Annotated in this window: 38 protein-coding genes, 1 tRNA gene and 1 pseudogene (1 of these 40 running past the window's edge); 22 read left to right on the forward strand and 18 right to left on the reverse strand. The window is 74.6% G+C overall.

All coding sequences use genetic code 11. The features are described 5' to 3' along the window. Window positions 1-122: 122 nt before the first annotated feature. The 3 genes from AB0B01_RS21915 to AB0B01_RS21925 all read right to left on the reverse strand — a co-directional run bounded on the left by AB0B01_RS21915 (window position 123) and on the right by AB0B01_RS21925 (window position 4,487). A complete protein-coding gene (locus tag AB0B01_RS21915) occupies window positions 123-1,529 on the reverse strand; it encodes a DUF1996 domain-containing protein (protein ID WP_361721530.1) in 1,407 nt (468 codons plus the stop codon). A gap of 9 nt (window positions 1,530-1,538) precedes the next feature. Then, the gene (locus AB0B01_RS21920; RefSeq protein WP_361721533.1) at window positions 1,539-2,207 is read right to left on the reverse strand and encodes a DUF4142 domain-containing protein; all 669 of its coding nucleotides are present in this window, start codon (window positions 2,205-2,207) and stop codon (window positions 1,539-1,541) included. A 171-nt stretch (window positions 2,208-2,378) separates the two neighbouring features. Further along, window positions 2,379-4,487, reverse strand: a complete 2,109-nt coding sequence (locus AB0B01_RS21925) for a SpoIIE family protein phosphatase (RefSeq protein WP_361721536.1) — start codon at window positions 4,485-4,487, stop codon at window positions 2,379-2,381. A 199-nt stretch (window positions 4,488-4,686) separates the two neighbouring features. On the opposite strand from AB0B01_RS21925, the gene AB0B01_RS21930 reads away from it, so the two are divergent. Both AB0B01_RS21930 and AB0B01_RS21935 read left to right on the forward strand, forming a co-directional pair. After that, on the forward strand, window positions 4,687-5,781 hold the full coding sequence (locus AB0B01_RS21930) for a PP2C family protein-serine/threonine phosphatase (RefSeq protein ID WP_361721539.1): 1,095 nt from the start codon (window positions 4,687-4,689) through the stop codon (window positions 5,779-5,781). Between the two features lie 327 nt (window positions 5,782-6,108). After that, window positions 6,109-7,659 carry an alpha/beta fold hydrolase gene (locus AB0B01_RS21935; RefSeq protein ID WP_361721638.1) on the forward strand — a complete coding sequence of 517 codons (1,551 nt, stop codon included), beginning with the start codon at window positions 6,109-6,111 and terminating at the stop codon, window positions 7,657-7,659. 140 nt (window positions 7,660-7,799) lie between these two features. Here AB0B01_RS21935 and AB0B01_RS21940 read toward each other — a convergent pair whose 3' ends face one another. From AB0B01_RS21940 to AB0B01_RS21955, 4 genes are all read right to left on the reverse strand, one after another. Then, entirely contained in the window at window positions 7,800-8,297 is a 498-nt protein-coding gene (locus AB0B01_RS21940; RefSeq protein ID WP_361721542.1) for a hypothetical protein, read from the reverse strand. Next, window positions 8,297-9,091 (reverse strand): MFS transporter, encoded by a 795-nt coding sequence (locus AB0B01_RS21945; protein ID WP_361721545.1) that lies wholly within the window; start codon window positions 9,089-9,091, stop codon window positions 8,297-8,299. Before AB0B01_RS21945 ends, AB0B01_RS21940 begins: the two co-directional genes overlap by 1 nt. 6 nt (window positions 9,092-9,097) lie before the next feature. Next, window positions 9,098-9,511 carry a PaaI family thioesterase gene (locus AB0B01_RS21950; protein WP_361721548.1) on the reverse strand — a complete coding sequence of 138 codons (414 nt, stop codon included), beginning with the start codon at window positions 9,509-9,511 and terminating at the stop codon, window positions 9,098-9,100. Between the two features lie 71 nt (window positions 9,512-9,582). Next, entirely contained in the window at window positions 9,583-11,616 is a 2,034-nt protein-coding gene (locus AB0B01_RS21955) for an NADPH-dependent 2,4-dienoyl-CoA reductase (protein WP_361721551.1), read from the reverse strand. A 235-nt stretch (window positions 11,617-11,851) separates the two neighbouring features. Here AB0B01_RS21955 and AB0B01_RS21960 point away from each other — a divergent pair, with 235 nt between their 5' ends. Beyond that, a complete protein-coding gene (locus AB0B01_RS21960; RefSeq protein WP_361721553.1) occupies window positions 11,852-13,081 on the forward strand; it encodes a hypothetical protein in 1,230 nt (409 codons plus the stop codon). 65 nt (window positions 13,082-13,146) lie between these two features. Here AB0B01_RS21960 and AB0B01_RS21965 read toward each other — a convergent pair whose 3' ends face one another. The 4 genes from AB0B01_RS21965 to AB0B01_RS21980 all read right to left on the reverse strand — a co-directional run bounded on the left by AB0B01_RS21965 (window position 13,147) and on the right by AB0B01_RS21980 (window position 19,380). After that, the gene (locus AB0B01_RS21965) at window positions 13,147-16,179 is read right to left on the reverse strand and encodes a glycoside hydrolase family 38 C-terminal domain-containing protein (RefSeq protein ID WP_361721556.1); all 3,033 of its coding nucleotides are present in this window, start codon (window positions 16,177-16,179) and stop codon (window positions 13,147-13,149) included. Between the two features lie 53 nt (window positions 16,180-16,232). Next, window positions 16,233-17,084, reverse strand: coding sequence for a carbohydrate ABC transporter permease (locus AB0B01_RS21970; protein WP_361721559.1), 852 nt, complete (start codon window positions 17,082-17,084; stop codon window positions 16,233-16,235). Beyond that, entirely contained in the window at window positions 17,081-17,902 is an 822-nt protein-coding gene (locus AB0B01_RS21975; protein WP_361721641.1) for a sugar ABC transporter permease, read from the reverse strand. Before AB0B01_RS21975 ends, AB0B01_RS21970 begins: the two co-directional genes overlap by 4 nt. A gap of 143 nt (window positions 17,903-18,045) precedes the next feature. After that, on the reverse strand, window positions 18,046-19,380 hold the full coding sequence (locus AB0B01_RS21980; RefSeq protein WP_361721561.1) for an extracellular solute-binding protein: 1,335 nt from the start codon (window positions 19,378-19,380) through the stop codon (window positions 18,046-18,048). 397 nt (window positions 19,381-19,777) lie between these two features. Between AB0B01_RS21980 and AB0B01_RS21985 the strand changes: the two genes are divergently transcribed. Beyond that, window positions 19,778-19,853, forward strand: a tRNA-Cys gene (locus AB0B01_RS21985). After that, complete coding sequence (locus AB0B01_RS21990; protein WP_361721564.1) at window positions 19,853-21,448, forward strand: hypothetical protein; 1,596 nt, start codon at window positions 19,853-19,855, stop codon at window positions 21,446-21,448. Before AB0B01_RS21985 ends, AB0B01_RS21990 begins: the two co-directional genes overlap by 1 nt. Here the strand turns inward: AB0B01_RS21990 and AB0B01_RS21995 are convergent. The 3 genes from AB0B01_RS21995 to AB0B01_RS22005 all read right to left on the reverse strand — a co-directional run bounded on the left by AB0B01_RS21995 (window position 21,402) and on the right by AB0B01_RS22005 (window position 23,464). Then, window positions 21,402-21,767, reverse strand: a complete 366-nt coding sequence (locus tag AB0B01_RS21995) for a hypothetical protein (RefSeq protein WP_361721567.1) — start codon at window positions 21,765-21,767, stop codon at window positions 21,402-21,404. The genes AB0B01_RS21990 and AB0B01_RS21995 overlap by 47 nt on opposite strands. Before the next feature lie 103 nt (window positions 21,768-21,870). Continuing rightward, a complete protein-coding gene (locus AB0B01_RS22000) occupies window positions 21,871-22,806 on the reverse strand; it encodes a serine/threonine dehydratase (protein WP_361721570.1) in 936 nt (311 codons plus the stop codon). Between the two features lie 13 nt (window positions 22,807-22,819). Further along, complete coding sequence (locus AB0B01_RS22005) at window positions 22,820-23,464, reverse strand: TetR/AcrR family transcriptional regulator (protein WP_361721573.1); 645 nt, start codon at window positions 23,462-23,464, stop codon at window positions 22,820-22,822. 196 nt (window positions 23,465-23,660) lie between these two features. On the opposite strand from AB0B01_RS22005, the gene AB0B01_RS22010 reads away from it, so the two are divergent. The 7 genes from AB0B01_RS22010 to AB0B01_RS22040 all read left to right on the forward strand — a co-directional run bounded on the left by AB0B01_RS22010 (window position 23,661) and on the right by AB0B01_RS22040 (window position 33,504). After that, on the forward strand, window positions 23,661-25,343 hold the full coding sequence (locus AB0B01_RS22010) for a ricin-type beta-trefoil lectin domain protein (protein WP_361721576.1): 1,683 nt from the start codon (window positions 23,661-23,663) through the stop codon (window positions 25,341-25,343). An 11-nt stretch (window positions 25,344-25,354) separates the two neighbouring features. Further along, the gene (locus tag AB0B01_RS22015) at window positions 25,355-27,925 is read left to right on the forward strand and encodes an alpha-N-acetylglucosaminidase (protein ID WP_361721579.1); all 2,571 of its coding nucleotides are present in this window, start codon (window positions 25,355-25,357) and stop codon (window positions 27,923-27,925) included. 240 nt (window positions 27,926-28,165) lie between these two features. Then, entirely contained in the window at window positions 28,166-28,465 is a 300-nt protein-coding gene (locus AB0B01_RS22020) for a hypothetical protein (protein WP_361721582.1), read from the forward strand. Continuing rightward, window positions 28,458-29,492, forward strand: coding sequence for a polyprenyl synthetase family protein (locus AB0B01_RS22025; RefSeq protein ID WP_361721585.1), 1,035 nt, complete (start codon window positions 28,458-28,460; stop codon window positions 29,490-29,492). The genes AB0B01_RS22020 and AB0B01_RS22025 overlap by 8 nt, the downstream gene beginning before the upstream one ends. A 28-nt stretch (window positions 29,493-29,520) precedes the next feature. Then, complete coding sequence (locus tag AB0B01_RS22030; protein WP_361721587.1) at window positions 29,521-30,702, forward strand: oxygenase MpaB family protein; 1,182 nt, start codon at window positions 29,521-29,523, stop codon at window positions 30,700-30,702. Between the two features lie 74 nt (window positions 30,703-30,776). Then, window positions 30,777-32,384 carry a molybdopterin-dependent oxidoreductase gene (locus tag AB0B01_RS22035; RefSeq protein ID WP_361721590.1) on the forward strand — a complete coding sequence of 536 codons (1,608 nt, stop codon included), beginning with the start codon at window positions 30,777-30,779 and terminating at the stop codon, window positions 32,382-32,384. Window positions 32,385-32,427: 43 nt separating this feature from the next. Then, on the forward strand, window positions 32,428-33,504 hold the full coding sequence (locus tag AB0B01_RS22040; protein ID WP_361721593.1) for an alpha/beta hydrolase-fold protein: 1,077 nt from the start codon (window positions 32,428-32,430) through the stop codon (window positions 33,502-33,504). A gap of 62 nt (window positions 33,505-33,566) precedes the next feature. On the opposite strand, the gene AB0B01_RS22045 is transcribed toward AB0B01_RS22040, so the two are convergent. From AB0B01_RS22045 to AB0B01_RS22055, 3 genes are all read right to left on the reverse strand, one after another. Further along, a complete protein-coding gene (locus tag AB0B01_RS22045) occupies window positions 33,567-34,823 on the reverse strand; it encodes a cytochrome P450 (protein ID WP_361721596.1) in 1,257 nt (418 codons plus the stop codon). Between the two features lie 86 nt (window positions 34,824-34,909). Next, window positions 34,910-36,154: a putative Ig domain-containing protein gene (locus tag AB0B01_RS22050; protein WP_361721599.1), complete on the reverse strand. Its 1,245-nt coding sequence runs from the start codon at window positions 36,152-36,154 to the stop codon at window positions 34,910-34,912. A 110-nt stretch (window positions 36,155-36,264) separates the two neighbouring features. Further along, window positions 36,265-37,158 carry a LysR family transcriptional regulator gene (locus tag AB0B01_RS22055; RefSeq protein WP_361721602.1) on the reverse strand — a complete coding sequence of 298 codons (894 nt, stop codon included), beginning with the start codon at window positions 37,156-37,158 and terminating at the stop codon, window positions 36,265-36,267. A gap of 670 nt (window positions 37,159-37,828) precedes the next feature. On the opposite strand from AB0B01_RS22055, the gene AB0B01_RS22060 reads away from it, so the two are divergent. The 10 genes and pseudogenes from AB0B01_RS22060 (at window position 37,829) to AB0B01_RS22105 (ending at window position 57,138) form a co-directional block, all read left to right on the forward strand. After that, a complete protein-coding gene (locus AB0B01_RS22060; protein ID WP_361721605.1) occupies window positions 37,829-44,833 on the forward strand; it encodes an SDR family NAD(P)-dependent oxidoreductase in 7,005 nt (2,334 codons plus the stop codon). After that, window positions 44,826-49,610, forward strand: coding sequence for a beta-ketoacyl synthase N-terminal-like domain-containing protein (locus AB0B01_RS22065; RefSeq protein WP_361721608.1), 4,785 nt, complete (start codon window positions 44,826-44,828; stop codon window positions 49,608-49,610). Before AB0B01_RS22060 ends, AB0B01_RS22065 begins: the two co-directional genes overlap by 8 nt. Continuing rightward, window positions 49,600-49,944, forward strand: a complete 345-nt coding sequence (locus tag AB0B01_RS22070; protein WP_361721611.1) for an acyl carrier protein — start codon at window positions 49,600-49,602, stop codon at window positions 49,942-49,944. Before AB0B01_RS22065 ends, AB0B01_RS22070 begins: the two co-directional genes overlap by 11 nt. Window positions 49,945-49,951: 7 nt before the next feature. Then, entirely contained in the window at window positions 49,952-50,782 is an 831-nt protein-coding gene (locus tag AB0B01_RS22075; RefSeq protein ID WP_361721614.1) for an alpha/beta fold hydrolase, read from the forward strand. Beyond that, entirely contained in the window at window positions 50,779-51,942 is a 1,164-nt protein-coding gene (locus AB0B01_RS22080; protein WP_361721617.1) for a glycosyltransferase, read from the forward strand. Before AB0B01_RS22075 ends, AB0B01_RS22080 begins: the two co-directional genes overlap by 4 nt. 23 nt (window positions 51,943-51,965) lie before the next feature. Next, window positions 51,966-53,873, forward strand: coding sequence for a class I SAM-dependent methyltransferase (locus tag AB0B01_RS22085; protein WP_361721620.1), 1,908 nt, complete (start codon window positions 51,966-51,968; stop codon window positions 53,871-53,873). Next, window positions 53,870-54,829 carry a galactokinase gene (locus tag AB0B01_RS22090; RefSeq protein WP_361721623.1) on the forward strand — a complete coding sequence of 320 codons (960 nt, stop codon included), beginning with the start codon at window positions 53,870-53,872 and terminating at the stop codon, window positions 54,827-54,829. Before AB0B01_RS22085 ends, AB0B01_RS22090 begins: the two co-directional genes overlap by 4 nt. A 43-nt stretch (window positions 54,830-54,872) precedes the next feature. Then, window positions 54,873-55,769: pseudogene (locus AB0B01_RS22095) on the forward strand (alkaline phosphatase family protein); the annotation flags it as partial. 156 nt (window positions 55,770-55,925) lie between these two features. After that, window positions 55,926-56,129 (forward strand): putative Ig domain-containing protein, encoded by a 204-nt coding sequence (locus AB0B01_RS22100; RefSeq protein ID WP_361721643.1) that lies wholly within the window; start codon window positions 55,926-55,928, stop codon window positions 56,127-56,129. 85 nt (window positions 56,130-56,214) lie between these two features. After that, window positions 56,215-57,138: an SDR family oxidoreductase gene (locus AB0B01_RS22105; RefSeq protein WP_361721626.1), complete on the forward strand. Its 924-nt coding sequence runs from the start codon at window positions 56,215-56,217 to the stop codon at window positions 57,136-57,138. Between the two features lie 16 nt (window positions 57,139-57,154). Here AB0B01_RS22105 and AB0B01_RS22110 read toward each other — a convergent pair whose 3' ends face one another. Continuing rightward, window positions 57,155-57,671: the end of an enoyl-CoA hydratase/isomerase family protein gene (locus tag AB0B01_RS22110; RefSeq protein WP_361721629.1), read on the reverse strand. It continues 539 nt past the right edge of the window; the window shows 517 of its 1,056 coding nt (coding positions 540-1,056); the start codon falls outside the window, past its right edge — the gene reads right to left on this strand; the stop codon is at window positions 57,155-57,157.

Consider the following 57,671-nt stretch of genomic DNA (forward strand, 5'->3'; position numbering starts at 1 on the left):
CACCGCGTCCCCGTCCTGCACGCGGAAGACCGAGTCCACCAGGTGTCCGAAGTCGGCTTCGGACCGGCACCGCTCTCGGGGCGGAGCCGGGGAGGTAGGAGGAGAGCGCCGCCCCGAGGGTCTCAGCGGCAGGCGCGCCCGTCGTTGATGCAGCGCACCGCCTTGTCCATCAGGCCGTCCGACATGACGTTGATGAAGTCGCCGTGGTCGGTCACCGGCTTGTGCAGCTGCTCCGGAAAGCTGTCGACGGCGAAGCGCGAGCCCGGCGGCACGCTGTAGGTGATCCGCTGGACCAGCTGCGGGAGGGCCTTGAAGCCGGCCTTGCAGGAGCCGTCCCGGTTGGCGAAGGCCACGTGGGTGCGGTGGTTGGCGCTGTCGATGTTCTTGCCGTCCCAGCAGCTCTGGAAGGTGAAGGTCCGGACCACGTCACTGCCCTTGGGGCAGACCGGGTACTTGTCCTTCAACTGGCGGTTCTCGAAGCCGGTGCAGCTCCACGAGGCGTTGGCGTTGCCGGGGCCGTTGGTGAAGGCCTTGGCGTCTCCCGTGATGATGCGCAGGAAGCGGGGCATGGCCACCACCTTGCCGACCGGACTGCCCTTGAAGTCGATGGTCACCTGCTTCGGCCGCAGGATCGTCCCGACGTTCGCGTCCTGTCCGCCGCCGGGCGCCTTGGCGTCCCGTTCCGCCCGGCCGTCCCGCAGGCGCAGCACGGGCCAGTAGTAGGTGGACTGGTCGCCGTTGGTGCAGGTGGTGCCGGACGCCGCGAGGCTGTTGTTGGTGGAGAAGGCGTCCGTGGTCTTGTTGCCCACGTAGTCGTGCATGTGGTGGGCGCCGTTGCTCACGCCGGGCGCGACGATGACGTTGTCGGGGTTGAAGTGGCCGTTCTCGTTGCGCCCGCACTGCACCGAGAAGGACCCGGTGGACGCGCCCGAGCGGTTCGCCGGCTTGCGGACGTTCGGCCGTACGGTGCCGATGGAGACGAAGTCGCTGCGGGCGGGGCCGCCCTTGCCCTGCCGGGCGCCGTCCTGCTGCGCGGCGGCGCCCTGTGCCGCGAAGCCCTGCACGTCGCCGCCCGCGCCCGGATCGTCCGCCGGGTCCGCGGCGGGGGCCTCCTTCATGCTGCAGGCGCTGAGCGCGTCCAGCCCTTCGGGACGGGCGTCGCCCGCCTGCCCGATCGCGTCGGAGAGCGAGGCGATCGTCTTGCCCCGCTGGTCCTTCAGGCCGCCGAGCAGGGCGTCACCGCGGGCCCGGCCGGAGGAGAGCTGCCGGTAGGCGTCGGCGACCTGGGTGTCGAGCTGCGCGAGCTTCTCGTCCACCGCGGGCCGGGCCTGGTCGGGTACGGTGCGCAACCGGTCGCCCACGTCGGGGCAGTCGATGGTGGCGGTCACCGGCGCCGCCGCGGCGTCCTGCCCGGCGAAGGCGCCTTGGGCGACGATCACGGCCCCGCCGCCGCCCAGGACGAGGGCGGACATCACGGCGAGGGCCTTGTGCGCAGGCCGTAGACGGCGTTTGTGGCCCTTTTGACTCATGCGATCACTTCACTTCGTCGGTCGGGAAAGAGGGGCGGAAGGGGACGGCGGGGTGTCCGCGAGGCCGTCGAAGTCGACCAGCCCGCTGGCTTCGAGGACCGTGATGTGGTCCAGGACGGTCGCGTTGGCGTCGGTGGCCAGGGCCCGGACCATGGAGTTGCGGGTCTGGGCCCGTACTTGGGCGACCAGCGCGAACACCTTGCCGTGCGCCCGGCGCAGCAGCTGGATGAACAGCGCTTCGTACTGGGGGCCTTGGGCCGCGTCGAGCTGGTCGAGCCAGCCCTGCTGCTGGGCGGAGGGCCGGTTCGGCAGTTCGACGCCGAGGGCCTGGCCCACCTCCATGACGCGCCGGTCCAGTTCGGTGTGGCCTTCGACGAGGTGCTCCCCGGCGGTGCGGATCGCGGGGCGTTTGCCCCGCTGCAGGGCCTGCCGTCCGGCGGGCAGCTCCCACAGTCCGGCGAGCCGCACCTTGCGGACGAAGTCGCGGTCCTGCGGGGTCAGGGGGCCGAAGGCCGTGCTCAGTGTGCCGGCGCCGTCGTCGTCGCCGGTGGCGGCCGGGCCGGCTGCGGCGGCCGAGCCGCCGAACTTCTGCACGGGGATCAGCAACGCGATCAGGGTGAAGGCGAGGGCGCCGATGACGACGCCCGTGGCCATCACATGTCTCGAAGCGACCGACATGCTGCCGATGGCCGACCGACGGAATGACAGCACTGTGCCTCCTGGGTACGGGGACCGGGGACCGGGTGCCAAGGGACGCTAGTGCCCTGTGTGGTGCCCGTGCGGAAGGACCATCACGAATGGACAAACATCCGGGCAAGGCCTCGAAAGGCTGGTACCGTGCCGACCCGCTCAGCGAGCCTGGTCCCGCTCCGGGTCCGCCGCCGGCAGCGGCCTGCCGCGCGCGATGAGGAGGGCGACGTCGTCGCGGTCGTCGGGCTGGCGCAGGGTGCGCAGGAGCAGGTCGCAGGTGTCCTCCAGCGGACGGCCCGGGTCGCCGAGCAGTGCGGTGAGGGCCTGCAGCCGGATGTCGATGTCCTGGTCGCGGGTTTCGACGAGGCCGTCGGTGTAGAGGACCAGTTCGTCGCCGATGCCCAGGTCGAGGGTGGAGGCCTCGAAGGGGACCCCGCCGACGCCCAGGGGTGCCCCGGTGGGCAGGTCGAGGAGTTCGGGCTCGTGCCCGGGCCGGGTGCGTACGGGGGGCAGGTGGCCGGCGGTGGCGATGCGGCACCTGCCGTGGTGGGGGTCGTACACGGCGATCACGCAGGTGGCCATCGTGTGGCCGAGGCCGGTGGTGGTGTGGTCGAGCCGGGTCAGGACCACCGCGGGGTCGAGGTCGAGTTCGGCCAGGGTGCGGGCGGCGGTGCGGAGTTGGCCCATGGTGGCGGCGGCGTTGATGCCGCTGCCCATGACGTCCCCGACGACCAGGGCGGTCTTGTCGTCGGGCAGCGGGATGACGTCGAACCAGTCGCCGCCGACCTCGCCGACCGCCGCGGCGGGCTGGTACCGGTAGGCGATCTCCAGGCCCGGGGTGGGGGTGGGGTGGTGGGGCAGCAGGTGGCGCTGGAGGGTGAGGGCGGCGTGACGCTGTCTCTGGTACCAACGGGCGTTGTCGATGCAGACGGCGGCCCGCGCCGCCAGCTCGCTGGCGAGCAGGAGGTCGTCGTGGTCGAACGGCAGCGGGTTGTCGGTGCGTTGCAGGCCCATGACGCCGATGACCTCGCCGCGGGCGATCAGGGGCACGGCGAGGTACGAATGGAGGCCGGCCTCCGCGAGGAGGGCGGCAGCCTCGCTGTCCCGGGCGATGCCCCCCAGTCTCCCGGGGCTCACGTGCGCCCGCAGGATCGGACGGCCGGTGCGGACGCACTGGGTGACCAGCCGGGTGGAGTCGTAGCGCGCGAGGGTGCCGACGGGGTCGGCCGCGCGGGTGGCGGGGGTGGGTCGCGCCGCCTTGATGGCCAGGGCGCGGAACTGGACGGTCCCCTCGGTCTCGCCGCCGGGCGGGTGGTCGCCGAGGACGGAGTCGAGGACGTCGACGGTGGCGACGTCGGCGAGCTGCGGGACGGCGATGTCGCCCAGCTCCCGGGCCGTGACCCAGAGGTCGAGGGTGGTCCCGATGCGCACGGACGCGTCGGCGATCAGCGCGAGCCGCTGACGGGCCATGGCGATGGCGGTCGACGCCTTGTGCTGCTCGGTGACGTCCACGACGGAGGCCGCGACCCCTATGGGTTTGCCCGCCGGGTCCTCAAGCCGGTACAGGGAGACCGACCAGGCGCGGTCCTCGCCGGGGGCGGCCGGCGTACGACCGGTGGTGAACCGGTTCAGCTGCGGTGAGCCGCTGCTCAGGACCTCGCGCATGGCGTCCTCGACGGCCTCGGCGTCGAGGAAGGGCAGGGCCTCGGTGACCCGGCGGCCGATGTGCCGGGAGGCGGGCAGACCGTTGATGCGTTCGAGGGCGGGGTTGACCAGGACGTAGCGCAGGTCGGTGTCCAGGACGGCCAGGCCGATCGGGGACTGGGCGACCAGCCGCATCGACAGGGCCAGGTCGCGTTCCACGCGCCGCAGTGTGGCCTGGTCGGAGGCGATGCCCAGAGCGTAGCGCCGGCCCTGCTGGTCCTCCAGCCGCATGTTGCGGAATTCGGCCAGTCGGGTGCTGCCGTCCTTGCGCAGGACGGGGAAGACCCCCGCCCATGGTCCACCGCCGGCCATCACCTTCTCGAAGAGGGAGAGGACGATCCCGAAATGCTGCTCGTCGACGAGCAGCTGGGCCGCGAACCGGCCCAGCGCCTCCGAGGCGGTGTAGCCGAAGAGCGCCTCGGCCTGCGGGCTCCACAGGGCGATCCGGCCGCTCTCGTCGAGGACCACGGCCGCGACGCCGAGTACGTCGAGGAGCCCCGGCCCGGTGGAGGGGCCTGGGCCTGCCGGTTCGGGACCGGCCCGGGAGGCGTCCGCCGTACTCATGCCGGCCCACTCCTTCCCGTCCACGGCCAAGGGGAGCGGTCGGTCGGCCCGCTCGTTCCATGCCCCGGGCTGCCCGGGTGCTCCCATCCTCTCTCCACTCCCCCGGACCGGCAGCCGCAGGACTGTGCGGTTCGGCCGTCAGGCGGGTGCCACGGCCAGGCAGGGCGCACGAACCCTCCGCGCGGTGTATCCAGGAGGCATGGACCCCCGGCCGACACGAGCCCGCCTCGCGCTGCTGTCGGTTCCGTTCGCCCTGATCGCCGCGGTGACCCTGGTCGACGTACTGGCGCCGCCCGAGGTCCACCTGGGGCCCTTCCTGGTTGCCGCCCCGGCCGTCACGGCCTCCTTCGCGGGGCCCCGGACGACCGGCTTCGTGGGCGCGGTGGCGGTGCTCGCCCAGTCGCTGGTCGCCGTGGCCAGGACCACCCTCACGGACCTGAACCACACCTTCCAGATCATCGCCCTGGTACTGATCTCGATCTTCGTCACCCTGCTCGCGCACGTGCGCGAGGTCCACGAGCGGCAGGTGGTCCAGCTGCGCTCGGTGGCCGAGGCGGCACAGCAGGTGGTGCTGCGGCCGCTGCGCGAGCGCATGGGCCCGCTGCGGCTGGCCTCCGTCTACCTGGCGGCCGAGGCGGAGGCCCGGATCGGCGGGGACCTGTACGCCGCCGCCCGTACGCCGCACGGCACCCGGCTGATCATCGGCGATGTCCGGGGCAAGGGGCTGGAGGCGGTCGGCGAGGCGGCCCTGGTCCTCGGCGCCTTCCAGGCCGCCGCGCACCAGGAGCACGACCTGCCGGGGCTGGTCGCCCATCTGGAGGCCGCGGTGGCCGCCGACCCGGACGCGCCCGACGGGGACGCCGCCGATTCCGGGGAGGCCTTCACCACGGCGGCGGTGCTCGACATCCCCGATCAGGAGATGACCGTGCACCTGGTCAGCTGCGGGCACCCGCCGCCCCTGCTGCTGCGCGGCGGCCGGGCGGTCCTCCTGGAGGTGGACCGCCCGGCGCCGCCGCTCGGCCTGACGCAGTACGTGGACTCCGGGTACGCGGTGCAGTCCTTCTCCTTCGAGCCGGGCGACGTCGTCCTCCTCTACACGGACGGCGTCATCGAGGCCCGTGACCGGGGCGGCTCCTTCTACCCGCTGCGCGAGCGCGCCGCGGGCCGGCCCGGCGACGGCCCGGCCACGCTGCTGCACCACCTGCGCGCGGATCTGCTCTCCCACGCGCCGGGGGGCCACCTGGGGGACGACGCGGCGATGGTGGCCATCGAGCGCGTGGCCGACCGCTCCTGATCCCACCCGCCGGCCCTCACCGAACCCCTCACCGGGGGCCTCGGTGAGGGCCTCGGTGAGGGCCTCTCCGAACCCCTGACCGGACCCTGTGGCGGACCGCTCGATCCGAGCGGTCCGCCGGCCTGTCCGCGCGCCGGCTCGTGCCCCGGGACGGGGGTCCGATACACCCGGCGTGACAACAGCTGCGGCGTGTCGGCCAGTTGTCCTGATATCAGCTCGTTCGTGAGGAGCATACGGCCCGGCCTTCCGGATGATTCGCCCGGACGTCCTGTGCAACAGGGTGGTGACGCCATCGAATCCACGGAAAGGAAACGGCTCTTCGTGAACATGAAACACCTCGCGTCGACGTTCGCCGCCGCAGGCCTCCTGGCGGTCACCGCGCCCGTGCTGTCCGCGACCCAGGCGACGGCCGCCCCGGCGGAGTACGCCCCGCAGAAGCCCGCCTGGCACCGCTGCAGCGCCGACCAGCCGGCCGCGTTCGAGTGCGCGACCCTCAAGGTGCCGCTCGACTACCGGCGCCCCCAGGGCCGCACGATCGATCTCGCGATATCCCGGATGAAGAGCGGGAACCCGGCCGAGCGGCACGGCGCCCTGCTGCTCAACCCCGGCGGCCCCGGGGGTCCGGGGCTCGATCTGCCGCTGATGATGAACGAGGCGATGCCCAAGGAGGTGCGCGACCGGTACGACCTGATCGGCTTCGATCCGCGCGGCGTCGGCGGGTCCAGCCCGATCACCTGCGGACTGACGGACGCGGAGCAGAACTTCAGCCGCCCCTACAAGGAGGAGACCTTCCCCGCGGACGTGGCCTGGGCGCAGACGGTGGCGGACAAGTGCCGCGAGAAGGCCGGTTCCGTACTGCCCTTCATCACCACGCGGAACACGGCGCGGGACATGGACGCGATCCGCTCGGCACTGGGCGAGCGCAAGCTCTCGTACCTCGGCTACTCGTACGGCACCTATCTGGGCGCGGTGTACGCGCAGATGTTCCCGAGCCGCACCGACCGGTTCGTCCTCGACAGCGGGGTGGACCCGGCGCGTGCCTGGCGCGGGATGATGCAGGTGTGGGCGACCGAGGCCGAGCCGGCTTTCAAGCGGTGGACGCAGTGGACGGCCGGGCGTGCGGGCGAGTTCGGGCTGGGGGACACCCCGGAGGCCGTGTCGCGGACCTTCTGGGACCTGGTGGCCCGGGCCGACCGCGAACCGATCGAGTTCGAGGGCCAGAAGCTCACCGGTGACGACATCCGCACCGCGCGGGCGCTGTTCTTCTACCCCGCGCAGGCGGCGCCGGTCGTCAAGGCCCTCAAGGACGCCGCCGACGGCAAGCCGGTCACACTGACGCCGTCCCAAATGAAGCTCCTCAAGCCCGCCGCCGAACCGGCCTCGGACAACGGCATGGCCGTGTTCTGGTCGGTGGTGTGCGGCGACACGGAGTGGCCGCGCTATCCCGAGCAGTACGCGAAGGAGGCCGCGCAGGACAAGGTCACGTACCCGCTGTACGGCGACTTCGCCTCCAACATCAAGCCGTGCGCCTACTGGCACCGGCCGATCGAGCCCACGACGGCGATGAAGACGAAGGCCAACGTGCTGACCGTGCAGAACGAGTGGGACTCGCAGACCCCGCTGGTCAGCGGGCAGGGCCTGCACCGCGCCCTCAAGGGCTCGCGGATGGTGCTGGCGATGGGCGGTGAGGGCCACGGCGTGTACCTCTTCGACGCCGCCTCCTGCGCCAACGCCCCGGTCAACTCCTACCTGGCCACGGGCAAGCTGCCCGCCGAGGACGTGACGTGCCGGACGGCGCCGCCCTCCGCCGAGCGCCGCACGGAGCTGGTCCCGTCCTCGCCGCAGCGCTTCCCGGCCCTCACGGACGGAAGGTTCTGACCGGAGCCCGAAACCGACGCCCCGGACCCCGCCCGTCGCTCGGGACGCCTCCACGGCGTCCTCGATCCGGCGGGCGAGGTCCGGGGCGTCCGTGCGCGCCGCGCCCAGCGCCGGGCGGGCCGCCCCGGTGGCGCGCGGGGTCACGGCCGGGGGTGTTCACCGAGCGGGTCCCGGGCCGGGGAGCCGGCCACCGATCCCTTGGCCGCGGGGCCCGCGATACGGCTGCCCCGCAGCGGGGTCAGCAGCCCGGCGCCGACGATGAGCAGGCAGAACACCCCGCCCGCCACGCTGACCCGGGGCACCCCGTGCCGGTCGGCCAGTACGGTGAGGGCCGCCGCGCCCACGGGCCCCGAGGCGTTGTGGACGGTCCAGAAGGCGGCGGTGACCCGGCCGAGCAGGTGGTCCGGGGTCACCTCCTGGCGCAGGGTCATGGAGCAGACGCCGCCGAGGGTCATGCCGAACATGAACACGGCGGCCAGCAGCGCGATCACCACCACGCTGCGGCTGACCCCGGTCCCGCCCACCGCCGCGCCGATCATCGCCACCGAACCCAGCCAGCAGGCGCCGAACCCGAAGGTGCGGCGCAGCGGCCCCGCGGCGAGCGCCGCGGCGACGACGCCCAGTCCGCTGACCGCCATCACTGCCCCGAGGGTGGCCGCGTCCTGGTCCAGGTCTTCCCGGACCCGGTAGATGAGCAGGTCGGTGGCGCCATGGTGAGGAAGGTCAGCAGGGTGAGCAGGACGGTCAGCGGGCGCAGGACGCGATGGGTCCACAGGAAGCGGAAGCCCACGAGGAACATCTCGCGCAGCTTCCCGCTGCCCCTGCCGGCACCACTGCCGCCGGCTGCCTCGGCCCGCCCGAAGGTCACCCACCGCAGGCCGGCCGCGGAGACCAGGAAGGTCGCCCCGTCCACGCCGAGGGCCCAGTCCGCCCCCACCCCCGCGGCGATGAACCCGGCTGCCACCGGCCCGAAGAGGGTGCCGACGGCGAAGGTGCCCATCAGTCGCCCGTTGGCGGCGGTGAGGTCCTCGGGCCGCACCAGGTTCGGCACCGCGGTCACGTACGCCACGTCGAACAGCGTGTTCAAGGCGGTGACCAGCGCCGTCAGGACGTACAGCACCCACATCCGGGGGCCCGCCGGCCACAGGAAGGGCACCGCGCCGAGCAGTACGGCCCGTACGAGGTCGCAGGCGATCATCAGACGGCGGCGGTCCGTCCGGTCCACCACGTAACCGGCGAACATCCCGGTGGCGATGCCGGTGACTCCGGCGGTCACGGTGATCAGGCCCATCTGGACGATGGACCCGGTGGCGTCGAGTACGAGCAGGGGCAGCGCGAGCAGCGTGATCGAGCCGCCGAGCACGGACAGGGTCTGACCGAGCCAGAAGACGTTGAAGTCCCGGTTCCGCCCCAGCGCCGAACGGGCGGGCACCCCTGCTCAGCCCAGCAGCGCGTAAACGGTCGACGCCGTCGCGGCCGGCTCCTGCGCCCCCTGCGGGGTCATCGTGATGTCGGCGAAGGCCATCCGCTTGCCCAGCTTGGTGACCCGTACCTCGATCAGCACGTCCTCCCCGACGACCGGCCGCTGGAAGCTGGTCGACTGCTGCACGGTGGTCATGGGGCCGTACGCACCGCGCGCCGCGGAGATCGCGACGACGGTGGCGGTGTCGGCAGCGGCCATCAGGGCCTGCCCGGACAGGCCGCCGCCGTCCCTCGCCAGCGCATCCGACCAGGGAAGCCGCAACACGGCGTGCCGCTCGCCCGTCTCCTGGACGCTCAGCCCGAGAGCGAGCACCCAGGGGGCGAAGTTGTCGCTGAGGATCTTGTCCGCGTCTGCGGGTGTCAACGTCATCCACGGATTGTGGCGGCCCGCACGGGGCCGCCACAACTCCCTTTGCACATCAGGGCAGCACGCCCCCGCGCTCAGAGGGTGGCCGCCAGCTCCGTGCCCTGGCGGATCGCCCGCTTGGCGTCCAGTTCGGCGGCGACGTCCGCGCCGCCGATCAGGTGCGCCTCGACGCCGGCCGCGCGCAGCGCCTCGTACAGGTCGCGGCGCGGCTCCTGGCCGGTGCAGAGCACCACCGTGTCGGCGGGCACGAGGCGCTGCTCGCCGTCGACGGTGATGTGCAGGCCCTCGTCGTCGATCCGGTCGTACGCGGCTCCCGCGACGGAGACCACACCCCGGTGCTTGAGCTCCGCGCGGTGGATCCAGCCGGTGGTGGTGCCGAGGCCGGCGCCGACCTTGGTGGCCTTGCGCTGGAGCAGGTGGACCTGGCGCGGGGGCGCCGGGCGCTCGGGCGCGGTCAGGCCGCCGGGACCCGCGTACGAGGTGTCCACACCCCAGTGGCGGAAGTAGACGGCGGGGTCCTGGGAAGCGCCCTCACCGCTGTCGGTGAGGTACTCGGCGACATCGAAGCCGATGCCCCCGGCGCCGACGACGGCGACCCGCTCGCCGACGGGGGCGCCGTCGCGCAGGACGTCGAGGTAGCTGACGACGTGTGCGTGGTCGACGCCCTCGATCTCGGGGATGCGGGGGGTGACGCCGGTGGCGACGACGACCTCGTCGTAGCCCTGGAGGGTCTCGACCTCGGCGCGGGTGTTCAGCCGGACCTCCACACCGCGCTCTTCGAGCTGGGTGCCGAAGTAGCGGATGGTCTCCTCGAACTCCTCCTTGCCGGGGATGCGGCGGGCGATGTCGAGCTGTCCGCCGATGTGGCCGGAGGCCTCGAAGAGGGTGACGGCGTGGCCCCGCTCGGCGGCGGAGACGGCGCAGGCGAGTCCGGCCGGGCCGGCGCCGACGACGGCGACGCGCTTCTTCAGCTGCGTGGGCGAGAGCACGAGTTCGGTCTCGTGGCAGGCGCGGGGGTTGACCAGGCAGCTGGTGATCTTGCCGCTGAAGGTGTGGTCGAGGCAGGCCTGGTTGCAGCCGATGCAGGTGTTGATGGTCCCGGAGCGGCCTGCGGCGGCCTTGGCGACGAAGTCGGCGTCGGCGAGGAACGGGCGGGCGAGCGAGACCAGGTCGGCGCGGCCGTCGGCGAGGATCTCCTCGGCCTTCTCGGGGGTGTTGATGCGGTTGCTGGTGACGAGCGGGATGCTCACCGCGCCCATCAGCCGCCGGGTGACCCAGGTGTAGGCGCCGCGGGGGACGGAGGTGGCGATGGTGGGGATGCGGGCCTCGTGCCAGCCGATGCCGGTGTTGATGATGGTGGCGCCGGCCGCCTCGATCTCCTTCGCGAGGTGGACGACCTCGTCGAGGGTGGAGCCGCCGGGGATCAGGTCCAGCATCGAGAGGCGGTAGATGAGGATGAACTCGTCGCCGACGGCCTCGCGGGTGCGGCGGACGATCTCCAGCGGGAAGCGCACGCGGTTCTCGTAGGCGCCGCCCCAGCGGTCGGTGCGCTTGTTGGTGGCGGCGGCGATGAACTCGTTGATCAGGTAGCCCTCGGAGCCCATGATCTCGACGCCGTCGTACCCGGCGAGCTTGGCGAGGCGGGCGGCGCGGACGAAGTCCTCGACGGTGCGCTCCACCTCGATGTCGGTGAGCTCGTTCGGCACGAAGGGGCTGATGGGGGCCTGGAGGGCGCTGGGGGCGACGAGGTCCTTGTGGTAGGCGTAGCGGCCGAAGTGGAGGATCTGCATCGCGATCTTCCCGCCCTCGGCGTGCACGGCCTCGGTGATCACCCGGTGCTCGGCGGCCTCGTCCTCGGTGGTGAGGCGGGAACCGCCCTCGAAGGGGCGGCCGGCGTCGTTGGGGGCGATGCCGCCGGTGACGATCAGGCCGGCGCCGCCGCGGGCGCGCTCGGCGTAGAAGGCGGCGAGGCGCTCGAAGCCGCCCTCGTGCTCCTCCAGGCCGGTGTGCATCGAACCCATGATCACGCGGTTCGGGAGGGTCGTGAAGCCGAGGTCCAGGGGGCTCAGCAGGTGCGGGTACTGGCTCTGGGAGCTCTGCGGACTCATCGGGGTGTGCCTCCTCGCGCGGGGGTGATGCACCTGTTGTAGCGAGGCGAGGAGGCTTTTGCAACTAGGTGCATAACCAGTCGTCGCCACCTGTGGCCGAGCTCACGTGCTCGATGACCGCCTGCTCGTTCGAATCACCAGAAAGGCCATATTTCGCCCTAGGCGGCCCCTTCTCCCGTCATTAGCGTCACGGGGCGCTGAGACCTCACGCCGGTGAGGTAGTGGAGGGGAACACATGAAGATCGGGCTGCGGCGTTCTCTCGCACTCGCGGGAACGCTGGCCATCCTCCCGCTGACGGCCTTCTCGGCCGAGGCGCGGACCCCGGGGCCGCTGTCGGCGGACACGGTCGCCGCAATGACCCCGGAACGACAGGCAGAGGTACTGGAACCGCTGAGGGCCGCTGCCGACGCCGCAGCCCAGGTGGGGCGGGGAGCACGGGCCGACATCTACACCCAGGTCGAGATGGCCTCCGACTACCGTTCCGTCAACGTGTACCTGACCGACGTCCGCGAGAGCGGGAAGTTCATCGCCGCGGTCCGCGCGGCCGACCCCAAGGTGGACGGCCGGCTGATCCACGTGGTCAAGGCGAAGAAATCCCGCCAGGACCTCATGAAGGAGATCTCCGGGATCACGGGGCGCTCCGACCTTCCCTTCAAGGTCTCCCTCGTCGGCAGTGCCGTCGACGGCAGCAGCATCGACCTCTCGGTGGACAACCCCGGGGCAGCGCAGGCCTACTTCGCCTCTCCGGCCGTCGCCGGGCAGCGCGGGGGCGCCTCCGCCACGCCCGTCCGCATCACACAGGCGGCTCCGTCACAGCCGCTGAACCGCTGGAACGACACCGCGCCGTTCTACGCGGGGGCGGCTCTCGGACCCGCCTCGGGCAGCCAGTCGTACTGCACCAGCGGGATTCCGGCCATCAGCACGTGGGACGGCCGCCAGTGGCTGGTCACGGCCGGCCACTGCTACAACGTCGGCGACAACGTCTGGGCGGCCGGCGGCAACTACATCGGCCAGGTCAAGTTCAAGCGGCCCGAGCTCGACTCGGTGTTCATCGAGGCGGCCACGTACCGCTACACCTGGGACGGTCTGGACGCAGGCGGCTACACGCGCTACCTCAACGGGGTGCGCAACGTCGCGGTCGGCGACTTCACCTGCCAGCTGGGCTACAACTCCAAGGTCGTCTGCAACATCCGCACGGTGTACGCGGGCAACGCCCGGTGGAACGTCAACGGCACCGACGTCTGGGGCAGTTACGGCGTGCCCCACTACGGGGGCGTCGTCGGCCGCGGCGGTGACAGCGGCGGTCCGGTGATCTTCATCAACGACCAGAACTCGCGGCAGCTGAACGGCATCGTCAGCTACGGCTGGGGCTGCAACGCCTCCAAGGAGTGCAGCACGGGCCTGGGCTGGGTCGACGTCTGGTCCATCTTCAACGGCTTCGCCATCAAGCTGAACCCCTCGTAACCCGCGCCCCGGCGCGATCGAGCCAGGTGCCCCCGGCCGCTGCCGGCCGGGGGCACCCGCGGCTCTCAGGCCCGCCGGAGGCGGACAGTGACGATCTGGAAGGGCCGCAGGGTGAGGGGCACCGCGGACTGCGCCGTGGGGGCCGCGACCGCCGTACCCGCCAGGGCGCGCTCCAGGAGGTCGCTCTCGGTCGCCGCGACCACGGGGAAGTCCGCCGTCAGGGTCGCCGCCGCGCGGCCCCCGCGCGATTCGTAGAGGCGGACGACCACGTCACCGCTGCGGTCCTCGGCCAGTTTGACCGCCTCGACCACCACCGCGTCGTGGTCGACGGCCACCAGCGGCGCCACCGGGTGCGCGCCGTGCACGACGCGCTCCGGCAGGTTGAGCGCATGGCCCTCACGGACGGCGTCCGCGATCTGCGCGCCGGGGGCGAGCGAGAAGCGCAGGGTGTGCGTGCCCTGGTCCGTCTCGGGGTCGGGGTAGCGCGGGGCGCGCAGCAGGGAGAGGCGGACGGTGGTGGTCTGGCCGCCGTCCGCCCGGATGTCCCGGGTCACGTCGTGGCCGTACGTGGAGTCGTTGAGGAGGGCGGCGCCCCACCCCGGCTCCCCCACGTGGATCCACCGGTGCGCGCAGATCTCGAACTTCGCCGCCTCCCAAGAGGTGTTGGTGTGGGTGGGCCGCCAGACGTGCCCGAACTGGGTTTCCGCCGCGGACCGGTCCGCCTTCACGTCCAGCGGGAAGGCCGCCTTCAGGAACTTCTCCGTCTCGTGCCAGTCCACCTCCGTGACCATGTCCACCGTCTTGGACCCGGCGCGCAGGGTGATCCACTGGACCGCCTTCGAGGCCTGCGAGGAGCCGAAGGAGCGGCTGATCCGGACGGTCGCCGCGGCCGGACCTGCCTGCGTGACCTCCAGTGCGTCCAGGCCGACCAGATCGGTGACGTTGTTGCGGTAGAAGGCATCGACGTCCCAGGCGTCCCACATGTTCGGGAAGTCCGGGTGGAGCTGCAGCAGGTTCGCCGCGAGCCCCGGCGCCACCGACTCGCGGCCGGCCTCCAGGTCGTACGCGGACACGATCAGCCCGCGGCCGTCGACCTCCACCCGCAGCCGCCCGTTGGCGAGGACCTGCCCGCCGCCGGGCCGCTCCTGCACCGTCACCGGCCGCCCCGCCTCCACGGCGCGGCCTGCCCCGCCGGCCGGGACGCCGCGCCGCGCGTACGGGGCGCAGTTGAAGACGAGCTCCGTGGTGCCCTCCCCGGCCAGCGCGCGCTGCGCCGCGCGGGTGAGCGCGCACAGCTCCTCGCCCACCCTCGCGTAGGTCGCCCGCGCCTCGCGGTGTACCCAGGCGATGGACGATCCGGGCAGGATGTCGTGGAACTGGTGCAGCAGCACCGTCTTCCAGATCCGCTCCAGTTCCTCGTACGGGTAGGCGTAACCCGCCGCCTTGACCGCCGCGGTGGCCGCCCACAACTCCGCCTCGCGCAGCAGGGATTCGCTGCGCCGGTTGCCCTGCTTCGTCTTGGCCTGGGAGGTGTAGGTGCCGCGGTGCAGCTCCAGGTACAGCTCACCGGCCCACACGGGCGCGTCCTCGTACTCGGCACGGGCCTTCTCGAAGAACGCGTCCGGACGCTCGATCTCCACCCGCGGCGAGCCCTCCAGGTCCCGCTGGCGCCGGGCCCGCGCCAGGTGCTCGCGGGTCGGGCCGCCTCCGCCGTCGCCCCAGCCGAAGGGCACCAGCGAGCGGGAACCGCGGCCCTTCTCCCGGTAGTTGCGGGCGGCATGGGCCAGCTGGGCCGGGCCGAGATCGCTGTTGTACGTGTCGACGGGCGGGAAGTGCGTGAAGACGCGGGTGCCGTCGATGCCCTCCCACCAGAACGTGTGGTGCGGAAAGGCGTTGACCTGGGACCAGGAGATCTTCTGGGTCAGGAACCACTGTGCGCCGGAGAGCCTGACGAGCTGCGGCAGCGCGGCGGTGTAGCCGAAGGAGTCGGGCAGCCACACGCCCCGGGTCTCGATGCCGAACTCCTCCAGGAAGAACTTCTTCCCGTACAGGAACTGCCGGGCCATGGCCTCGCCGCCGACCATGTTCGTGTCGGACTCCACCCACATCCCGCCGACGGGCACGAACTGCCCGTCGGCGATCTTCTTCTTGACCCGTTCGAAGAGCCCGGGCCGATGCGTCTTGATCCAGTCGAGCTGCTGCGCCTGGGACATCGCGAAGACGAACTCGGGGTGGTCGTCCATCAGGTGGACCATGTTGGCGGTGGTCCGCGCCACCTTGCGCACGGTCTCGCGCAGGGGCCACAGCCAGGCGGAGTCGATGTGGGCGTGGCCGACGGCGCTGATCCGGTGCGCGGAGGCGTGCGCGGGGGAGGCGAGCACTCCGGTGAGCCGGGCGCGGGCGGCGGCCGCCGTGCCGGGGACGTCGTCGAGGTCCACGGTGTCGAGGGCCGCGCCGAGGGCGTGCAGGATCCCGTACCGCCGGGCGTCCGCGTCGCCGAGCTGCTGCATCAGGTCGTAGAGGACCTCAAGGTCCTGGACGAGTTCCCAGACCTCGGTCTCGAAGACGGCGAGGTCCATCCGGGCGAGCCGGTACAGGGGCTGGTCGCCGCTGGTTTGCCGGTCCCCTTCCCGACTGGGCCGGTGTTCGACGAGGACCGGGTTCGAGGCGCCCTCCACGTACCACTCGACCCGCTCGCCCCCCACGGCGCGGTCGGTCACCCGGACGCGGTCGTTGTAGGGGTTGAGGGCCTTGATCTCGCTTCCGTCGGCCCGGTGCACCAGGCCCTCGCACTGGAAGCCGGGCATCATCCGGTCGAAGCCGAGGTCGAGCACGGCTTCGACGGTGCGACCCGCCCAGTCGGCGGGGACCGTGCCGGTGACCTTGAACCAGGTGGTGCCCCAGGCCGGCCCCCAGGGCTCGCCGATCGCACAGGGCTCGTACGGGGCCGCCAGTCCCTCGGTAACCGGCACGGGCTCGTCCGGGGCCTGCCATCGTTCGACGGTGAGCGGGACGGACCGCGCGTGGACGGCGGGCCTGATCCGCTCCGCCAGAACCCGGCGGAGGCGGTGTTCGGTGATGCTGCGGTCGTCATGCACGGCGGCTCCTCCAGGGAGGGGAGGTCGGATGGGGGGGCGCGGCGCGGGGAGGGTCAGGTCTTGAGCGCTCCCTCGCCCACGCCCTTGAAGAAGTAACGCTGGAGGGCGAGGAAGAGGAGCATCATCGGCAGGAGGGCCGCCATGGCTCCGGCGGCGATGATCCGCTGGTCATTGGTGGTGCTCGTGCCGGCCAGGCTCTTCAGGCCGAGTTGCAGGGTGTAGTGGTCGCTGTGGGTGAGGACCAGCAGGGGCCACAGGAAGTCGTCCCAGGCGCCCATGAAGCTGGTGATGCAGACGACGGCCAGGGCGCCCTCGGCGGCGGGCAGGAACACCCGGCGAAAGCGCGTCCACTCGCCCGCCCCGTCCAGCACGGCGGCCTCCTCGATCTCCTTGGGCACGGCGAGGAAGGCCGCCCTCATGACCATGATGTTGAGGACGGACACGGCGCCGGGGAGCCAGACCCCGACGAGGGTGTCGACCAGGCCCATCGCGCGGACCGTCAGGAACATCGAGATCATCACGGACTCGAAGGGGAACATCAGGGTCGCCACGAGCACGGTGAAGACGGCGGTCCGGCCCTTCCAGGGGGCCCGGGAGAGCGCGTACCCGCCCATCGAGCAGAAGAGCACGTTCGAGGCGACGGCGAGGGCGGCGACGACGAGGGTGTTGCCCACGTACTGGAGCAGCGGGAACGACTGCGCGACCCGGACGTAGTTGTCGAGGGTGGGCTGCGCGGGCAGGACGCCGGCGTACACGTTCTCGGTACGGCCGCGCAGCGAGGTCAGGAACTGCCAGACGATCGGACCGAGCATCACGGCGAGCATCAGCAGCAGCGTCGTGTAGCGGGCGGCCAGGGCGAGCCGGCGCCGCCTTCGGTCGCCGCGGGGCCGGAGCGGGGCGCTCATTCCTCGTCCCCTTTCGACAGGCGCCGGCCCAGCAGGCTGAAGGCCAGGGTGAGGAGGAACAGCAGGATGGACAGCGCGGAGGCGTAACCCGTCTCACCGGAGAAGCCGAGCCCCACCTGCCGGATCAGGAAGGGCAGGGTGCGTGCCTCGCCGCCGGGACCGCCGCTCTCACCGCCGAGGATGTAGATCTCGGTGAACACGCGCAGCGCGGAGATGGCGGAGAGCGTGCCGACCAGCAGCATCATCGGCTTCACCTGGGGGACGGTGATGCTGAAGAAGCGGCGGACGGGGCCGGCGCCGTCGAGCGCGGCCGCCTCGTGGAGGGCGGCCGGGACGTTCCCGAGGGCCGCCAGGTAGAACACCATGTAGTAGCCGAGGCCCTTCCACACGGTGACGAGCATCGCGGATGCCAGCAGCAGCGTGCCGTCGGTGAGGAAGGGGACCGGCTCGGAGACGATGCTCAGCTTGCGGAAGACGGTGTTGACCAGTCCGTCGCTGCGCAGCACCCACTGCCAGATCAGGCCGACGACCACGGCCGAGGCGATGACGGGGGTGTAGAAGGCGGAGCGGAAGAAGCCGATGCCCGGGATCCGGGCCTGTACGAGGACGGCCAGGGCCAGCGGCAGGAAGACCAGGCAGGGGACGACGACGGCGAGGTAGAGCACGCTGTTGCCGGTCGCGGTCCAGAAGTCGGAGTCGGCGACGGCGCGGGTGTAGTTGTCGAAGCCGACGAAGCTGCCGCCGCGCAGGATCCGGGCGTCGGTGAAGGAGAGGATGACGGTGTTGACGAACGGCCACAGGCTGAACAGCGCCACCATCACCAGCCCCGGGGCGAGGAAGAGGTACGGCGTCCACCGCGCGCCGTGACGCGGCCCGGCGCCGCCGCGCGGCCGAGCGGTGGCCGGCGAGGCGCCGGCCGAGGGCGTGGCCGGGGAGGCGCCGGCCGAGGGGGTGGCGGCCGTCATCGCTTCGCCGCATGGGCGAGCAGCTTGTTCGCCTCCTCCTGCGCCTTCCGTACCGCCGTCCTCGCGTCCTGCTCCCCCAGGATGGCCTTCTGCATCTCCCGTACGACCGCGTCACCGACCTGGCTGGTCCACTGCACCGGGGTGTTGGCGTCGAGCGCGGCGGTCTTCAACTGCTCCGCGCCGACCGCCCGCGCCACGGTCTCCGCGTCCTTGCCGTCGCCGCGGTCCGCGAAGCGCGGGTCGGCGAGGCCTTGCGCCTGGGAGGGGTAGATGGTCGCGTTCTTGGAGAACTCGACCTGGTTGGGGCCGTTGGTGACCCACCGGGCGAACGCGGCGGCGGCGCCCAGGTGCGCCGTGTCCTTCCTGATGCCGAGCGACTGGGCGTAGATGCCGATGTGGCCGAGGGTGCCCGTGACCGCGCCCGCGACCCGGGTGTCGGCGTAGACCTGCGGGGCGTTCTGCTTGATGTCCCTGACGAAGCCCGGTGAGCCGGGGCCGAAGACGAGTTTGCCGCCACCGTAGAGCTGGTTGATGTCATCGGACTTCAGGAGCGACTCCTTCGGCATCGCACCCTTGGCGTACAGGGCCCTCATCCGCTCGACCCACTCGACCGCCTTGCCGGTGTCGAAGACGAAACGATCCTGCTCGTCGTTCAGGATCGGTACGCCCATCTTCTGCCAGTCGCCGGGCAGCCGGCCCTTGGGATCCGCCATGAACGCGGCGTACCGGCCGCCGGAGCCGGCGGCGATCCGCTCCGCGTAGTCGAAGAACTGCTCGACGGTCGTGGGGGGCTTCGCCGGGTCCAGGCCCGCCTTCTCGAACAGCACCGTGTTGTAGGTGAGGATCTCCGGGGTCACGTACCAGGGGTACGCGTACACGCCGTCGCCCTTCCCCGGCAGCTTGAACTGCTCCCACGCGCCGGGCACGTACTCCTCGGCGACCCCGGGATCGAGTGCGGCGACGTCGGCGAGCATGCCGCGGTCCCCCAGGAGCTGGAAGGAGTCGGTGGAGAGGTTGACCACGTCGGGCAGGGCGCCGGCCTGGGCGTCGGCGACGAGCTTCTCGTTGTAGCCCTCCCCGGGGACGTCCTCCCACGCGATCCGGACCTCCGGGTACTTCTTCTCGAACGCGTCGATGACGCCCTGGACGTACCCGGTGAACCTGGGCTTCAGCTGGAGCGTACGGAAGGTGATCTCGCCCGCCACCTTGCCGGTCTTCCGCGCCTCCTTCACGTCCTCGGCGCCGCCGCTCAGGCCGCAGGCGGAGACCGAGAGGAAGGTGCCGGCCACCAGGGCGGCGAGGGCGGTGCGGGTCACGTGCGATCGGGTCATCGTCTCCGCCTTCGGGGGGAGTCCGGCTTCGTTGCCGGAGCGCGGCGCCCACGCTGTCCCGAGCGCGGCGGCGGCGTCAATGCGGCCGCGACGGCGTTGGCCGAGCAGCCCCGGGTGGCCGTCCGGCGACCACATGACGCCGGCCCTCCGGCCGCGGCCCGGACCACACCGGACCACCTGGACCGATGCACGGACCTGCCGGTCCGCTCCGGGACGGCGCCGCTCCGGGCGCGCGGGCGTTCCGCCGGCGAACTTTGACGCCTTGTGCGCGGTCCGGGAGAACCCCCCTCATACGCCCCGCAGGCCGAGGGCGGACGGCCCCCCGCTCCCGCCCGCTCGGCCCGCACCCGGGTCCGCCCTTGTCGAGCCGTGTTCGACCGTCTACCGTGCCGGCTGACGGCGTGTAGCTCAGCAGCCAGAGCACCGACCTGCACAGTCGGAGGGCGCAGGGGCAGGACCTGCCACGCCGGCCATGGACGAGAACGCCACCCCACGACCCGCAGCGCGCCCTTCCGCCGAGGCGGACGCCGTGCACCGCCGTACCCTCGGCGAGGTCGCCGGCTCGCTCGCGGCGCGGAGGCCACGCCCCGCCGTCGAGGCGCAGCGCGAGGCGCTCACCGTGTGGCGGCCGTTCGAGGACGCCCTGCTCTCCCACTGGCTGCGCGCCGACGCCCGCAGCGCGCAGTGGGTGGCGGACGGGAAGGTGCTGCTGGAGCGGTACTCGGCACTCGCCGCCGCGCACACCCGGTGCCGCAAGCACCTCGACCCCAAGTCGAACGCCGCCGTTCTCAGGCACGCGCTGGAGGGGGCGGTGACGGGCCGTCCGCTCCCGGCACGGACGGCCGGGCTGCTGCGGCTCGCCCTCGCCTCGATGGTCGCCAAGCGCGGACTTCCCGGGTCCGCCGAGCACACGCGGCTGCGTGCGCGGCAGGCCCGACAGGCGGCGCAGCCCTCGTGCCACGCCCTGGCCGCGGTCGTGCGGAGCCGGCTCTCCGGGCTTGACCCGCACGGCGGAACGGCCGACGTGGAGTCGCCGGTGGCACCGGTGACGGAGGAGGAGGCCCGTACGAGCGGCGTGCCGGCGGGATCGGTGATCCCGGCCGCGATCCGCGCGACCGTCGCCACCGCCCTGAGTGCACCGCTGGACAGGCTGGTCGCGCGCGGGTCCGTGCCGTCCGCGGAGGTACTGGCCGAGCTGGCGCCGCAGTTCGCCGCCGTGCAGGCCGGCCTCCGGCGCACCGGGGCGCGGCTGCGCGTGCCGCCGTCACCGCGGTGGCTCCGCCCGGTCGCGGAACACCGTCGCGACGCCGCGGCCCGGCGGGCCGCCCGCGCCGCGCTCCGCCGGCTCGGCGAGCTCGCCGTCGAGTCCTTTCCGGGTGCGGGGGTGCCCAACCGGCTGGTCCCCACGCTCTCCTCGCTCGCCGAACGGGCGGGCATCCCGCTGCCCCTCACGCCCGAGCCGTTCGCCGCCGCGTACGGCGGAAGGGTCGACCCGGGCGTGCTCCCCGCCGTGCGGGTCGCCGCCGAACTGCTCCGGGGCAGCCTGTACGAGCGCTACCACGGCATCGACTACGCGGCGCTGCGAGACCTGGCGGAAACCGGGGACACCGCATGGTTCGAGCAGATGTGCGCCTCGCGGGCCGGCTTCCGGGAGGCCTGGCTGCCGCGGCCCGGCGCCCGGGGCATCTGGGTGCTCGCCACCGTCCCCGCCGTCATCGAACAGGCCCGGGTCCTCACCACCTTCAACATGGCCGCCCTCGTCCGCCACGCCGGAATCCGCCCGCGCGCCGGCTGGGACGGTCTGGCGCGCGGCGCCTTCACCGCCGCGCGCCGACGGGCGGCCGCCGAAGGGCGGGCCGGGACCGCCTGGCGGCAGCTGCTGTTCCACCTCTCGCTGTGCGACGCGGGCGAACAGGCGGCCGTACTGGCTTGGATCGACGCGGAGACCGTCGGGCTGCCCGCGCACGCCGCGGCCCGGCTGGGGCCCGCCCTCGGCCGACTGCGGGCGGCCGCCGAGGGTGCTACTTCAGGGGGTACTCCGTCTTCTCCGCGAGCTTTCCGTCCTTGAAGCAGAAACGGAAGACGGTTTCCCCACCCGAGGGGGCCGCCTCCGAGGACACGTACCAGGAGCACGCGCTGCCCTCGGGCACCGCCGGGCCGCCCGACTTCAGGGCGTCCTTCATGAAGGTCTCCCCCGAGGGCATCTTGGCGCGGACCGCGTCCTCCGGGTCGCCTACGTTCACGGCCCGGTAGACGGCGGGGTCGATCATGGTCTTGCCCGCGGCGTCGACCACCTTGCCGATGCCGAACAGGAGCGCCACGACGGCCCCGATGCCGAGAACCAGCACCACTCCGCAGCCGATCAGACAACCCTTGCGCTGTGCCACGCCGTTCCTCCATGCCTTGCGTGTTCGTCCGTCGGTCAGACCTTCGCAAGGGGGACGGGCCGCGCGCTGTCCTCCAAAGTCGCGGCTCGCGCGACCTTCGTCGTCAGCTCGCCGGCGCCGCCAGGTCCGCCGGGTCGGTGTTCGCTCCGCACAGCACGACCGCGACCCGCTCCCCCAGCGGTTCGGGGGCGGTGCGCAGGGCCGCCAGGGCCGTGGCCGCGCCGGCCTCGACCACGATCCGGTGCTCCTGCCACAGGGCCCGGCGGGCGGCGGTGATCGCCGTGTCCGGGACCAGCACCGAGTGCACGTCCTTGTGCTGCGCCGCGGCCAGTGCGTCCGCGGAGACGCGCGTCGCGCCCAGCGAGTCCGCGGCCACCGAGTCCACCGTGACGTCCACGGGCCGGCCCGCCTCCAGGGCGGCGTTCAGGGCCCGGCAGTGTTCCGGCTCGGCCGCGACCACCCGTACGCCGTGTTCGCGCGCCGCGGTGGCCACGCCCGCGAACAGCCCGCCGCCGCCGACCGCGACGACCACGGTGTCCAGACCGGGCAGGGCCGCCCGGATCTCCTCCAGCAGGGTGCCGGCGCCGGCGGCGATGAGCGGGTGGTCGTACGCGTGGCTGCTCAGCGCGCCGCCGGTGGCCGCGAACTCCCGACAGGCGGCCAGTGCTTCGGCGTAGCGCTCGCCGACGAGCCGTACGTCGGCACCGTAGCCGCGCAGCCGTTCCACCTTCACGCGGGGCGCGTTGACGGGCAGGAACACGGTGGCGGGCACCGACTGGGCGCGGGCCGCCCAGGCGCAGGCGAGGCCCGCGTTGCCGCCGGAGGCGATGGTGACCCCGGCGTCGGGGAGGGAACCGGCGTCCCGGTGGGCGGCGAGGAAGTTGTGCGCGCCGCGGGCCTTGAAGGAGCCGGTGTGCTGGAGGTACTCCAGGGCGTACCAGACGCCCTCGGACGCCGGCACGACCGCGGCGGGCCGTACCGCCCCCGCGATCCGGTCGGCGGCGGCGCGCACGGCGGCGTGGTCGAGCTGCTGTTCCATCGCGGGAGTCCTTTCAGGCGGCGGCAGGCCGGGCGGCCTCGATCAGCTGGCGCAGGGCGCCGTAGTACACCTCGTGGTCGGTCAGCGGGGGCAGTACGTCGGCCAGTCCGCCCGCGAGGACCGGGAACCGCTCGGGATCCAGCGCGGCCAGCGCCGCCCGCGAGGCGGCGGTGGCCCCGGCGGGGTCCCGGTGGTCGACGAACGCCGCACTGCCGAGGGTGAGCAGGTACATGCGGCGGTACGCGGTCATGGCCTCGGCAGGGGTCATCCCGGCGGCCACGCTGTCGGCGAGCGCGGGCTCGACCAGCCGGGCCAGCAGCTCCCGGCCGAGCCAGGGCCGGCCGCCGCGCAGGGCGAGCAGCCCGGGGTGGGCGACCAGGAGCCGGTAGAGGGCGCTGAAGCGGAGCTCGGTGGCCTCGGCCCAGCCGGTTCCGGCGGGGACGTCGGGCAGTCGGGCGGCGAGGTGCTCGGTGCACAGGTCCAGCAGGCCGGCGAGGTCGGTGCAGCGGCGCTGCACGGTGGCGTGCGAGACGTCGAGCCGGTCGGCGAGGGCGCGGAAGCTCAGGGCGTGCGGCCCGTCCTCGTCGAGGATGCGCAGGGCGGCGGCGGCGATCGCCTCGGGAGTGGCCCGCTCCAGGGCGGGCGAGGTCCTCGGCATGAGATACAGCGTATCAGCCATCGTCACACACCTGCGGCCTCCCCGATCGTGTGACGTCGACTACGGCCATATTGCTGGTCATCAAGCCACAACCATCGACTTGTGTTGACAGTCTGTAATCGCAGCGCTGCACTGAGCGCACCACGGCTCCGCCGGATGCCCCCGCCCCTCACGTACCCCACGTCAAGGAGTCTCCGTGCCGCTTCGCCTGCGTGCGTCGCTCCCCTGTCTCACCGCGGCCGCCCTGCTCGCGCTCTGCCTCGCCCCCTCCCCGGCCGCCGCCGAGCCCACCGCGACCTCGGACACCCCGCTCGCCCTGACCCCGCCCATGGGCTGGAACAACTGGGCGCACTACATGTGCGACATCGACGAGGCGAAGGTGCTCGCGAACGCCGACGCGCTGGTGTCCACGGGTCTGGCCGCCAAGGGCTACGACACGGTCACCGTGGACGACTGCTGGATGACCAGGAGCCGGGACGCGCGGGGCCGTCTGGTCACCGACACGCAGAAGTTCCCGCACGGCATGGCCTGGCTCGGCTCGTACCTGCACGCCAAGGGCCTGAAGTTCGGCATCTACCAGGACGCCGGCTCCCTGACCTGCGAGCGCTACCCCGGCAGCGGGGCACCCGAGGGCGGTGGCGCCGACCACTATGCCGAGGACGCCCGGCAGTTCGCGTCCTGGAAGGTTGACTACGTCAAGATGGACGGCTGCAACCTGTGGGTGCCGCCCGGGCAGACGAAGGAGCAGGCCTACCGGGACGCGTACCACGCCGTGGCCGCGGCCCTGCGCGCGAGCGGCCGGGACATGGTCCTCTCGGCGTCGGCGCCCGCCTACTTCCAGCAGGGCGAATGGGGCGGCCCCGACTGGCACAAGGTCCTCGGCTGGGTCGGCGAGACCGGCCAGCTGTGGCGTGAGGGCAAGGACATCAAGGTCTACCAGCCGGCCGCTCCGGCGACCTCCCGCTGGTCCTCCGTCCTCGGCAACTACGGCTACAACCGCTGGCTGGGCCGGTACGCGAGCCCGGGCAACTGGAACGACCCCGACTTCCTGATCGCGGGGGCCCCCGGTCTCACCGAGGCGGAGAGCCGCAGCCAGGTCGGGCTGTGGGCGATGATGGCCGCCCCCTTCATCCTGTCCTCCGAGGTCTCGGCCCTCACCCCCGGCGGGCTGGCCGCGCTCGGCAACACCGACCTGATCGCCCTCGACCAGGACCCGATGGGCCGTCAGGGCGCGGTGCTCTCGGCGAACGCCACGTTCGAGGTCCTGGCCCGGCCGCTGGCGAACGGCGACCGCGCGGTCGCCGTGCTCAACCGGTCCGGCAGCACCCGGGACATCTCCGTCCCGCTCGGCGACATCGGGCTGTACTCCTGCACGGTCGACGCCAAGGACCTGTGGACCGGCAGGAGCTCGGAGGTGGCCACCTCCCTCACGGGCCGGCTGGCCGCACACGACACGGCGGTCTGGCGGCTCACCCCGCACCAGGGCTGCGCCGACGCGGTGCCCACCGGGCAGATCACCGGTGACGGCGCCAAGTGCGCCGACGGCGCCAACACCACCGGTCTCGGTGCCGTGATCCTGGCGCCCTGCACGGCGGGCGCCGACCAGCGCTGGATCCTGGGTGAGGACGCGAGCCTGCGGCTGGCCGGCGCGTGCCTGTCGGCGGGCGAGGCCGGCACGGTCGAACTCGCCCGGTGCGCGCCCGGGCAGCAGGGCCAGGCCTGGACGCACCGCCGGGACGGGTCCCTGGTCGAGGACGTCAGCGGGCTGTGCCTCACGGCTCCCGCCGCGGCCGCGACCCCCGACGCCCCGGCCGAACGGCTGCGCCTGACCGCCTGCGGCGACCACCGGGTCGACCAGGCCTGGTCCCTCCCGGTCTGAGGGACCAGGCGATGACGCGGCAGCCCATGGCGGACCCGGCCCCGGACGGGACGGCGGATCAGATGACGGACGACGCGAAGACCCGGCGGCCGGCTCCGGCCCCGGGAACGCACCCGTCGGCGGCCCTGCGGGCAGTGCCCCCGACGGACCGACAGCGGGACCGGACTTCGGACCGACGCCCGGACCGCACGGCGGACCCGCGGCCGGACCGGGCGGCCGAAGCGGCGACCGACCGGGAGACGGGCCGCCCGCCGGACCTGACGTCGGGCCGGCGGTCGAGCGGGGCGGCGGGCCGGACCCGGGGGGTCGGGACGCGGCGGCGGACCCGCCGGGCCGCACTGGTCGCGGTGCCGCTCGTGCTGGCGGCCCTGGCCTGGTCGGGGACCGCCCCCGGCGCGGGCGCGGCCGGCGCCGGCGCCGTGCCCGTACGGGGGGCCGGGGGCCCGGGCGTATCCGGTGTGCCGGGGCACCAGGCCTTTGACACCGCGCCCGCGCGGGCCGCGCTGGCCCGGCTGCTGCCCCGGCACGCCGCCCAGTTCACGCTCGTGGCGGATCCGGCCGCCGGGGCCGACACCTTCACGGTGTCGGGGTCGGAGGGCGCCGTCACCGTACGCGGCTCCACCGGGGCCACCCTGCTCACCGGGGTCGGCTGGTACCTCCAGCACATCGCCGGAGCCGACATCGGCTGGCCCGGCGACAGCATCGGGCTGCTGCCGCCGCAGTTGCCCGCCGTACCGGCGCCGGTCACGCGCAGCGCGCTCGTCCCCCACCGCTACGCCCTCAATGACACGGACGACGGCTACTCCGGCCCGTACCGCACCTTCGAGCAGCACCAGCGGCAGATCGACCTGCTCGCCCTGCACGGCATCAACGAGGTGTTCGTGCAGGTGGGTGCCGAGTATCCGTACTACCGGGCCCTCCAGGGCTTCGGCTACTCCCCCGAGGAGCTGCGGGAGTGGATCCCCGGCCCCGGCCACCAGAGCTGGTGGCTGCTGCAGAACCTGAGCGGTTTCGGCGGCCCGGTCTCCGAGCGGCTGATGCGCGAGCGCGCCGAGCTCGGCGGGCGGATCGCCGAGCAGCTGCGCGGGCTCGGGATGACCCCGGTGCTGCCCGGCTTCTTCGGCACCGTGCCGCCCGGATTCGCCGCCCGCAATGCGGGCGCGAGGACGGTGGCCCAGGGCGACTGGGCGGGCTTCGACCGGCCCGACTGGCTGGACCCCACCTCCCCGGCGTTCGCGAAGCTGGCCGCCGCGTACTACGCCGAGCAGCGCGCGGTGTTCGGGGACAGCGCCATGTACCGGATGAGCCCGCTGCACGAGGGCGGGACGGCGGGTCCCGTCGACGTGAAGGCGGCCGCCGGCGCCGTCCAGGCGGCGCTGCACGCCGCTCATCCGGGTGCGGTGTGGGCGGTGCTGGGCTGGCAGGACAGCCCCAGGGCGGAGCTGCTGGCGGGGGTGGACACCTCGAAGATGCTGATCCTGGACGGGCTCTCGGACCGCTACAACCGGCTCGACCGCGAGGCCCGTTGGGGCGGGGTCCCGTACGCGATGGGCACGATCTACAACTTCGGCGGCCACACCACGATCGGCGCGAACACCTCCGTCTGGATCGACCGCTTCGGAGCCTGGCGGGCCAAGCCCGACAGCGCCCTGAAGGGCATCGCCTACCTGCCCGAGGCCACCGGCACCAACCCGGCCGCCTTCGACCTGTTCACCGACCTGGCCTGGGAGCCGGGGCCCGTCGACCAGCGCGCCTGGTTCGCCGATTTCGCGCGCCGCCGGTACGGGCGCCCCGACCCGGAGGCGGCGGCCGCCTGGGAGGAGCTGCGCAAGGGGCCGTACAGCACCTCCTCGGGGCTGTGGTCGGAGTCCCAGGACAGCCTGTTCAGCGCCCGGCCGAGCCTGACGGCGGCGGGGGCGGCGTACTGGAGCCCCAAGTCGATGCGCTACCCGGCCGAGGGAGTGCGCAAGGCGCTGGACCACCTCCTGCAGGTGGACCCGCGGCTGCGCGGCTCCAGCGCCTACCGCTTCGACCTGGTGGACACCGCGCGCCAGGCCCTCGCCAACCACTCCCGGGTGCTGCTGCCCAGGATCAAGGCCGCGTACGAGGCCAAGGACCTCGCCTCCTTCCGTGCACTGACGGGGCAATGGCAGGACGCGGAGCGGCAGTTGGACGCGGTCACCGGGTCCGACCCGAACTTCCTGCTGGGCGGCTGGCTGGCGGCGGCCCGCTCCTGGGGCGCGGACGAGGCGGAGCAGGACCGCTACGAGTACGACGCCCGCTCCCTCCTGAGCGTGTGGGGCCGGCGCAGCACCAGCGAGGGCGGCTTCCTGCACGACTACGCGAACCGCGAATGGGGCGGCCTGATCGAGGGCCTCTACGCCCGGCGGTGGGCGGCCTACTTCGGGTCGCTGGACGAGGCGCTGGTGCGGGGCACGGCCCCGCGGGAGATCGACTGGCACGCCTTCGAGGAGGAGTGGGCCCGGCAGACCACCCGGGACCACGGCGGGGCGAAGGGGCCGAGCGGGGACCCCTACCTGCTGGCCACCGCCATCGCGACCACCCTGAAGGCGGCCCGCTGACACCCCGCGGCAGCCCACGCCTACACCACCCCGGGCGGTGGCGGTCGGATCATGAGCTGATCGTCACCCTCCCGTGGGAATCTCGGTGCTCATGCGAGGGAGATCGGCTCGCCTGGTTCGCCGCACGGGACGGGCACTCGGTTCACTGGCCCGGAAACGATCAAGGGTGGCCGTCGGAACGAGTCGGCGGCCGCCGCTTCCGACGCCAGACGGCACGACACGAGCAGGGGTGCGCCGCGCATGTCCCAGACCGAATCCGCCGAGGGCCGGGAGGCCCCTGCGACGCTGGAGCTGCTGACGCTCCTGGCCGCCGGGGTCGCCGACCTGGCCCTCGACCAGCTACGGCAGTCCGCCGACCGCGCGCAGGACGTCCTGCGCCGCTCGGACCTGCGGGAGCTGCTCACCGACGGGGTGGTGGAACTGCGCAAGCGCGGCGAGCTGGCCACCAGCCGGGTGGGCGCGGGCACCGAGAACTACCTCGAATCCATGGCTCGGCGGGCCGCCGAGCGAGTCGCCACCGAGGGCCATCCCCGTGGATGACCACTCCGGTTTCAAGGATCGGATCAACGAGGTGCTGGTCCGGCTCGCCGACGAGGAGGAGCAGGAGCTCCTCCACCTCCACGCCGAACTCTCCCCGCTCACCGAGCAGTTGCGGCGATCCCTGGCGCGCGGGAAGCGGATCCGGGCCGCGTTCCTGTACTGGGGGTGGCGTGCGGCGGGGCAGCCCGACTGCGAGGGGGTGATCCGGGCCGCCGCCGCGATGGAACTCGTACACGCGGCGGCCTGCACCCACGACGACATCATCGACGACAGCCGGATGCGCCACGGGCAGCTCACCGCGCACGCCGCGTTCGCCGCGGCCGGCCGGCGCTCCACCGCCCTCGCGATGATCCTCGGCGATCTGCTGATGGGGTACGCCGGCCACCTCTTCACCACCTGCGGGCTGCCCGGGGGCTACCTGGCCCGGACCGTCCCCCTGTGGTCCACGCTGCTGCGCGAGACGATGGCCGGCGAGTTCCTGGAGGTGCTGCGCACCGACGCCGCCGGCGGCCGGGTACCCCAGGTGGCGCAGTCGCTGGAGGTGGCCCGCTACAAGACGGCCAAGTACACGGTGGAGCGGCCCCTGCACCTGGGCGCCACCCTCGGCGGGGCCCCCCGCGCCCTGCTGGACGCCTTCTCCGGCTACGGGCTTCCGCTCGGCGAGGCCTTCCAGCTCCGCGACGACCTGCTGGGCACCTTCGGCGACCCGGCCACGACCGGCAAGTCGAACCTGGACGACCTGCGGGACGCCAAACCGACGGCGCTGCTGGCCCTGACCCTGGCCGCCGCCGATGAGGACGACCGGCGGCTGCTCGCCAAGCTGGTCGGCAATCCCGACCTCGGCCAGGAAGAGGCCTCGTCCGTCCGCACGTTGATGGAGCGCTGCGGCGCCCGCCGGCAGGTCGAGGACATGATCCGGGAGCGCATCACCCAGGCCCGCGGTGCGCTGGAGCGCGTGCCGATGCCGGTGGAGGCGCGGTCCGCGCTGTGCGAGCTCGCCGATACGGCGGCCGAGCGTTCGCTGTAGTCAGGAACTGACGAGAAAGACGAGTCAAGTGAACACCAACAAGACGGCTTCGCCGCGCCCGCGCTACGACGACGCCGCCCTCGACGCCCTGCGCATCCAGGGGGACCCGCTCGCCGACGAGACCGTCGCCGAGATGTTCCGCCGCAAGGAGGTGGGCGACCTCAACACGCTGATGCGCTTCTTCAACACCGCCGGCGACAAGCTGCCCGAGCAGCTCCCTGCCTCCGCCCGGGCCTACTTCGAAGCGACCGCCATGCCGCCGAGCTGGGTCGACTGGGACCTGATGGAGCAGGCCCGGCTGTTCTTCATGGACAACGCCGCCCACATCAACACGGGCCTGTCCTTCGCCGCGATGCCCGCCACCTACGCCGTGCCCCGGCTCTCCCGGCTGCTCGCCTCGACGCACTCCATGGCGTACCCCTCGCGCCGGATGGCCAACACCGGCCAGTTCGTCACGTACCTCATGCAGACCAACTCCTTCGCCGAGGGCAGCAAGTTCATCCCCGCCGCCCAGAAGGTCAGGCTGCTGCACGCGGCGGTACGCCACCACCTGCGCCACGGCGGCCACTGGGACGTCGAGAAGGACGGGCTGCCGATCTGCCAGGAGGACATGATCGGCGGGCAGATCTGCTTCTCGCTGCTCGTCCTGGACGCGATGCACCGACTCGGCATCCACATGAGCGAGGACGGCGCGGAGGCCTACTTCTACGCCTGGCGGGCGGTCGGCGCCATGCTCGGCTGCGACATGTCGGCCGTGCCGGAGAACCTCGCCGAGGCCCGCGACTACTGCGACCTCTACCTGCTGCGCAACCTCGGCCCCTCCCCCGAGGGGGTCCACCTCAACGCCCAGCTGATGCGGATGTACGAGGACGTGGTACCGGGCACCCTGTTCGACCCGATGGTCCCGGCCACCGTCCGCTACCTCGTCGGCGACACCATCGGCGACTGGCTGGAGATCCCGCGCAGCCCCTGGGACACGGCGGCGAAGGCCGTGCCCGTGTTCCTCGGGCTGCTGGAGACCATCGAGGACAGCAGCCCCTTCGCCGAGTGGGCCCTCGACAAGGCGGGCTCGCTGCTCTCCGGCTTCGAGTTGTCCGCGCTCACCCGGGGCCGGGTCATGCACCATGCCATCCCGGCGGAGCTGAGGACCGAGTACGGGGTGAAGGCGCCCCGCACCGGGCGCTGGGTGCCGCCGGCACCGGTGCACTGACCCGCCCCCCGGGGCGACACTGGAACCGGCAGGGCGGGGACGGTGACGGCGAGCGACAGGGGCGGTGACCGCGCATGACCCGTGGGACGACCGAGCCGGGGCGGCGGCGCGCGCTGCCGGGTGCGGTCGTGGCCGGGCTGGTCGCCGCCTTCGCCGGGCTGGCCGCGGCCGAGCTCGTCGCGGCCGCCGTCCGGCCGGAGGCCTCCCCGGTCACCGCGGTCGGCGCGGCGGTGGTCGACCTGACGCCGGTGGGCGTCAAGGAGTGGGCCATCAGGGCCTTCGGCACCTCCGACAAGCTGCTGCTGGCCCTGGGGATCATCGTCATCCTGGGGGCGGTCGCGGCCGCCGCCGGGGTGCTCGCGCTGCGGCGGCGGTGGGCGGGGATCGCGGTCGCCGCCTGCTTCGGCCTGGTCGGTGCGGGGGCCGCGCTCAGCCGTCCGGGGGCGGCCTGGCAGGACGGGCTGCCTTCGCTGGTGGGCGGCCTCGCCGCAGCCGGTGTGCTGTACCTGCTGGTCAGGGCACTGACTCGGCCGCGTTCGGCGGGTGCCCCGGACGGCGGGGCCTGGACGATGGACCGGCGCGGTTTCGGACGGCTGGTCGCCGCCGCGCTGGCCGCCTCGGCCGGGATCGGGTACGCCGGTCGGCGGCTCGGCGCCTACGGATCCGCCGGCGCCACGGCTTCCCGGGCGGACCTCGTCCTGCCGAAGCCGGACGTTCCCGCGCCGCCGGTCCCGGCCGGGGCGGACCTGCGGGTGCCCGGGCTCTCCCGCTTCCTGACCCCCGCCCGGGACTTCTACCGGGTGGACACCGCGCTGGTCGTGCCGCGGGTGGACGCGGACACCTGGCGGTTGCGCATCCACGGGGACGGCGTCGCGGCCCCGCTCGTCCTCGACCTCCGGGAGCTGCTGGCCCGCCCCCTGGTCGAGCACGACATCACCCTCACCTGCGTCTCGAACGAGGTCGGCGGCCCGTACGCGGGCAACGCCCGCTGGCTCGGCGTCCGCCTGGCCGACCTGCTGCGCGAGGCGGGGGTCAGACCGCCTTCGCAGGGCGGCCCCGCCGACCAGCTGGTGGCCCGTTCGGTGGACGGGATGACGATCGGCACGCCCGTCGAGGCGGTCATGGACGGCCGGGAGGCACTGCTGGCGGTCGGGATGAACGGCGAGCCGCTGCCCTTCGCGCACGGCTTCCCTGTCCGGATGGTGGTGCCGGGTCTGTACGGATACGTGTCGGCCTGCAAGTGGCTGCGCGAGCTGCACCTGACCACCTTCGCGGCGTACGACGCGTACTGGGTGCGCCGCTCGTGGGCGCAGCAGGCACCGGTCAAGACGCAGTCCCGCATCGACACCCCGCGCGGTGGGGCCGAACCGGTGGCGGGGCGGGTCGCGGTGGCCGGGATGGCCTGGGCGCAGCACCGGGGCGTCGCCCGCGTGGAGGTACGGGTGGACGCGGGCCCGTGGCACGAGGCCCGGCTCGGTGCCGCGGACGGCGATGACACCTGGCGCCAATGGGTGTGGCCCTGGGACGCGACGCCCGGCCGCCACACCCTGGAGGTCCGCGCCACGGACCGCACGGGCGCCGTCCAGACGGGGGTGCGCCACGGCACGGTGCCCGATGGGGCAACGGGGTGGCACGCGGTGGAGGTGCGGGTGCGCCCCCGGCCGTCCGCGAACCCGAGGTGATCGCCTGCCGGGTTCGTGCCGGGGCTGCCCGTACATTGACCGTATGGAGCTGACCGGTACGTCGTTCCTCTTCACCCTGATCGCCGTCACCGCGCTCGCCATGCTCGCCGCGCTGCTCCTGTGGAACCGGATCCCGGGGCCGGGCTGGCTGCGGTGGCCCGTGCGGGTGGGCATGCTGGCGTTGTGCCAGCTCACCGCGATCGCCGTGACCGCCACCTGGATCAACGGCAGCTACGGGCTGTACGCCTCCTGGGACGACCTGCTGGGCACCGGGGACGTGCAGGCCGCCTCCACGATGACCGGGCCGCCGCTGGGCCGGGCGAGGTTCACCCGGGGCAGCGACGGCACGCAGAGCACCTACTTCCGCGGGGCGCACTCGAAGCTGGCCGGCCAGGTGATCGTGTGGACTCCGCCCGAGTACCGGGCGCCGGGCGCGCAGAAGACCCGGTTTCCGGTGCTCATGCTGCTGCACGGCTACCCGGGATCGCCGCGGACGTGGATGGACCTGGGGAACATGCCCGGCGCGCTGGACGACCTCGTCCAGCTCGGTGCGGCGCACCCGTTCATCCTGGTGCTCCCGGAGATCTACCCGGGCGGGGTCAACACCGACTGCAGCAACACGCCCACCCGCAAGGTGGCCGACTGGCTCGTGCGGGACGTGCCGGACCTGGTCGCCCGGAACTTCCGTACCCTGCGCGGGCCCAAGGGGTGGGGTGTGATGGGCGTGTCGACGGGGGCGTTCTGCGCGGCCAAGCTGCCGCTCCAGTACCCCGGGGTGTTCCGGGCGGGTGCCGCGCTGGACCCGGACCCGCTGACCGGGGACCCCGGCGTCCTGGCCGACCCGGTCCTGCGCGAGCGCAACAGCCCCATGTGGCTGGTCGGACAGCGGAAGAAGGCCGACGTGGGGCTGTTCCTGGCCACCTCCGCCCAGGACAGGGACAGCCCGCCGCAGCAGTTGGAGGCCTTCAGCCGGGCCGCTGCCGCGGCGGGCGGCGGGGTCCGGGTCAAGACGCTCGTCCGCCCGGCCGGCGGCCACAACTTCCAGACTTGGAGCGCGATGTACCCGAACGCCCTGGGCTGGCTCAGCACCGAGCTGTCGCCGCCCGCCGGCTCCCGTTGAACCCGCGGGTCGCCGGGGTCCCTGGAACCCGTGACCGCGGGGCCGCGGGGCCGCGGGGCCGGCTAGGCCGGGCGGGCGGTCAGCCGGGCCGGCAGCGCCTGCACGCTGTTGCCGATGAAGCTGCGCTGGTGCGGGAGTTCGGGCTCGGGGACGGCGAGGTCCAGATCCGGGAAGCGGGTGAAGAGCCGCTCCAGGGCGATGGTGGCCTCCAGCCGGGCGAGCGGGGCGCCCACGCAGTAGTGCGCGCCGTGGCCGAAGGAGAGGGCGCGGGCGGCCGTGGGCCGGGTGAGGTCGAAGCGGTCCGCGTCCGGTCCGTGGAAGGCCTCGTCGCGGCCCGCCGCGGTGTATCCGGCGAGTACGGGGGTGCCCCGGGGGATCACGGTCCCGCCGACGGTCAGGTCGCGCGTGGGGTAGCGGAACGGGAACCAGCTGACCGGGCTGTCCCAGCGCAGGGTCTCGTCCACCACGTCCGACCAGCTCGCCTTGCCCTCCATGACCAGCGCCGGCTGGTCGCGGTGGGTGCACAGGGCGCGGACGGCGTTGCTGATCAGGTTGAGGGTGGTCTCGTGGCCCGCGACCAGCACCAGCCGCATGGTGCCGATGAGTTCCGCCTCGCTGAGCCGGTCGCCGTCGCCGTCCCGGGCGGCGATCAGCGCGCTGGTCAGGTCGTCGCCGGGCTGCTCCCGGCGGCGGGCGGCGATGGTGCCCATCAGCTCGACGAGCTCGCGTACGGCGGCCATCGCCTCGGCGGGGGTGGTGTCGGTGGCGATGATCAGCGTGTGGGACAGGTGGTGCAGCCGGCCCCGGTGTTCGGGGTCCACGCCGAGCAGCTCGCAGATCACGCTCATCGGGAGCGGGAGCCCGAAGTGGCTGCGCAGGTCGGCGACACCGTCCGGGGCTTCGGCCGCCGCCCGGCCGAGGTCGTCGAGGAGTTCGGCGGTGAGTTCCTCGATGCGCGGGCGCAGTCGTTCGACCTGCCGGGCGGTGAACGCATTGCCGACGAGGGAGCGCAGCCGGCGGTGGTCGGCGTCGTCGGCGGTGTGCATGCCCTGGGCGTTCGCGAAGACCCGCAGGGGCCAGTCCATGGGGATGGTGCCGTCGTGCAGGGCCGGGAAGTGCCGGGCGTCCTTGGCCACGTCGGGGTGGGACAGGAACTCCTTGAGCGTGTCGTGCCCGAGGACGACCGCACCCGGCACCCCGCCGGGGAGTACGACCTCCGCGACGGCGCCCCGAGCTCGCAGCCGGGCGCTGAGCGCGTGCGGGCAGCCGCCGGCGGGGTCGATGACGTGCGGGTTCGCGGGTGCCGTGTCCCGTGACAAGCCGACTCTCCTGACCGTGTGGACGACTCTCGGCCAACAGTGCGGCTGCGGGGCGGGTTGTACAAGTCCGTGCCGGGCGGCAGTCCTCAGAACCAGGTGAGGGTGAGGGGGAAGGTGGTGGTGGCGGTGGTGGGGGTGGTGTCGGTGGCGGTGGCGGTGATTTGGAGGGTTCCGGTGGCCCAGGGTTTGCCGGTGATGCGTCCGGTGGCGGGGTCGAGGGTGAGGCCGAAGGGGAGGCCGGTGGCGGTGTAGCGGACGGGGGGTTTGCCTCCGGTGGCGGTGAGCTGGATGGTGCAGGTCTGGTTGAACTTGCAGGCTTGCGGGCCCGGGTCGGCGAGTTTGAGGTCACCGGAGGTCGGGGTGGGGGTAGGGGTGGGGGTCGGCGTGGGCGTCGGGGTCGGCGTGGGCGTCGGGGTGCCGCAGCCCGGGGTGGCCTCCGGGGGCAGCGGGACCCGCCAGATCTGCGTGTCGTTCTCCGACCCGACGAGCAGGCTGGTGCAGTCCGCGTAGGTCACGGTCTCCCCCTGGGACTGGGCGGGCAGCGCCACGTCCGCGAGCCGGGTCCCGGCGCTGTCGTAGACGGTGGCCGTATTGGCACCGAACGGTCCGCCGCTGCGCAGGGCGTACGAGGCACCGGAGGGCGAGAACGCGCCGTCGGTGGCGAAGACCGGACCGGGACGGACCGCGGTGAGCATGTTCACCTGGCCGGTGAGCGGAGGCAGCGGGGCCTTGTACACCTGGCCGGCGGCTCCGATGAGTTTGCTCGCGATGTAGAGCTGCCCGGTGGCGGGGTCGGCCAGCAGGGACTCGGCGTCGTGCCTGCCGTCCGGGTAGGAGAACCGGTAGGTGACCGGGGTCGGTGTGGCGTCGGCGAGCTGGTCCGGCTCGGTGATGCTGTGCACGGTGATCTCGGCGCGACCGGAGAAGTTGTCACCGATGTCACCGACGAGGATCGCCGGCCGGCCCGCGGAGTCCTTGCCGAGGGCGAGGCCCTCCCAGTCGGTGTTGCCGACGCCCGCGAGGGTGTACGTGGCCCGCAGCCGGCCCGTCGCCGTCGTGCAGTCGACGGCGAAGACCTGGTTCGTGTTGCCGCTGTCGTTGACGGCGTAGAAGACGCCCGGGTGCTTGCGGCTCATGGCGAGCCCGCTGAGCTCGGCCAGCCCCCCGGGGAGCGTGCACTTCTTCTCCGGTGCCGCGGCGGTGGCCGGGCCGGGGGCGGCGGGGGACGCGGTGGCGGTGGCGCCGCCCGTCCAGGCGAGCGCCGGCAGGAGGACGGCGAGGGCCGCGGTCGCGAGGGCGGCGGCCCGTGGTGGGGTGAGGAGTGGGGACATGCGCCCATGGGAGGGGAAGCGTGCCGTGGGCGCCAGGGCCAACCACCCCCGCTTTGAGCATGGTTCAGTGCCGGGGCGGCATGTCAGGGCGCCCGGGTGGCGCGTTCCGGTCAGCGCACCGGCTCGCGGACGGGCGCATTGCGGCGGGCGTGCGCGATGAAGGCGCGGGCCGCCCGGCTCAGCGGTCGCCGGGCGTGCGCGAGGCCCACCGGGCGCAGCAGGGGCGGGGTGAAGGAGCGGACCTCGGCGCGGCTGCCGAAGGCGCGTAGGACCACGTCGCGGTACCAGATGAGCGAGCCCCGGCCGTCGGTCACCCCGGTCACCCAGGCGAGCCGTTCGTCGACCTCCAGGGTGGGCACGGGGCGCACGCCCAGGCAGCTGAACAGGGCCTCCATCTCGGTGCGCCGGCCGGTGCCGGGGGTGGGCAGCACCATGGGGAGCCCGTCGAGCATCCGGAAGGGCACCGGATCGGGCAGATGGGAGCCCGGCGGCGAGATCAACACCACCTCGCGCTCCTGGAGGTGGTGCGTGGACAGCTCCTTGTCGACCGGCAGGTCGACCAGGGCCAGTTCGCAGCGCCCCTCCCCCAGCTCCTGTACCAGCGCCTCCCGGCCGTCGTGCTGCTGGAGCCGTACGTCGATGCCCGGGTGCCGCCGGGTGAAGTCCGGTACGAGCTCGGCGGCCAGGTCCAGGGCCAGGGTGGGGGTGGTGGCGAGGGTGAGGGTGACCCGGGCGTCCTTGCCGTGGGCGGCTCCGATGTCGTCGATGGCCTCCACCGCGTTGAGCACCGTACGGGCCAGCCGCACGACGCGGGCTCCTTCGGGCGTGAGGTCCACTCCCCTGCCCCGGCGGGCCAGGAGTTCGACTCCGAGGTCCCGCTCCATGGCCTGGACGGCCCGCGACAGGGCGGACTGGGCGACGAAGACCGAGGCGGCCGCACCGGTGATGGAACGGCAGTCCGCGACGGCGACGAGGTAACGAAGCTGCGCGAGTGTGGGGGTCATGACCGGACGGTAACCGGGTGCTGCCTTACCTGTAAGGGGCAGGCGGGTGAACAAGTGTTCCGCGGTGCAGGGATGTTCATGCCCGGTGGTCGCCGAGGTATGCCGGTGCGGCATGGGCCGGGCCGGATCGTGCGGGCCGCCGGTGCGCCGGGTACCGCCCGACCGGGGGACGTCCGTGCAGGCCACCGGCCCGGGCGGGCCGCGGCCCGGGGCCGGGAGGGGTGCGGACCGGTGGCCCCGGCGGCGCCGCCGGGGCGAAAGGGAGCGCTCCGCATGACCGTTGACAGTGCAGGGGTGTCCCCGCACGATGCATCGCGGCATCGGGGAGGTTGACCACCGTTCAAGCCCGCCCCGGCTCCTGCGGTGGTGGGCGGCCCGGGTGGCCGGGCACCGCGTCGGCCCTCGGCGGGCCCCGCCCGGGGTGTCCCTGCCGTGCGCGTACGGCCTTCGGCATGCCGGGATGTGCCACCCCGCCCGCCGAGACGTCACACAGCACTGATCCGCACCGCCTGGACCGACGGCCCCCGCACCGCTCGGGCCCGCACCCGTCCGCACCGCCCGGCACCACACCACCCCGAGCCACCCCGCACCGCACGGCACGGCACCGAGCCACCCGCACCGAACCGCCGAACCCGCACCGATCCGGCCCGCACCGATCAGAGGAGCGCCCGTGACCCCCCAGCCCCCGCAGCCCGTCCGCGCCCGCGACCTGGTCGTCGCGGTCAGCCCGTTCGAGGAGCCGCACCCGCGGCTCGTCACCGCCGCCGAGCGGGCCGGGTCCCTCGGGCTGCTCGACCTCGGCCGGGACCCGGGGGCCGCCCGGCGGGCCTTCGCCGAGCTCGACCGCCGGCTCGCCGGACGGCCGTACGGGGTACGGGTGCCCGCGCACTGCCCGCTCGGGCCGGAGGAGCTGCCGGACGCGGTGGACACGGTGCTGCTCGCCGACCCGGCGGAGCACACGCCCCGGCGGGTGGCCGACTGGGCGGCGCACGGGAGGCGCCGGATCTGGGCCGAAGCCACCGGCCGGGCGCAGGCCCGGGCCGCCGTGGCTGCCGGGGCGCAGGCGCTGGTGGCCAAGGGGCACGAGGCCGGCGGCCGGGTGGGTGAGGCCACCACCTTCGTCCTGCTCCAGCAGCTGCTCGCCGGGGCCGGAGCCGGGGTGCCCGTGCTCGCCTTCGGCGGGATCGGTCCGCACACGGCGGCCGCGGCGGTCGCGGGCGGGGCCGCCGGGGTGCTGCTCGACGTCCAGCTGGCCCTGACCACCGAGGGGGCGCAGGCCCTGCCCGCCGAAGTGGCGGCCGCGCTCGGGGCCATGGACGGCTCCGAGACCCGGATCCACGACGGCCACCGGGTCTACTCCCGGCCGGACCTGAGCCCGCCGGAGGGGCCGGCCGCCCTGCTGCTCGGGGCCCGGGACCTGCGGGCCCAGCTGCTGCCCGTCGGCCAGGACGGGGCCGCGGCGGCCCGGCTGGCCGCCCGCCACCGCACCACCGGCGGTGTACTCCAGGCCGTGCGGTCGGCCGTCACGGCCCACTTGGACGCGGCCGCGCGGACCCGGCCCCTGCTGCGGCCGCGGTCCGTGGCACAGGGGCCGATGACCCGGGTCAGCGACCAGGCGGCCTTCGCCGAGGCGGTCGCAGCCGGGGGCGGCGTCCCGTACCTGGCGCTCGCGGTGATGGAGGGGCCGGACGTACGCCGACTGCTCACCGAGACCGCGCAGCGGCTCGGGGACCGCCCCTGGGGGGTGGGCCTGCTCGGCTTCGTCCCGCCCGAGCTGCGCCGGGAGCAGCTGGCGGCCGTGGCCGAGGTGCGGTCGCCGTACGCGATCATCGCGGGCGGGACCCCGGCCCAGGCGGCGCCGCTGGAGGCCGCCGGGACCGCGACCCACCTGCACGTTCCCTCGCCGGGGCTGCTGGAGCGCCATCTCGCGGAAGGGGCCCGGCGGTTCGTGTTCGAGGGGCTGGAGTGCGGGGGGCACGTCGGGCCGCGCGCCTCGTTCGCGCTGTGGGAGGAGCAGATCGAGCTGCTCCTCGGCTGCCCCGAACCGGCCGCGCTGGACGTGCTGTTCGCGGGCGGCATCCACGACGCGCGCTCCGCCGCGATGGCGGTGGCGGCGGCCGCGCCGCTGGCCGAGCGGGGCGCGCGGGTCGGTGTGCTGATGGGCACCGCGTACCTGTTCACCGAGGAGGCGGTGGCGGCCGGCGCGGTGCTGCCGGGCTTCCAGCGGGCGGCGGTGGACTGCTCGCGGACGGTGCTGCTGCACACGGCACCCGGGCACGCGACGCGCTGCGCGGCGACCCCGTACGCCGAGACCTTCGAGGAGACCCGGCGGCGCCTCGCGGACGGCGGGACCGAGCCGCGCGAGATGTGGGAGGAGCTGGAGCGGCTGAACCTGGGACGGCTGCGGATCGCCAGCAAGGGGCTGCGCCGCGGTCCTTCGGGCGGCCTGGACCCGGTGGACGGGCAGGAGCAGCAGCGCGAGGGCCTGTTCATGCTCGGCCAGGCCGCCACCCTGCGCACCGGGACCACCACGATCGCCGCGCTGCACGCCGAGGTCACCGAGGGCGCGACCCGGTGGCTGGAGCGGCGGGCCGCCGAGCAGGTCCGGCCGGCCGGCCCCCCGCCGGGCGGCGACCCGCTGGACATCGCCATCGTGGGCATGGCCTGCGCCTACCCGGGCGCGCCCGACCTCGGCGCCTACTGGGCCCGGGTCCTCGCCGGGGCCGACGCGGTGACGGAGGTCCCGCCCGAGCGCTGGGATCCGGCGCTCTACTACGACGCCGACCCGGCTCGGGCCGGGGAGCGCAGCCTCTCGCGCTGGGGCGGCTTCCTCGGCCCGGTGCCCTTCGACGCCCTCGCGCACGGCATCCCGCCCGCCTCCCTGGCCGGTATCGAGCCGGTCCAGCTGCTGGCCCTGGAAATGGCGGCGCGGGCCCTCGCGGACGCGGGGTACGGCACGGGCCGGGAGTTCGACCGCTCGCGGACCGCGGTGGTCTTCGGCGCGGAGGCGGGCACCGAACTGGCCGGTGCGTACGGGCTGCGCGCCCTGCACCCGGCCTACCTCGGAGAGCTCCCGCCCGGGCTCGACGAGCAGCTGCCCCGGCTCACCGAGGACTCCTTCCCGGGCATCCTCGCCAATGTGATCGCCGGCCGGGTGGCCAACCGCCTCGACCTGGGCGGGGCCAACTGCACGGTCGACGCCGCCTGCGCCTCGTCGCTGGCCGCCCTGGACCTGGCCTGCCGGCACCTCGGCGACGGGGACGCGGACATGGTGCTGTGCGGCGGGGCCGACGTGCACAACGGGATCAACGACTACCTGCTCTTCTCCTCGGTGCGGGCGCTGTCGCCGACCGGCCGCTGCCGGCCCTTCGACGCCGCGGCCGACGGGATCGCGCTCGGCGAGGGCGTGGGCGTGCTGGTGCTCAAGCGGCTCGCCGACGCCGAGCGGGACGGAGACCGGGTGTACGCCGTGGTCAAGGCCGTCGGGGCGGCCAGCGACGGCCGCTCCCTCGGCCTGACCGCGCCCCGCCCGGAAGGGCAGCGGCGGGCCCTGGAACGGGCCTACGCCCGGGCGGGCATCAGCCCCCGCGAGGTCGGGCTGGTCGAGGCGCACGGCACCGGGACGGTGGTCGGGGACAGCACCGAACTGGCCGTCCTGGAGGAGCTGTTCACCGAGGCGGGGGCCGCGCCGGGATCCTGCGCACTGGGCTCGGTGAAGTCGCAGCTCGGGCACACCAAGTGTGCGGCCGGACTGGCGGGGCTCATCAAGGCGGCGCGCGCGGTGCACTCGGGGGTCCGGCCGCCGACCCTGCACATCACGGCGCCCAACCCGGCGTGGCAGAGCGGGACGAGCCCCTTCGCCTTCGACACCGAGGCCAGGCCGTGGGCGGTCCCCGTGGAGCGCCGGATCGCCGGGGTGAGTGCCTTCGGCTTCGGCGGCACCAACTACCACGCCGTGTTGGCCGGTTACGGCGGAGCGGAGGAACCGGCGCACGGGGTGGAGGACTGGCCCGCCGAGCTGTTCTGCTTCCGCGGCGAGGACCGGCGGGCGGCCGCCCGGGCCATGGCGCGGCTCGCGGCCCGGCTGGAGCAGAACGACACCGCCGGACGCCCGTGGGCGCTGCGGGACCTCGCGGCGGAGACCGCGGCGACGGGCTCGGGGCCGGTGCGGGTCGCGGTCGTGGCCGGCAGCCTGGACGAGGTGGCGGCCCGGCTGGAGCGGGCCCGTACCTTCACCGCGGGCGAGGGGGTCCACGTACGGGAGGACGCGGCGGATCCGGGGCGGGTGGCGTTCCTGTTCCCCGGTCAGGGCAGCCAGCGGGTGGGCATGCTCGGGGAGCTGTTCGCCGCCTTCCCGGCGCTGCGGCGGCTGCTGGACGAGGCGCCGGGGCAGGTGGTGTCGGCGATGTTCCCGCCGGGCGCCTTCAGCTCGCAGGAGCGGGCGGCGCAGCGGGCGGCGGTGACCGACACCCGGGTCGCGCAGCCTGCCCTCGGGCTGGCGGGGGCGGCTGCGCACGTCCTGCTCGGGGAACTGGGCGTACGGCCCGACTGCGTGGCCGGGCACTCGTACGGGGAGCTCACCGCGCTGTGGGCGGCCGGGGTGTACGACGGGGAGAGTCTGCTGCGGCTGAGCACCCGCCGGGCCGAGGCCATCCTGGCGGCGGCCGGGGCGGATCCGGGTGCGATGGCGGCGGTCGCGGCGGCGCCCGGCGAGGTCCGGGAGCTCGCGGCGCGGACGGGTTGCGCGGTCGCGAACCACAACGCCCCGCGCCAGTGCGTGATCTCCGGTCCGACGGCCGCCGTCCGGGCCGCGGTGGAGGGCATCCGGGCGACGGGCCTGTCGGCGGAACTCCTGCCGGTGGCCTGCGCCTTCCACAGCGAGGTGGTCGCGGGGGCGGCCGGTTCGCTGGCCGCGGAGCTGGCCGGGACAGCGGTGGCCGACGCCGCCGTCCCGGTCTGGTCGAACACCACGGCGCAGCCGTACCCGGCGGAGGCCGGTGCCGTACGGGAGCTGCTGGCCCGTCAGGTGGCGGAGCCGGTCCGGTTCGTGGAGCAGGTGGAGGCCATGTACGCGGCGGGGGTCCGCACCTTCGTGGAGGCGGGGCCCGGCCGGGTGCTCTCGGGGCTGGTGGGGCGGATCCTGCACGGCCGGCCGCACACCGTGGTCCCGCTGGACGTGCCGGGCGAACACGGGCTGGCCCGGCTGGTCACGGCGCTGGCGGAACTGGCGGCGGCGGGCGTGCCGGTGGCGCCGGAGGCGCTGTTCCGGGGCCGGACGGCCCCGCTCCCGGACCGGGCGCCGCGCCGCCCGGGCTGGCTGGTCGACGGCCACCTGGTCCGCACGGCGGACGGCACCCCCCTGGCGGGCGGCCTCCAGCCGCCCCACCGCGTGGCACCGCCACCTGCCGCCCCCCGGCACCGCGAGGAGGCGGTCCTCCAGTACCTGGAGGGCTCCCGCGCCCTGATCGAGGCGCAACGCAGCGTCCTGCTGGGCTACTTGTCCGCTTCCACCGGTTCCCCCGCGTCCTCGGGCCCGACGAGCACGCTCCTGCCCGCCGGCACCTGGCCGGACGCCCAGGCCAACGGCAGTGCCGCCGCCGGTCCGGTCACGGTCCCGCTGAACGGCGCATGGCCGCGAGCCGCGGGCCCGGCGGCTCCCGCCCCGACGGGCCCGGTCCCGCCGGGCGGCGGCCGGCCGAACGGCACGGGCGGCACCCCGGCGGGGCCGGGATCGGCTGCGGTGGGCGCGCCCCTGGCCCCCGGCACCTGGCCGGGCCTCCAGGCCAACGGCAGCGGCGCCGCCGGCCCGGGCACGTCGAACGGCGCCCGGCCGGACGGCGGGGCCACAGGTGCGGCGGGGAGCGGCCCCGGCCTGGGAGGCGCCGTTCCGGGCGGCGCCGTTCCGGTCGGCGCCGAGGCGGTGATGGACGTCGTGCTGGAGATCGTGCACGTCCGGACCGGGTACCCCCGCGACATGCTCGACCCCCAGCTCGACCTGGAGGCCGACCTGTCCATCGACTCCATCAAGCGCGTCGAGATCATCGGCGCCCTGGCCGACCGGATCGGCCTGCCGCAAGGCGCCGCCGGGTCCGCCGGTGCGGCCGAGTCCGTCGTCGAGGAGCTGGCCCGGATCAAGACCCTGCGCGGCATCGTCGACTGGGTCGTCTCCCACACCGCCGCCCCCGCGGCCGCCCCGCCGGGCGGCGCACCCGAAACACCGCCGCGGAGCGCGCCGCCCCGCGCGAGGCCGCCGGCCGCCCCGGTCCGCCGGCTGCGGGTGGACCCCGTGCCCCTGCCCGCCCCGGACGCGGATCCCGAAGCCCTGAGGGGGCTTCGGATCGCGGTGGCCGGCGAGGGGCAGGGGGCCGTGGCCGGTGCGCTCGAAGCCCTGCTGCACCGGCACGGCGTGGCCGAGGTGCACCGTATCGCCGAAGCCGCCTCCGGCTTCGACGCGCTCGTCGACCTGTCCGGGCTCCGGGCCGGCGCCGAGCCCGCGCTGCCCGACGCCTTCCCCGGGCTCCGGCGCGCCCTGACCGGTGGCGTCCGCCGGCTCGTCCTCGCCACCACCCCGGCCCCCGCCGCCGGCACCGGCCTGCACGGATTCGCCCGCAGCGCCGCCCTCGAATTCCCCACCGCCCTGGTCCGGGCCGTGGAGGTCAGCCCCAAGGAGGACCCCGAGCAGGTGGCCGCGCAGCTCCTCGCCGAGCTCGCCGACCCGGGCGGCGCCCCCTCCTCCGTCGGGTACACCGCCGACGGGACCCGGGTCACCCGCCGCCCCGTGCCCGCCCCGCTGCCGGACACCGCCGCGGTCGGCCCGCTGCCGCTCGACGCCCGGTCCGTGGTCCTGCTCACCGGCGGGGCCCGCGGGATCACCGCCCGGACCGCCCTCGCGCTGGCCCGCCGCACCGGGTGCCACGTCGAGCTGCTCGGCCGTACGCCCGAGCCCCCGGCCGAGCCGGACCGCTTCGCCCACGCCACCGACCGGGTGGCGCTGCGCGCCGCGCTGATCGGCGCCGGTCTGCGGACGCCCGCCGAGATCGAGAGCGCGGCCTCCCGGGTCCTCGCGGAGCGCGAGGTACGGGCCACCCTGGCCGCTCTCGGCCCGCTGGCGGCCTCCGTCCGCTACCACTGCGCCGACGTCACCGACGAGCAGGCCGTCCGGGCCGTCGTGGCCGCCGTACGGGAGCGCCACGGCCGGCTGGACGGCATCGTCCACGGCGCCGGGACGCTGCGCGACGGCCTGCTGGCCGACAAGCAGCCGGCCGCCTTCGCCGAGGTGTTCACCACGAAGGTGACCGGCGCCCGAAACCTCGCGGCGGCGGCCGCCGAGCACGGGTCGGGGCCCGCCCTGCGCTTCCTCGCGCTGTTCGGCAGTGTCGCCGGGGTCTACGGCAACCGCGGCCAGAGCGACTACGCCGCCGCGAACGACGCCCTCGACAGCCTGGCGCACGCCTGGTCCGCGTACCTCCCCGGCCGGGTCCTGTCCGTCGACTGGGGCCCCTGGGCGGCGGAGGCGGGCGGCATGGTCACGCCCGAGCTGGAACGTGCGTACGCCCGCCGGGGCATCGCGCTGATCGACGCCGAGGCCGGGACCGCCGCGTTCCTCGACGAACTCGCCCACGGCAGCGACGTACAGGTGGTCCTGATGGCGCAGGAAGGCGGCGGCGATGAGTGAGCGGGGACGCGGGCGGCTCGGTCCGCGGCCCACCGACGCGGCGATCGTCGGGATGGGCGCGGTCTTCCCGGGGGCCGCCGACCTGGCCGCGTACCGGCGCAACCTCCTGGCGGGCACGGACGTCATCACCGAGGTGCCGCCGGGGCGATGGGACCCGGAGGTGTACTACGACCCGGACGGCGCGAGCGGCCCCGCGGCCGGCGACCGGTTCTACTGCCGCCGCGGCGGCTTCGTCGACGGCCTGGCCGCCTTCGACCCGACCAGGTTCGGGATCATGCCGGCCGCCGTGGAGGGTGCCGAGCCCGACCAGATGCTGGCCCTGCACGCGACGGCCGAGGCGGTCGCGGACGCCGGCGGCGAGGACCGGCTGCCGGCGGACCGCTCGCGGATCGGGGTGGTGCTCGGCCGGGGCGGGTTCATGGGGGTGGCCACCGCGCGGCTCGACCAACGCGTGCGGACCGCTCACCAGTTGGCGCAGACCCTGCGGGAGCTCGCGCCCGAGCTGGACGAACGGCGGGTCGCGGCGGTGCGTACCGCCTTCCAGGACGCGCTGGGACCGGAGCGGCCCGAGGCCTCGATCGGGCTGGTGCCGAGCTTCACCGCCGCCCGGACGGCGAACCGGCTGGACTTCCGCGGACCCGCCTACACCCTCGACGCGGCCTGCGCCTCCTCCCTGCTGGCGGTGGACCAGGCGGCGGGGCTGCTGGCGGGCGGACGCTGCGACGCGGTGGTCGCGGGGGCCGTCCACCACTGCCACATCGCCACCCTGTGGAGCGTCTTCACCCAGCTGCGGGCACTCAGCCCGAGCGAGCGGATCCGGCCCTTCGACCGGCGGGCCGACGGGACGCTGCTGTCCGAGGGGACGGGCGTGGTGCTCCTGAAGCGCCTCGCGGACGCGGAGCGCGACGGCGACCGGATCTATGCGGTGATCCGCGGTACGGGTGTGGCGGGTGACGGCCGGGCGGCGAGCCTGATGAGCCCGCTCGTCGCCGGTCAGGTACGGGCGCTGGAGCGGGCCTGGCAGGACGCCGGCCTGGACCCGCGGGCCGCCGACGCGCTGGGCCTGCTGGAGGCCCACGGCACCGGCACCCCGGTCGGGGACACGGCCGAACTGGAAACGCTGGCCCAGGTGTTCGGCCCCCCGGAAGCCGCCGGCTCCGGCTCCGGTCCTGGGACCGGAGCCGGGTCCGGGATCGGCTTCGGTTCCGTGAAGTCGATGCTCGGGCACACGATGCAGGCCTCCGGCATGGCCGGGCTGATCAAGGCGGCGCTCGCCGTGTACGAAGGGGTGCTCCCGCCGACCCTGCACCTGGCGGAGCCGCACCCGGACCTGGCGCGGACCCGGATGCGGCCGGTCACCGTGGCGCAACCGTGGGAGCGTACGTCGGGGCCGCGCCGGGCGGGGGTCAACGCGTTCGGCTTCGGCGGGATCAACGCCCACGTGGTGCTGGAGCAGGCGCCGGGGACGGCCGCCGCCGCGGCCCCGGGCCGCCGGGCCGCTCCCGCTCCCGTACGCCGCTTCCTGCCGCTCGGGGCGGCGCAGGCTCCGCCGGTCGGCGCGGGCGGGCGGGACGAGGTGCTCCGGCTCGCGGCGGACACCCCGGCGGAGTTGGCGCGGCTGCTGGCGGCGGGCTCCCCCTCGGCGGGGGACGGCCCGTGCCGGCTGGCGGTGGTCGGGCCCACGCCGCAGCGGCTCGCGCTGGCCGCGAAGGCGGTGGCCCGGGGGCGGGCCTGGCGGGGGCGCGGCGACGTGTGGTTCACGCCGGAGCCGCTGGGCGGGCGGCTGGCGTTCCTGTTCCCGGGGCTGGAGCCGGAGTTCGCACCGCTGCTGGACGATGTGGCGGACCGGTTCCGGCTGGCCGCCCCCTCACTGAGCCGGGGCGCAGATCTGGTGGAACGGGCCCTCGACGCGCTCGCCACCGGCCGGTTCATGGCCCGGGTCCTGCCCGAACTCGGCATCGAGCCCGACGTGCTGGCCGGCCACAGCCTGGGCGAGTGGGCCGCGATGGTGGCCGCGGGCATGTACCCGCAGGAGGCGGCCGACGCCTTCCTGGACTCGCTGCGGCCGGGCTCGCTGAAGGTGCCCGACCTGGTGTACGCGGCCCTCGGCTGTGGGTCGGCCCGGGCGGAGGCGGCGCTGCACGGGGTGCCGGGGGTGGTGGTCAGCCACGACAACTGCCCCCACCAGTCGGTGGTGTGCGGGGACCCGGCCGGGGTGGCGCAGGTCCTGGAACGGCTGCGCGCGGACGGGGTCCTCGGCCAGGAACTGCCCTTCCGCTCGGGGTTCCACACGCCGATGTGGGAGCCGTACCTCGGGCAGGTACGGACCGCCTTCGAGCAGCTGCCGCTGCGGGCGGGCTCGGTGCCGGTGTGGTCGGCGACGACGCTCGCGCCCTTCCCGGCCGAGCCGGAGGCGGTGCGGGAGCTGGTGGTACGCCACCTCCTGGAGCCTGTCCGGTTCCGCGAGCTGACCCTGCGGCTGTACGAGGACGCGGGCGTGCGGAGCTTCGTGGCGCTGGGGCCGGGCAGCCTGCCGGGCTTCGTGGAGGACACCCTCCGGGACCGCGGGCACCTCGCGGTGGCGGCCTCCGCGCCGCGCCTGTCGGGCCTGGCCGCCCTGCGGCGGGCCTGCGCCGCGCTCTGGGCCGAGGGCCACGCCCCGCGCTGGGACCGCCTGACGGCGGCGCGCCGCCCCTCGGACGGCACTGCGCAGGCGCCTGACGGAGCGGCGGCCCGCCCGGCCTCCGACCACCCTGCGGCGCGCCGTCCCACCGTGCAGCTCGACCTCGGCTCCCCTCTGGTCCACCTCCCGCCCGCGGCCCGTGCGGCCTTCTCACACCCCGGGCCGGCCCCGTCACCGGCCTCACCGGTTCTCCCGCCGCTCTCTCCCAACGGCGGGGCGCCCGGCGAGGTGGCCGATCCGGCGGCACACCGGCCGGTCCTGCTGTCCGCGCTGGACGCCGTCCTCGCCGAAGCCGACGCCGCCGCCCGGACGGTGGCCGAGGCCTGGGCCCTGTCCCCGACATCCCCTCCCGCGGCCCCGACGGGCCCGCGACAGACAGCGGCGGAACCATTCGCCGCCGCGGAGCCCGCACGGGCGACCGCCCCGGACGGCAGCCCGGCGGCCGGGGCGGGCCCGGTCGGGGGCGGCGGGGGCGGCGGGGGCGGCGGGCCCGCCGGCGCCGCGCCCGGCCCTGCGGGCCCGGCCGCCCGCGGGGGCGGGACGGAGACGGCGCGCGTGCTGCGGCTCGGGCTGGACACGCTGCCCTCCGTCCGCGACCACTGCGTGTACCTGCAACCCGACGGCTGGGCCGAGGACTCCGACCGGTTTCCCGTCGTGCCCATGACGACCATGCTGGAGCTCGCCGCCGACGCGGCCCTGCGGCACGCCGCCGAGGGCGCAGCCGCCGTCCTCGGCTACGAGGACGTACGGGCCCTGCGCTGGCTCCCCGTCGCACCCGCCGTCGACGTCGACGTCCGCACCCGGGACGAGGGCGACGGCCGGATCCGGGTCACGCTCGGCCCGTACGCCTGCGTGGTCGTCGTGCTCGGCCGGAGCCACGGGACACCGCCGGGCCCCGACCCGACACCCCTGCGCGATCCCCGGCCCGCCCCCGTCAGCGCCGACGCCCTCTACCGGGACCGGTGGATGTTCCACGGCCCCCGCTTCGCCGGGGTGCACGCGGTCCACACCGTCGCCGCCGACGGCATCCGCGGGGAGCTGCGCGCGCTCCCCGCCCCCGGCGCTCTGCTCGATGCCGCCGGGCAGCTCTTCGGGCACTGGATGCAGCTCGAACTGCCCGTCGACCGCCTGGTGTTCCCCGCCACCGTCGACCGGATCCGGTTCTACGGGCCCCCGCCCGCCCCGCAGGCCCTGCTGACCGCCACCGCCCGCATCCGGGAGGTCCGTGACGTGACCGTGCGCGGCGATCTCGAACTCCAGGACCGCAGCGGCCGGGTGTGGGCCCGGATCGACGGCTGGACGTACCGCCGGTTCGGCGCCGACGAGCGGGTGTGGCCGATGAAGTTCACCCCCGAGGTGTGCGGCATCGGCGAGCCGCAGCCCGCCGGCTGGTGTCTGGCCCGGCGCCGGTGGGCCGACCCCGCCTCGCAGGAGCTGGTGATGCGCCGCTACCTCGGCGCCGCCGAACGCGCCGCGTACGAACGGCTCGCGCTCCGCGCCCGCGGCCCTTGGCTGCTGGGCCGGATCGCCGCCAAGGACGCCCTGCGGCAGCTGCTGTGGGACGGCGGCGCCGGTCCGGTGTTCCCCGTGGAGGTGCCCGTCGGCAACGATCCGGCCGGGCGCCCCGTGCCCGAGGGCCCGCTCACCCGCGGCCTGCACCTGTCGATCTCCCACAAGGACCGGATCGCGGTGGCCCTCGCGCACGCCTCCCGGCCGGTCGGCATCGACGTGGAGCCGGTGACCGGCGATCCCGGCGCCCTGCTGCGGATCGCCTGCTCCCCCGGGGAGGTCCGTCTCGCCGAGCAGCTCGCCGACCGCGAAGGCACCGGCCTGCCCGCCGCGCTCACCGCCCTCTGGTGTGCCAAGGAGGCCGCCGCCAAGGCGGCCGGCACCGGGGTCGGCGGCCGTCCGCGCGAATGGCGGGTGACCGACGACCCGGCGACCGCGGCGCTGCGGGTGCTGTCGCCCGAGGGGCAGCCGTACCCCGTACGGACGAGTCTGCTGCCCGAGGACCACGTCGTCGCCTGGACCGCCCACCCCGCGGGGTCCTCCCCCGTTCCCCTCACCCTCACGGAGACCAGTCATGGCCACTGACATCCTCGCCGAGATCACCGGCATGCTCGTGGAGATCGTCGGCGACGAGTTCCTCCTCGCGGAAGAGGTCACGATGAAGACGACGTTCAACGAGGACCTCGCCCTGGAGAGCATCGAGTTCGTCGCTCTCGCCGAGTTGCTGCACCAGCGCTACGGCGCCGAGGTCGATCTGATGGGCTTCCTCGCCGAGAAGGACATGGACGCCATCCTCGCCATGTCCGTCGGTGAACTGGTCACCCACATCGGGCGGGTCACCCACGCCTCCCTCGCCCAGGCCTCCCTCGCCCGCGCCACGGCGGCCCGCCCGGCCGCCCCCGCCGCGTCCGCCGGCTGAGCCCGCCATGGCCTTCACCACCGCCAACGCCCTGCGCTTCCACGTCCAGCGGCTCCCGGCGGCCGCCGATACCCCCGACCGGCCGGTCGTGGTCTTCCTGCACGGGCTGGTCGTCGACAACCTCTCCTCCTTCTACTGCCCCCTCGCCGTCCCCGCGGCCCGCGCCGGCCACGAGGTCGTCCTCTACGACCTGCGGGGCCACGGCCGTACCGAGCGCCCGGCCACCGGCTACGACAGCCGTACGGCCGTACGGGACCTGTTCGCGCTGCTCGGCGCGCTCGGCCTCGGGCGGCGCCGGCTGCACCTGGTCGGCAACAGCTACGGCGGCACGCTCGCCCTGCACGCCGCGCTCGCCCGGCCCGAGCTGGCCGCCGGGCTGACGCTGCTCGAACCCCCGCTCAGCGGCGCCTGGGTGGAGAACATGGTGGACACCCTGTCCGCCGCCGCGCTCAGCCTGGAGGGCAGCGCGGTCCCCGCCGAGCTGCTCGGCCTCAGGCTGCGCAAGGCCGCCCATCTGACGGCGATCGCCGACGACCTGCTCAACCGGACCAGCCTCGTCGACGACATCGCGGCCAGCCACACCTTCACCCCCGCCGACTACGCCCGGCTGCGCTGCCCGCTCCTGATCGTGTGCGGTGAACATTCCGAACTGGTGCCGGGCGCCCTGGAGCTGGCCGAGCACGCCCCGCGGGACAGCACGGCCGTCGAGATCCTGCCCGGTCTCGGGCACGACGTGCTGAAGGAGAGCAGCGGCTCCCTGCGCAAGGCCGTCCTGGCCCATCTGGACGCGACGGCGGCTGCCGCGCACGCCACCCCGGGGGGAGTGCTGGTCCGGTGAAGGTGCTGTTCACGGTCCCGCCGCTGGCGGGGCACGTCAACCCGACGGTGGCCGTCGGCGCCGAACTCGCCGCCCGGGGTCACGAGGTGGCCTGGACGGGGCCGAGCGGTCCGCTGTCCCGCCTGCTGCCCCCGTACGTGCGGATCCTGCCGGCCGGCGAGGACAACGGCGGCGGCTACGCGGCCCTGCACGAGCGCTGGCGCGATCTGCGCGGGGTCGGAGCACTGCGCTTCCTCTGGGAGGAGGCGCTGGTGCCACTGGCCCGGGCGATGGTGCCGGGGGTGACGGAGGCGGTCCGCGCCTTCGGCCCCGACCTGCTCGTCGCCGACCAGCAGGCGCTCGCCGGTCCGGTGGTGGCGCGGCGGCTCGGGATCCCCTGGGCCACCTCCGCGAGCACCTCCGCCGAACTCACCCGGCCGTTCGCGGACTTCCCGAAGGTCGGCGAATGGGTCGCGGGGCAGATCTCCGGCTTCCTCGCCTCGTGCGGGGAGGAGGACACCGGCTGGGACCCGCGGTTCTCCGAGCGGCTCGTGCTGGTCTTCTCCACCCCCGAACTGGTCGGCACCGGGGCCGGCTTCCCGCCGCACCACGCCTTCGTCGGCCCGGCCTTCGGGGCCCGGCCGTCCGCGCCCGGCTTCCCGTGGCAGCGGCTGGATCCGGAGCGGCGCCGGGTGCTGGTGTCGCTGGGGACCCTCAACCAGGAGGCCGGCGGCCGGTTCTACGACGCCGTACTGGCGGCCGCGCGGCGGCTGGCCGGCGAGGTCCAGCTGGTCCTGGCGGGGCCCGCCCGACTGGCCGGGTCGGCACCCGCGAACGTGCTGGTACAGGACCGGGTTCCGCAGCTGGAGCTGCTGCCCCATCTGGACGCCGTGGTCTGCCACGGCGGCCACAACACCGTCTGCGAGGCGCTCGCGCACGGGCTGCCGCTGGTGCTGGCGCCGATCCGGGACGACCAGCCGATCGTGGCCCGCCAGGTCGTCGAGGCGGGCGCGGGAGTCCGGGTGCGGTTCGGCCGGCCCCGGGCCGAAGAACTGCGGGACGCCATGACGGCCGTGCTGGACGAGCCCGGCCCGCGCCGCGCCGCCCGGCGGATCCAGGCCTCCTTCGCCGCGGCGGGCGGAGCCGCCGCCGCGGCCGACCGGTTGGAGAAACTGCTGTGAACCCTGTCCACTCTGCGAGCCCCGTGACCTCCGTGTTCTCCGGGAGGCCGTCGGCGGCGGCCGGGGTCCGGTGGACCTCCGCGGCCCTGCTGGTCGCGCTCGGCGCGGGCACCGTGCGCGCCCGGCGGCGCCTGCGGGCGCTGCCCGCCCTGCCCCCGACGCCGGCCTGCTCGGCCGGGGTGCCGCGCGCCGCCGGGTGGCGGCTGCTGACCGCGCGGGGGGTGGAGGCCGACCCGGCGACGTTCCTGGCCGCCTGCGCGTACGCCGACCGGGAGGGGCTGCGGGTGCTGGACCTGCTGCCGGGGGACCTCGCCGCCGAGCGGGTGCTGGGCCTGCTGCGGCTGGTCGATCCGGCCCGCTACCGCGACGACCGCCTGGGTGAGGGGCGCGGGGCGGGGTGCGCCGTGCTCGTCTCGGAGGAGGTGCTCGCCCGGGCCGGGATCGACGGCGAGGTGGGTGCGGGCGCCGGTTCACCCGGCCCGGACCGCGCCGAACTCCTTGCACTGATACGCCGGTTGAAGGAGTACGCGGCCGACGCCACCGGCCTGGCCGTGGCACCGGCCCTGTCCGGCGGGCGGCCGGCCCCCGACGCGGACACCGGCCCGGTGCGGGTGGCCGAGCTGCGCGCCCAGGGGCTGCCGCCGGGGGCGCTGGCCGCCGCGCAGCTCGCGGGGCTGGCCCTGCTCGCCACGGTGGCCGGGCGCCAGGGCCGGTGGGGCGCGGCCGCGGCCGGGCTGTACTGGCTGCAGCCGTACCTCGCCCTCGGCGGCCCCAGGGGCCCGCTGCGGCCTGCGGACCTGGCCCGGGCGACCGCCGCCCGGCCGGTACGCTCCCTCGGCGCGGCTCTCCGTACGGCCGCACACGCCGCACGACCGCGGACGCCCACCGCGGCCGACCGGGCGCGGGTGGCCGCGTACCGGGCCGATCTGGCCGGCGGCACCGACCGGTTCCTGGAGCCGCGCCGCCCGGACTGCCCGTGGTGCGGCTCCCGGCGGCTCACGGTCCGGGTGCGGGTGCCGGACCTGCTCCAGGGCAAGCCCGGCCGGTTCACCCTGGAGCAGTGCGGGGCCTGCGCGCACGTCTTCCAGAACCCCCGGCTGACCCCCGAGGGCCTGGAGTTCTACTACCGCGACTTCTACGACGGCCGCGGCGGCGAGGGCGCGGGCACGGTCTTCGGGCGGCTCGGTGCCTCCTACCGGGCCCGCGCCGAGATGCTCCGCCCGTACGGCGGCGCCCCGGCCTCCTGGCTGGACGTCGGCACCGGGCACGGACACTTCTGCAACGCCGCACGGGCCGTGTGGCCGCAGACCCGCTTCGACGGGCTCGACATGGGCGAGGGCGTGCGCGAGGCCGAGCGGCGCGGCTGGGTGGAGAGCGGGTTCCAGGGCCAGTTCCCGGAGTTCGCCGAGAAACTGGCCGGCCGGTACGAGGTGGTCAGCATGTACCACTACTTGGAGCACACCCGCGATCCGCTCGCCGAACTCGACGCGGCGGCCGAGGTGCTCGCCCCGGGCGGGCTGGTGGCCATCGAGCTGCCGGATCCGCAGTCGCGGATGGCCCGGCTGCTGGGATCCGCCTGGCTGCCCTGGTTCCAGCCGCAGCACCAGCACCTGATCCCGGCCCCCAACCTGCGGGAGGCGCTGGCCGACCGGGGGTTCACCGTGCTCGCCGAGGAGCACGGCCCCGCCCACCAGGGCAACGACTTCTTCGGCGCGGTGGCCCTGACCGCGACGCACCTGGCCCCGGATCCGGACCGGCCCTGGGGCCCGCCGGCGACACCGCGCCGCCGAGCCGCCGCCGCGGCCGTACGGGCTGCGGCGCTGCCCTGCTTCGCCGGTGCGGCGGTGCTCGACGCGGTGCGCACGGCCGCGGCCCGGCGGTCTGACGGCGGCAACGCCTACCGGATGCTGGCCCGCAAGGTGGGGCCGTGACCGGCGCCCCGGTCAGCCCGCCGGTGGGCGGCGAGGGTCCCGACCTCGCCCGCCGGGCCACCGCCGACCCGCTGTTCCGGCTCGTCGCCTACGCCCTGGAGTCCGCGCACGGCCGGGCCCCCGCCGCCGTGTGGAGCGCCCCGCACGCCTTCCACCTGGGCGCGCCGGGGCTGGTGGCGGCCGCGGGCTGGCCGGTGGCGGCCGCCGCCGCGGCGCGCTCCGACGGCCTGGTGCGGCTGAGCTCGCTCGGGCATCCCGCCGACAGCTGCGAGGTGCCGCTGGCTCCGGACGGGCCGCCGTCCGCCGTCCCCGCCTGGGCGGCCCGCCCCTACGCCCTGCTGCGGGCGCTCGCCCGCGCCGGGTACGGGCGCGGCGGGACCGACCTGCACGTTCAGGGCTCGCTCACGGCGGCCTCGGGGCTGGCGGTGGCGGAGCCCGCCGACTGCGCGACGGCGCTCGCGGTGGCCGACGTCCACGGGGACGCCCGCGGCGGGGTACGCGGTCCGGCGGGCGGGGAGCCGGACCGTGCCCGACTGGCCCGGCTGCTCGCCGAGGCGCTGCCGGGCGGCGACCGGGCCCTGCACCGGGCGGCCCTGTTCGCCCGCCCCGGCGAGGCGCTGCTGATGGACCGGGACGGCGGGAAGCCGCCCCGGTACGCGGCCTTCGACCCGGCGGCCTCGGGCAGCCGGCTGGTGCTGCTGGCCGTGCGCGGGAGCCTGGCTCCGGCCGACCGGCCGGCGGCGCTGGCCCGGGCGGTGGACTGCGCCCGCCGGGCGGGGGCGCTGAGCGCATGGGCGCCCGGGCCGCGGCCGGGCCGGAGCGTGCTGGTGCTGCTGCCCGAGACGCGTCTGACGGCGGTCCGGGCCGCGGTGGCGGAGGACTTCCGCGGCCGGGGCCGGCCCGGGCCGCGCTTCTTGAACATCGCCGTGGCCGGAGCGGCCCGGCGAGAGGAGTGACCGACACCCATCCCGCACCACCGAGATCGAGGAGGAACCGCTCATGCCCTCACCCAAGGCCGTCGCGAGACGCCGGACCCGCCGGTCCGCGCTCGCGGCCGGGCTCGGCGCGCTCACCCTGCTGGGCGCCTTCACCGTGGCCAACTCGCGCGCTGCGGACGGCAGTACGGGCGCCGCGTACGCGAAGGCGCCGTCGGCGGCCGCCGGCCTGCCGGCATACGACCACGTGGTGGTCGCCGTCTACGAGAACAAGCAGTACGGGGAGATCATCGGCAGCGCGAACGCCCCGTACATCAACCAGCTGGCGAACGGCGGCGCGAGCCTGACCGGCATGAAGGCGTTGACGCACCCCAGCCAGCCGAACTACTTCAACCTGTTCTCCGGCGCCACGCAGGGCATCACCGGCGACGGCTGCTACACCGCGCAGTCGATGACGGCGGCCAACCTCGGGCAGGAGGTGATCGCCGCGGGGAAGACCTTCGCGACGTACAACGAGGACCTGCCGGCCGAAGGGTCGACGGCGTGCAGCAGCGGCAAGTACGCGCAGAAGCACAACCCGTGGTTCGCCTTCAAGAACGTGCCGTTGAACACCGGCAAGACCTGGTCGCAGTTCCCGCAGGGCAATTTCGCGGCGCTGCCGAACCTGTCCTTCGTGGTGCCGAACCTGTGCAACGACATGCACGACTGCGCGGTCGGCACGGGCGACACCTGGACGAAGACCAACCTGGACGCGTACGCGCAGTGGGCGAAGACCCACAACAGTCTGCTCGTGCTCACCTGGGACGAGGACAACTACCTCGGGTCGAACCGGATCGCCACCGTGTTCCACGGGGCGAACGTGAAGACCGGCGCGTACTCCACGGCCTACAGCCACCACCACCTGCTGCGCACCCTGGAGGACCTCTTCGGCACGGCGACACACGCGGGGAACGCGGCGAACGTCCAGCCGATCACCGAGGCCTTCGCCGGGTCCACGGACCCCACGCCGACCCCGACCCCGACCCCGACGCCCACGCCGACCCCCACCCCGACCTCCGGTGACCTCAAACTCGCCGACCCCGGCCCGCAAGCCTGCAAGTTCAACCAGACCTGCACCATCCAGCTCACCGCCACCGGAGGCAAACCCCCCGTCCGCTACACCGCCACCGGCCTCCCCTTCGGCCTCACCCTCGACCCCGCCACCGGGCGCATCACCGGCAAACCCTGGGCCACCGGAACCCTCCAAATCACCGCCACCGCCACCGACACCACCCCCACCACCGCCACCACCACCTTCCCCCTCACCCTCACCTGGTTCTGAGGACTGCCGCCCGGCACGGGCGCAGGGGGCGTGACACGCACCCGCGGCCCGTGCCCGGCGGCGCCCTGCGTCGTAGGGTCGGGGCATGGCGGAAGCACAGCGCGGGCTCGACGGCAGGGTCGCCCTGGTGGCCGGGGCGACGCGGGGGGCGGGGCGCGGCATCGCTGTCCAACTCGGGGCGCAGGGCGCGACGGTGTACGTGACGGGGCGCAGCACCCGCGGCAGCCGTTCGGAGTACGACCGGCCCGAGACGGTCGAGGAGACCGCCGGGCTGGTCACGGCGGCGGGCGGACGCGGGATCGCCGTGGTCACGGACCATCTGGTGCCGGCGCAGGTCGAGGCGCTGGTGCGGCGGATCGAGGAGGAGCAGGGCCGCCTGCACCTCCTGGTGAACGATGTCTGGGGTGGCGAGCGGCTCTTCGAGTGGGACAGCGCGGTCTGGGAGCACGACCTGGACAAGGGGCTGCGGCTGCTGCGGCTCGCGGTGGAGACCCATGCCATCACCAGCCACTACGCGGCGCCGCTGCTGCTGCGGGAGCCGGGCGGGCTGGTGGTGGAGATGACGGACGGTACGGCCGAGTACAACGCGACGCACTACCGGGTGTCGTTCTTCTACGACCTCGCCAAGTCGGCGGTGCTGCGCATGGCGTTCGCGCTCGGGCACGAGCTCGGTCCGCGCGGGGCGACGGCGGTGGCGCTGACGCCGGGCTGGCTGCGCTCGGAGATGATGCTCGACGCCTTCGGGGTCACGGAGGCCAACTGGCGCGACGCCCTGGACCGGGTCCCGCATTTCGGCATCTCCGAGACCCCCTCCTACGTCGGGCGGGCGGTCGCGGCACTGGCCGCGGACCCGGAGGTGGCGCGCTGGAACGGGCAGTCGCTCTCCAGCGGGCAGCTCGCCCGCGTCTACGGGTTCACCGATCTCGACGGCAGCCGCCCGGACGCCTGGCGGTACCTGGTCGAGGTACAGGACCCGGGCCTGCCCGCCGCCCCCGACGGCTACCGCTGAGGCACCCCGCCCGGGCTCAGTCCAGCCTCAGTTCACGGCCGGGCCCGAGCGGGGCGAAGAAGCGGGCCACGTCCTCCTCGGTGACCCGGTCGAGCTCGGGCGGCGACCAGCGCGGGGCGCGGTCCTTGTCGATCACCTGGGCCCGGATGCCCTCGACCAGGTCGGGCGAGCGCAGCGCATGGCAGGAGACCCGGTACTCCTGGACCAGCGCCTGCTCCAGCGCGCCCAGGCTGCCGGCCCGGCGCACGGCGGCGAGGGTGACCTTCAGCGCGGTCGGGGACTTGGCGAGGATCGTCTCGGCGGTTTCCTTCGCGGCCGGGTCGCCCTCGCCGAGCAGCCGCTCCACGATCTCCTCGACGGTGTCCGCCGCGTAGCACCGGTCGATCCAGGGCCGCCGGTCGGCCAGTTCGCCCGGGGCGGGCGCGGCGGCGTAGCGCGGGAGCAGCTCGGCCGCGGGCGCCGAGGCGAGTGCGGCGGTGAGCTCCGCGAGCCGCTCGGCGGGTACGAAGTGGTCGGCGAGCCCGCACAGCAAG

This window comes from Streptomyces sp. NPDC044571, assembly GCF_040647115.1.
In the GTDB taxonomy this organism is placed as follows: Bacteria; Actinomycetota; Actinomycetes; order Streptomycetales; family Streptomycetaceae; genus Streptomyces.

Bases quoted from the DNA above. Each gene is read 5' to 3' on its own strand.
- AB0B01_RS22005 (WP_361721573.1), bottom strand. From the start codon at position 23,464: ATGCCGAGGACCTCGCCCGCCCTGGAGCGGGCCACTCCCGAGGCGATC.
- AB0B01_RS21955 (WP_361721551.1), bottom strand. From the start codon at position 11,616: ATGAGTCCGCAGAGCTCCCAGAGCCAGTACCCGCACCTGCTGAGCCCC.
- AB0B01_RS22055 (WP_361721602.1), bottom strand. From the start codon at position 37,158: ATGACCCCCACACTCGCGCAGCTTCGTTACCTCGTCGCCGTCGCGGAC.
- AB0B01_RS21935 (WP_361721638.1), top strand. From the start codon at position 6,109: ATGAAACACCTCGCGTCGACGTTCGCCGCCGCAGGCCTCCTGGCGGTC.
- AB0B01_RS21970 (WP_361721559.1), bottom strand. From the start codon at position 17,084: ATGAGCGCCCCGCTCCGGCCCCGCGGCGACCGAAGGCGGCGCCGGCTC.
- AB0B01_RS21980 (WP_361721561.1), bottom strand. From the start codon at position 19,380: ATGACCCGATCGCACGTGACCCGCACCGCCCTCGCCGCCCTGGTGGCC.
- AB0B01_RS22050 (WP_361721599.1), bottom strand. From the start codon at position 36,154: ATGTCCCCACTCCTCACCCCACCACGGGCCGCCGCCCTCGCGACCGCG.
- AB0B01_RS21960 (WP_361721553.1), top strand. From the start codon at position 11,852: ATGAAGATCGGGCTGCGGCGTTCTCTCGCACTCGCGGGAACGCTGGCC.
- AB0B01_RS22070 (WP_361721611.1), top strand. From the start codon at position 49,600: ATGGCCACTGACATCCTCGCCGAGATCACCGGCATGCTCGTGGAGATC.
- AB0B01_RS22035 (WP_361721590.1), top strand. From the start codon at position 30,777: ATGACCCGTGGGACGACCGAGCCGGGGCGGCGGCGCGCGCTGCCGGGT.
- AB0B01_RS21950 (WP_361721548.1), bottom strand. From the start codon at position 9,511: ATGACGTTGACACCCGCAGACGCGGACAAGATCCTCAGCGACAACTTC.
- AB0B01_RS21925 (WP_361721536.1), bottom strand. From the start codon at position 4,487: ATGAGTACGGCGGACGCCTCCCGGGCCGGTCCCGAACCGGCAGGCCCA.
- AB0B01_RS21990 (WP_361721564.1), top strand. From the start codon at position 19,853: ATGGACGAGAACGCCACCCCACGACCCGCAGCGCGCCCTTCCGCCGAG.
- AB0B01_RS21930 (WP_361721539.1), top strand. From the start codon at position 4,687: ATGGACCCCCGGCCGACACGAGCCCGCCTCGCGCTGCTGTCGGTTCCG.
- AB0B01_RS21940 (WP_361721542.1), bottom strand. From the start codon at position 8,297: ATGGCGGTCAGCGGACTGGGCGTCGTCGCCGCGGCGCTCGCCGCGGGG.
- AB0B01_RS21915 (WP_361721530.1), bottom strand. From the start codon at position 1,529: ATGAGTCAAAAGGGCCACAAACGCCGTCTACGGCCTGCGCACAAGGCC.
- AB0B01_RS22105 (WP_361721626.1), top strand. From the start codon at position 56,215: ATGGCGGAAGCACAGCGCGGGCTCGACGGCAGGGTCGCCCTGGTGGCC.
- AB0B01_RS22040 (WP_361721593.1), top strand. From the start codon at position 32,428: ATGGAGCTGACCGGTACGTCGTTCCTCTTCACCCTGATCGCCGTCACC.
- AB0B01_RS22015 (WP_361721579.1), top strand. From the start codon at position 25,355: ATGACGCGGCAGCCCATGGCGGACCCGGCCCCGGACGGGACGGCGGAT.
- AB0B01_RS22075 (WP_361721614.1), top strand. From the start codon at position 49,952: ATGGCCTTCACCACCGCCAACGCCCTGCGCTTCCACGTCCAGCGGCTC.
- AB0B01_RS22020 (WP_361721582.1), top strand. From the start codon at position 28,166: ATGTCCCAGACCGAATCCGCCGAGGGCCGGGAGGCCCCTGCGACGCTG.
- AB0B01_RS22000 (WP_361721570.1), bottom strand. From the start codon at position 22,806: ATGGAACAGCAGCTCGACCACGCCGCCGTGCGCGCCGCCGCCGACCGG.
- AB0B01_RS21975 (WP_361721641.1), bottom strand. From the start codon at position 17,902: ATGGTGGCGCTGTTCAGCCTGTGGCCGTTCGTCAACACCGTCATCCTC.
- AB0B01_RS21920 (WP_361721533.1), bottom strand. From the start codon at position 2,207: ATGTCGGTCGCTTCGAGACATGTGATGGCCACGGGCGTCGTCATCGGC.
- AB0B01_RS22065 (WP_361721608.1), top strand. From the start codon at position 44,826: ATGAGTGAGCGGGGACGCGGGCGGCTCGGTCCGCGGCCCACCGACGCG.